Source organism: Dyella choica (assembly GCF_003977665.1).
In the GTDB taxonomy this organism is placed as follows: domain Bacteria; phylum Pseudomonadota; class Gammaproteobacteria; order Xanthomonadales; family Rhodanobacteraceae; genus Dyella_B; species Dyella_B choica.
On sequence record NZ_RYYV01000024.1, the window covers coordinates 1 to 53,633 of the forward strand.

A 53,633-nucleotide genomic window follows, 5' to 3' on the forward strand; every position below is an offset into this window, starting at 1 on the left:
CATCGGCATGGCGGCACCTCCGCTTGAGGGATGCCGCCATGCTCGCCCTACCTCTGCTCACCTACTGAGACTCGACGCTAATCAAGTGCTTGGCAGAGGAGCCCGTAGGCTGGGATGACAATCCCAGCATCGTGATGCTGCATGCATGCTGGGATTGTCATCCCAGCCTACAACTGCGCCGCACGCTTTCGTGCTGCATCAGCCCAGCGCGCAGCCACTCGCGGCGATGTCATGCACACGGCGTCATCGGTCACCGTGGTCACCGCGCGTTCCAGCAATTGGATATCCGCCTCGTGCTGGCGCGCCACATGCGGGTCCTCAAAGAAGATCGCACGCTGGCAGCGCCGCTCCAGCACCAGGTCGGCAATCTGCGCGTCGCCGCCCATCGGGCCGCTCTGGTAGCGCTCCACCCAGTTCTCGCCTTGCGGCCAGCCGCGGCTCCAGGCCAGCTCGTTCAGTTGCTGGCCGGTGGTGCCCGTGGCCACCCTGCGGGCGAAACGCGCGAGCACATCGAAGTGATCGGCTGCGTACGCCATCATTTGCGGCTTCATCGCGTCATGCGCAATCAAGGCGATGGTCTGCTGTTCCAATGCATGCAGCTCGTTGGCGCCAGGGTCGGGCGCCAATCCGGCCTGAAGGCGCTCCATTTCGACCCAGTCGCGCGCCGAGGCCACGGTCGAGATGAAGGGCTTCTGGTGGATCACGCACTGGCGCTTCAAGGCCACGGCCTCGGGAAAGATCGAGGAAGGGTCGACCGGATCGATCAAATAGATCGCACCGTCCAGCGTGCGCTGTGGCGCATGCATGCCTACTACCTCGGCCACCAGCTTCATCAAGCCACCTTCGCGGCCGTACGGGTAACGCAGCAAGCCGGAGTAACTGGCAAGGCAATCGCTCCGCTCGATGGCCGCATGGGTACGTCCCACCGCGTGCAGATGCAGATCCAACTCACGAATGCCCTGTCCGCACGCTCGCAGCCAGCGGAACAGCGCTGCGTCGTCGTGGTCATGATGAAGCGCGTTGGCGGCAAGGCCCATCCGCATGAGGCTTTTCCCCTACTCGGCATGAAAGTCAGGCATGCATTGTCCACGACAAGGCGTCCATCCAACCAGGTGCCCAGGCTTGCCGCATGCAAAGAAAAAGGCGCGCCGGTTGCCCGGCGCGCCACAATTTGCAATGGAAGGGTTCCCTGCTCGAAGCAGTCTAGAACTTCACCTTTACGCCGACGTTCCAGAAGCGGCCGACGATGCCGGCGAAGTCGTAGGTCGGGTTGTACAGGTTGGCCGCATAGTTCAACGGATCGATCGGCGGCTTGCGGTCCGTCACGTTGTCCACCGAGGCCGTGAACGTGATGTGGTCGTTGAGCTTGTAGCTGCCCACCAGGTTGGCGTAAGTGAACGAGGACAACGTACAGTTGTGGGCCAACGGACCGCCGTTCGGGCCCAGGGCGTCGAAGCATGCCGTGGTGCCAGTGACGTCCTGCGCCGATTCAAACTCCTTGCTGGTGAAATAGATCGTGGCAGTCAGGCTGAGCGGCCCCCACTGGACGGTATTCGCCCAGTTGCCACGGGTACGGGGCGTACCCGCACCGGAAGACAGGTTGTACGGACCCTGCGTGCCGACGTAGCTCTGGATCTGCCCGGCGGAATCCTGCTTCCACTGGAAGATCTGCGTGCCCTGCAGTTCGCTGATGTACGTGATGCCGTTGCCGAACGTAAAGTGCGCCTGCAAATCCAGATCGACACCCGTGGTCTTCAGCCAGTTGCCGTTGACGTAATCGGCGCCCACGAAAACCGGACGCAGCGGCGCATTGGGATGTAGCGGATCGGGTATGTCGAACTGCATCGTGTAGCCGGGCAACACGGTGCCGGTGGCGTAATAGTTCTGCAAGGCGACGCCCGGGTTCGCCGGGACGATCACGTTGCTCTTCCTGATGTTGTAGTAGTCGATCGAGGCGTTCAACCAGCTGACCGGCTGCACCACTACACCGAAGGTGAAGCTGCGCGACTTCTCCGGCTTCAGGTTGGGATTACCCGAGCTGCCTTCTTCAATCGAGTACGGTATGGTCACGTAATTCGAATTGCCGTGTGCGTTGATGAACGACGCCGGCGCCCCCTGCCCCACGACCGAGCTGTTGACGAAGCCTGCACTGAAGCTGCCGGGGCCTTCGCCGAATTGCGGGGCGCGGAAACCTTTCGAATAAGTGGCGCGAAACGCCACCCAGTCCAGCGGCTTCCACTTCAGGCCGACCTTCGGCGAGGTGTTGTTGCCGACATGCGGGTAATGGTCGAAGCGGCCGGAGACGTCGACTTCCAGGCTTTCCAGCAGCGGCGCATCGAACTCGGCGTAGATACCGCTTACGTTACGTTGGCCGATGATGAAGGTGTTGCCCAGACCTTCATAGATGCCGCCCGGATTGAGCTGCTGCTGCAGCTGTGCTTCATGACGGAACTGGATACCGGTTGCGAAGCCGGTGGGGCCGCCCGGCAAGTCGAACAGTTGGCGGTTCACGGAGAAGTCGAACACATCCATGTCCGCATGATTGTGTGCGACATCGGCTGGCGAAACCGAATTGCGCACGGCTGCGCTGTTGGCCGACGGATTGGCGAAGTTGTAAGTGCCGTTGGCGATGGCGTTGGTCAGCCCTTGGTAGCTGATCAAGCCCAGGATCGTGTACCCCATCCACTGGTGGTTGCCTGTCAACGACGCCTCATAGTTCCAGTCGCCGAAGGTGCCTTGCAAGTCGATCACGCCGCGCAGGTTGTGCGTATCGGTGGCGGTATAGGCTGGAATATCACCGAACAGGTAGTTGATGTTCGCGTACTGGCCCGGGAATGGGTTGGATGGATTTCCCGGCGGCAACTGAATGTTGTCGGTGTTGACCGGTACGGGGTTCTGGATCTGGCTTGGCGTACCAGGAGCGTGCAGTACGGACTGGTAGTAGCTTATGCCGACATAGGCCTTGGTGGTGTCGTTGAACTTGTAGGTGAAGCGGCCATACAGGCCATCCCGGTTCGTGAACTCCTGCGCGTGGCCATACTGATTGAACTGATCCTGTGCGCAGTACGTGCCCGTGCCCGGCCCCGCGCCCGGAATGGTCACGGACTGAGTACCACCAGTGCACGGACCCAGCGGCTGGAATGGACCGGTGATCGCACCGCCTGCGTTAGGTCCTGCCGGCGCTACGGTGCCGACCGATGAGCCATTGATGTTCAACGGGTTGCCGAAGCGTATATCCGGGCCGCCGATGGCGGTGTAGTTCGCGCTATTGAAGGGATAGTCGCGATCCTTCAAGCGGATCGCCTGATTCTGCTCCCATTCCGCGGTGAAATAGGCGTTGTAATGATCCTTGTCCAGATCACCGATACCGCCCATCAAGGTGGCACGTTTGTGGAAGCCGCCACCATGCTGCGAATTTCCGACCTCGGCGCTGCCTTCCACGCCCTGGAAGCTGGGCTTGAGGATGATGTTGATCACACCGGCGATCGCGTCGGAGCCGTAGATCGACGAGGCGCCGTCCTTCAGCACTTCGATGCGTTCGACGGCGACCAACGGTAGCGTCTGCAGATCGACGAACGAACGGATGCCGTCGTCCACCAGCGGATAGCTGGCCGAGCGCTTGCCGTCGATCAGCACCAGCGTGGAGTTCACCGTCAAGCCACGCAGTGCGACACCCGCGGAACCCGTCGCGAAGCCACCATAGAACGAGGGCGGAATGCTACCGCTGTTATCAGCGGAAACCGCTCGCACCACATCGGAAATATTGGTGAAGCCCGAACGTGCGATGTCCTGTGCGGTGATCACCGTTACCGGCGATGGCGTTTCAGTATCGACACGCGGCAAGGCAGAACCGGTGACGGTAATGGTCTGCAATTGTTTGGCAGGCCCCTGCTGTTGCTGCGCTGGTGCGGTGGCTTGCTGATCTTGCGGGACAGTGTTTTGTGCGAAAACCGCTCCGGTGGCAGGCGCCAACAACAAACCTGCAAGCGCGAGCGCAAGTTGATTACGTTTCATTTGGAACCCCTCCAAGGTCTAACCGTTAATGGTGTAACCGCTTGTGAGTTGCCCAATCGATCCGCTGGATAACAAGTTGTAGTGGAATCCTTCCAGACCCCAAGCGCGGTCTACCACACTGAGCCGTTATGGACAAGTATTTAACATCGGCAGGTAATTGCGACCCCGGCGATGCAGCAGCACCCAGCAAATAGGCAGTGAGGTAGCGAATCTTTGCGAGACCGCGTGCTTAAACGATTACATGTGCGAAGGAATCGTGCGTAATATGTTGCGATTTCACTTAATTTTGATGCGAAATAATGCGCTGCAACAGCCGTCTAACTTTTCACCCGCGCAAAAATAACGGCGCGTCGAGCGACGCGCCGTTATGGGGACTACACCGAATTTAAGAATGCATAACGAAATTCACGTCATGCATGACCGGTTCGGTGCTTAGAACTTCACCTTCACGCCGAGGTTGAAGAAGCGACCGATCACGCCATTCATGTCGTACGTAGGGTTGTAGTTATTTGCCGCATAGTTCATCGGATCCAGCGGAGCCTTGCGATCGAACACGTTCATGATCGAAGCGGTCAGCGCCACGTGCTGGTTGATGTCATAGCGGCCGGTCAGGTCGAAGTCCAGGAACGACGACAGGTAGCAGCTTGACGGGAACGGCATGCCCGTGGCCGTGTTGACCGACTGGCATCCCGGGCCAAGATCCGGCGATGTCATGCTCTCGCCGCTGGTGTAGTAGAACGTACCAGTGACGGTAGCCGGACCGTAGGTAAAGGTGTTCGCCCACGAGCCACGCAGACGAGGTGTACCTGCACCCGACGACAGGCTGAAAGGACCGTGCGTGCCGACGAACTGCATCACGGTGCCGTCCGGCTGGGTTTGCTTCCAGGTGAAGATGTCGGTGGCATTGACGTCACTGCTCCAATGCACGCCGCCGCCAATGTCCTGCTCGAAGTGGACGTTCAGGTCGACACCCTTGGTCTTCAGCGAGTTGGCGTTGATGTACGGCGCCTCGACGATCAGCGGACGCGGCAGCGCGTTCGGGAATTGCGGATCGGGAAGGTCCGCAATGACCGCCGTGCCAGCCGGCAACGGCTGGCCTGCCGCATAAGCGGCGAGCGCAGCGTTCGGGCTCGCCTGCACGATCACATTGGTCTTCTTGATCTGGAAGTAGTCCAGCGACAGGCTGAGGTTATGCAGCGGCTGGAAAACCGTTCCGAACGTGAAGCTGGTTGACTTCTCCGGCTTGATGGCCGGGTTGGCGGTCGACAACTGACCCAAGGTATAGGGATTTACGTAAGCGTTGTTGCCATGGGCCGCAGCCAGGGACGCCGGCGGCGTGTAGGTCACGAAGCCTTCGGCTTCGGACGAACCGTTTTCAGCGAAGCTCGGTGCGCGGAAACCCTTCGAGAACGTACCGCGAACGGCGATCATCTCGGACGGCTGCCACTTGAAGCCGACCTTCGGCGCAAAGTTGTTGCCGAAGTCCGAGTAGTGGTCGAAGCGGCCGGAGGCATCGAGTTCCAGCGACGTCAGTACCGGCGCATCAACTTCGACGTACGCACCGGCAACGTTACGGCGACCAATGGTCTGGGACAGACCCAGGCTCTGCGCTCCGGCCAACGGATTGAGCTGCGGCGAGTTCTGCGCTTCATGGCGCACCTCGGCACCGGTCGCCAGACCCAGCGCACCGCCGGGCAGGTCCCACAACTCGCGGCTCGCGCGGAAGTCGATCGAGTCCAGATCCGTGGTGGCCTGGCTGGCGATGGTCGGAGCCAGTGCACCACGCGTCGACGCCGAATTCGCGCTCGGGTTGACGAAGTTGTACGCACCCGTGTTGATGTCGCTGATCAACTGGTTGTAGTTGATGAAGCCCTTGTTATGAATGTCCAACCAGGTGTGGTTGATCATCACCGAGGTATCCAGATGCCAGCCGCCAACCGTGGTGGTCACGTCGGTGGTCAAACGGAAGTTGTGGTTGGTGTTGTCGAACGAGCCCTGGTTCGGCAGGTCGCCAAACGCATAGTTGATCAGCGCGTACTGGCCCGATGCCGCATAAGGGTTGTTCGGATTGAGCTGGCCGTTGGCAAGCGTCGGCGGCAGCGCGATGCCGTTGGTGTTGTGCTGGAATCCGGCTTGGATCTGCGGCGGCGCGCCGTTGGTGGAAACCACCTCGGTCTGGAAGTAGCTGGCGTCCAGGTAAGCGGTGGTGACATCGCTCAACTTCACCGTGAAGCGGCCGGAAATGCCGCCACGCTTGACCTCCGGTGCGATTTCGCCGTACTGCGAAATGAAGTTCTGCGCGCAGTAACTGCCCGGATTGTTCGGATCGTTGGTCACCAAGCTTGCGGCGGGGCCGCAGCCACCCGAAGCGAGAATCTGCGTGGGCGTGCCCGGTGCGGCGACCACTGCTCCGGAGGCTGTCATCTGGCCCGGACGCACGGTGCCGTAGATCGAACCCGAATTGTTGCCCGGCTGGCCACCGATGAGGTTGTTGCCTCCGATGGAACTCAGGTTGCTGGTGTTGTACGGGAAGCTACGATTGCGATTGTAGATCGGGTTGTCTTGCTGATACTCAACGTTGACGTAAGCATTGTGGCCATCCTTCTGGAGGTCGCCGCCACCAGCCAGGAACGTGGCGCGGCGCGTGAAGCCACCACCGTGCTGCGAAGTACCAACTTCCGCCGACGCTTCCACACCCTGGAAGTTGCTCTTGAGGATGATGTTGACCACGCCTGCGATAGCGTCAGCGCCGTACAGCGACGAGGCGCCATCCTTCAGCACTTCGATACGCTCGACCGCATTCATCGGGATCGAGTTCAAGTCGACGAACGAACGCTCGCCGTCGTCAGGCAGCGCATAGTTGGCAACGCGATGACCGTCGATCAGCACCAGCGTGGAGTTGACCGTCAAGCCGCGCAGCGCGACGCCCGACGAACCCGCGGCAAAGCCGGCGGTGAACGAGGTGGGGATGGTGCCGCTATTGTCAGCGGAGATGGAGCGAACCACATCGGAAATCGTGGTAAACCCGCTGCGAGCAATCTGCTGCGCAGTGATCACCGTCACCGGCGAGGGGGTTTCCGTATCGACGCGCGGCAGTGCAGAACCGGTCACGGTGATGGTCTGCAACTGCTTGGTGTTCTGGCCCTGATCCTGCGTGGCAGCAGCAGGGGCGCTCTGTGCGAAAGCAGTCCCGGCGATCGGGGCAAACAACAGGCCCGCCAACGAAAGCGCAAGCTTATTACGAGTCATTTTTCATACCCTCCGAGGTACAGCTGATTGTGATTCGCCCAACTAAGGGATGTTGCAGATAGGGGAAAGTTGGGCGTGTGGGGACACAGCGCCGAAGTCTTCCACAGACTCAAGTAGTCCGACAAGTCCTTAACATCACGTAATATTTTGCGGCGACATGGCGTTTAAGCTCGAGAAGCTAATCCCGCATTGCACAACGAATTGGTGAAAATTCAGCGCCACCCCGTCGTTATGAACCTGTTGATCTTTGATATGACGTTGCCGACCAACATGGTCCAAGCCTTAACAAACGCTAGAGATTGACCCGATGCGCAGCGTGGATGACATAAGCCAAAACGGCGCGTCGATCACTCGACGCGCCGTTTGGCTTTTCAACTCAAACTGCATCGCGAAAACCGATGCAGCGATACCGCTTTACTTACAAGAACGTGTACTTCGCACCCACCGTGAAGTAACGGCCGATCGCGCCGCTGTAATCCAGCGGGTTGTAGTTCAACGCGCCGTAGGTCTGCGGATCGATCGGAGCGATCTTGTCGAACACGTTCTGGATCGTACCGAACACTTCGAAGTTGCTGGCGAAGCGATAGCGGGCCGAGAGATCCACCGTCGTGAACGCCGGGATGCGGCAATGCGCCGGGGCTTCCGAATTATCGGCAAAATGGTTCTTGCACGGAGCATCCGCATCAACCACGTTCTTGAACGAGCCGCGATAGTTCACCGTGCCGCTGAACGAGAAGTTCTTGATATCCCAGTCTGCGTTGAGCTGCCCACGATAACGCGGCGTGCCGATGCAGTTGGTGGAATCGCAGTTGCCGTGTGTGCCGGCGTACTGCACCGTGGTGCCACCGTCCTGGCGTGCGTAGGAGATCAGACGCGTCGCATTGAGGTCGAAGTTCAGCTTGCCCGCATTGCCCAGGTCGAAGCGCTGGGTAAAGTCCATGTCGATGCCACGCACCGAAGTCGCCGACGAGTTGATGTAGGTGCCTTCTGCCGCCAGCAGGGTACCGCTGTTGGCAATGCCAGCCAGATTGTTGTCGGCGCGGAGCACACGGCCCGCGGCGATGGCTGAGGCAGCCGTGCTCTGGTTGATCTCGTCGGTACGGCGAATGCGCCAGTAGTCGACCGTGAGCGAGGTATTCGCGTTCGGCGCCAGCACGAAGCCGCCGGTGTAGCTGCGCGAACGCTCCGGCTTCAGATGGGCATTCGGACCGGTGATGTTGGCGATGGTGATGTTGCAGTCCGTCGCCGATGCACCCGCAGCAGGGAGGCCGTTCGGGCAACGCACCGGATCGGAGACATTGGTGTAGCCGGCGGCAGTACCACCACTTTCAGCCGGGTTCGGCGCACGGAAGCCACCGGCAAACGTGCCACGCAAAGCCAGCCACGAGGTCGGCGAGTACTTGATGCCGAACTTGGGTGTGACAGCGGTGCTGCCTCCCTTGTAGCTGTCCACGCGGCCGGCGGCAGAGAGCTCCAGATTGCTGAGCACTGGTGCATCCAGTTCGGCGTAACCGGCTGCGACCGACTGCGACCCCTTGTAGGCCGAGTAACCCAGGCCGATGATGTCGCCCTGCTGGGTGTACGTGACCGGAGTCAGCTCCACGGCCGAGCGACGGTATTCGGTGCCGAGCGCCAGACCGAGCGCACCGCCGGGCAGTTCGAACAGCGAACGCGTGACCTTGGCGTCGATCGAGTCGAGCACGCTGCTTGCATCGGCGTTCAGCGTCGGCGAAATGTAGCCGTAGATGCCAGGGTTGTTGAGGTACGAGTTCTCGCCAATGCGCCAGTACCCGTACGGGCTGTTGGGATTGGTGAGCGCATCGTGCACCGTGCTGTAGCGCAGATAGCCCCAACGCGTGCTGCTGAGATCGGTGCCCGAGTGCAGGTAGGCGGCATCGTAATCCCACTCGCCATAGGTGCCCTTCACGCCGACCAGGAAGCGATAGAAGTCGTTCTTGGTCTCGATCCGGCGCGGGCCCACGTCCCAGGCGGAATAGCGCAGGCGCGCGTTTTGGCCAAGGATGTTGTCCGGATCACCGGCCCCCATCACCGTCGCACCAGCACCGCTGCTGGCATTGATCGCGCCACCCGGATAACCCCAGGCGCCGGACACGCCAGACGGCGTGGTCTGGAACTTGGAGTCCTTGTCGTTGTAGCCGAATTCGCTATAGAGCTGGGTGTTGTCGGAGATGTTGTAGGTGCCGCGCACGAACAGGTTGATCGAGCGGACGTTCGGCGTGATCAAAGCAAATTTCGCCGTATCCCACACGCAACCGCCACCGCCGCCGGCCTGCGAGATGCCGGAGAACTGGCCGCAACCGGGCAGCGACTGGTAGATACCGGTGGCCGGGTCACGCAGGGCGCCGGTCGGCGAACTGCCGGCCACCGCACCGCCGCCGGTGATCGCGCCGCCAAGGAACTGGCTGCCGGTCGTGCTGTAGCCCCAAGGACGCAGATCGCCCGTGCCGATCCACTTGCGATCGGTGCGGTCGCTGACACGAATCGAATCTTCCTTCATGCCTTCGAGGTTGAACAGGATGTTGTAGCGATCCTTGTTGATATCGCCCATGCCGGCGGTCAGCGAGGCCTTGTAGAGATTGCCGTCGCCATTGCCGGAAACGCCGGCCGAAACCTTCGCCGTCGCGCCCTGGAAGTTGCTCTTCAGGATGATGTTCACCACACCGGCGATCGCGTCGGAACCGTAGATGGCCGAAGCGCCGTCCTTCAGCACTTCGATGCGCTCCACCGCTTCCATCGGAATGGTGCTGAGGTCGGTGAACACTTTCTGGCCGTCGTCGGCCAGGCCGAACGATGCCATGCGGCGGCCATTGAGCAGCACCAGCGTGGAGCCGGCGCCCAGGCCGCGCAGCGAAACGCCGGTGGCGCCGCTGGCAAAACCGTTACCGAAAGTGGACGGAATGGAACCGGCGCCATCGGAGGTGAGGCGCTGCAGGTAATCGGCCACCGTCGGCAGGCCGCTGGCCTGCAGATCCTTCGCGGTGATCACCTGCACCGGCGAAGCGGTCTCCAGGTCGGTGCGAGGAATGCTCGAACCAGTCACCACTACTTTCTCCAGCGTCTTGCTGGAGGACGATGAATCCTGCGCGTTGGCCGCCAGTGCGAAACCTGCGGTACCCGCAAACAAGGTCAACACGATGGCGTCGCGCAGCCGCGTCGTTTTGAAACGCATAAAGGAACTCCCTCTTTTTCAGCAGATGTGGGGGGATGGGTAGGGCTCTGCTGACTCCCCTCGCGCATCAACTTACGCCGTAAGAAGGTGCGCTTAGACGCATGGTAAACAAATTTCGCAATAAATTAACAGTCCCGCTCGAACCAGGAAGATCGCCGGAATGGTCCGTTCAGGCAGCAAAACTTCACCAAGTCACTGAATATCAAGGCAGTCGAGAACAGACACTGGTTTGTGCGAACGCAATATATTGCGTCAACATACGCATCGCTCAGACAAATCTTTGGGTCGGTTTGAGGGATGGGAGCCATGCGCCGCAGTAGGCTGGGATGACAATCCCAGCATCGCGCGGGTTGCAAATGCTGGGTTTTGCAACCCAGCCTACGATGGTCATCCCAGCCGATGCGGACCCGATCAGGGCAATACAAAACAAAACGGCGCGTCGATGACTCGACGCGCCGTTCGGCTTTACCACTCAAACCGCATCGCGAAAGCCGATGCGGCGGCATCGCGAGCTTAGAAGAACGTGTACTTCGCACCCACCGTGAAGTAACGGCCGATCGCACCGCTCGAATCCAGCGGGTTGAAGTTCATCGCGCCGTAGGTCACCGGATCCAGCGGAGCGATTTCGTCAGTCACGTTCAAGATCGAGCCGAACACTTCGAAGTTGTCCGCGAAGTGGTAGCGGGCCGACAGGTCCAGTGTGGTGAACGACGGGATGCGGCAATGCTCCGGCGCATCCGTGCCGTCGGCGAACGCGCTGTTGCACGCAGCCCCCGCCTCCGGTACGTTTTTGAACGCGCTGCGATAGTTCACGATGGCGCCGAGCGAGAAGTTGCGGATATCCCAGTCGACGCTGATCTGTGCGCGATGGCGCGGCGTACCGATGCAGTTGGTGGTATCGCAGTTGCCGTGGGTACCAGCGTACTGCACGGTGCCGTTGACGTCCTGGCGTGCATACGAGATCAAACGCGTGGCATTCAGGTCGAAGTTCAGCCGGCCGTACGTGCCCAGATCAACACGCTGCGTGAAGTCCATATCGACGCCGCGTACCGAAGTCGCCGCGGAGTTGATGTAGGTGCCTAGCGCAGCGAGCAACGTACCGCTGTTGGCAATGCCGGGTAGGTTGTTATCCGAGCGAACCACGCTGCCTGCCGCGATCGCTGAAGCGGCCGTGATCTGGTTGATTTCGTCAGTACGGCGAATGCGCCAGTAGTCGACGGTCAGCGAGGTATCCGCGGTCGGCGCCAGCACGATACCGCCGGTGTAGCTGCGCGAACGCTCCGGCTTCAGATGCGTATTCGGCGTAGTGATGATGCCGATGGTTTCCAGGCAGTCGATCTGCGAAGCGCCCGGCAATGGCTTGCCGTTCGGACAACGCACGGGATCGGAGGCATTGGTGAACGCGGCCAGATGTCCGTTGGTTTCGGCCGGATTCGGCGCACGGAAACCGCCCGCGAACGTACCGCGCAACGACAGCCACGGCATAGGCGACCACTTGAGGCCAAACTTCGGCGTCACCGCGGTGCTGCCTTCCTTGTAGCTGTCCACGCGACCAGCAGCCGAAACTTCCAGCGTGCTGAGCACCGGCGCATCCAATTCGGCGTAGCCGGCAGCTACCGACTGCGCGCCCTTGTAGGCCGAATAGCCCAGACCGATGATGTCGCCCGTGTCGGTATACGTGGTCGGCGTCAGTGACACCGCCGTACGGCGGTATTCGGTGCCGAGCGCCAAGCCCACCGGACCGCCCGGCAGATCGAACAGCGAACGCGTGACCTTGGCATCGATCGAGTCGAGCTGGCTGCTTGCGTTGGCGTGCAGCGTCGGCGAGATGTAGCTGTAGATGCCCGGGTTGTTGAGGCCCGAGTTCGCACCGAGGCGCCAGTAGCCGAATGGGCTATTGGGATTGGTGAGTGCATCGCGCACCGCGCTGTAACGCAGGTAACCCCAGCGCGTGCTGGTGAGATCGGTCCCCGAATGCATGTACGCGGCATCGTAATCCCACTCGCCCCAGGTGCCCTTCACACCGACGAGGAAGCGGTAGAAGTCATTGTCGGTGCGAATGACGCGCGGCCCCACGTCCCAAGCGGAATAGCGCAGACGCGCATTCGCGCCATAGGGGTTGTCCGGATCGCCAGGGCCTAGCACCACGGCACCCGGACCACTGCTGGCATTGATCGCGCCACCCGGATAACCCCATGAGCCGGATACGCCCGACGGAGTGGTCTGGAACTTCGAAACCTTGTTGGAGTAGCCGAATTCGCTATACACCTGAGTGCTGTCTGACACCTTGTACGTGCCGCGCACGAACAAGCTGACCGAGCGGTCGCTCGGCGTGATCCAACGGAACTTTGCCGTATCCCACAAGCAGCCACCACCGCCACCGGCTTGAGAGATATTGGAGAACTGCGAACAACCGGGCAGCGAGGCATACAGACCCGTAGCCGGATTGCGCACCGCACCGGTCGGCGAGCTGCCGGCTGCGGCGCCGCCGCTGGTGATCGCGCCGCCGAGGAACTGGCTGCCGGCCGCGCTGTAGCCCCACGGACGCAGGTCACCCGTGCCGATCCACTTGCGATCGCTGCGATCGGTGGCGAGGATGGCGTCGTCCTTCATGCCTTCCAGGTCGAACAGGATGTTGTAGCGATCCTTGTTGAGGTCGCCGGTGCCGGCGGTCAGCGAAGCCTTATAGCGATTGCCGTCGCCGTTACCGGAAACGCCCGCCGAGACTTTCGCCACCGCACCGGTGAAGTTGGTCTTCAGAATGATGTTCACCACGCCGGCGATGGCATCGGAACCATAGATGGCCGAAGCGCCGTCCTTCAGCACTTCGATGCGCTCCACCGCTTCCATCGGAATGGTGCTGAGGTCGGTGAACACCTTCTGGCCGTCGTCGGCGAGGCCGAACGACGCCATACGGCGGCCGTTGAGCAGTACCAGCGTGGAGCCGGCGCCCAGGCCGCGCAGCGAAACGCCGGTAGCGCCGCTGGCAAAGCCGTTACCGAAAGTGGACGGAATCGAACCGGCGCCATCGGAGGTGAGGCGCTGCAGGAAATCGGCCACCGTCGGCAGGCCGCTGGCCTGCAGATCCTTGGCGGTGATCACCTGCACCGGTGAAGCGGTTTCCAGGTCGGTACGCGGAATGCTGGAACCGGTCACCACCACTTTCTCCAGCGTCTTGCTGGATGACGATGAATCCTGCGCGTGGGCCGCCAGGGCGAAGCCGGCGGAACCCGCAAACAAGGTAAATACGATAGCGTCGCGCAGCCGTGTCGTTCTCAAACGCATATGGCAACTCCCTCTTTATCTGCAGCAGATGTGGGGACGGGTAGGGCTCTGCTGACTCCCCCTCGCGCATCAAGCTACGTCGCAAAAAGATGCGCTCCAGGGGATGTTAAGCAGATTTCGCAATAAATTAACAGTACCGTTTGGACCAGAAAGTTCGCCCACTTGGCCTGTTCAAACGAAGAAGTTTCGCCAAGCCACTGATTATCAGGATCATCGAGAAACGGGCATCGCTTATGTGCAAACGCAACATTTTGCGCCAACTCAGGCCCGCTCGAACAAGTCCAAGGGGCAGTTCGAGGGGTTTGGCGGATACGCCGCTGTGTAGGCTGGGATAGAAATCGTAGGCTGGGTTGCAAAAACCAGCATTGCCATGCACGCAACCTGCGCGATGCTGGGATTGTCATCCCAGCCTACGTTGAATAGATCGGGGCATAAAAAAAGCGGCGCCATGAACAACACCGCCTTTTGATCCTCATCAGCTATACGACTTAGACCTCAGCTACCGCTTTTACCGCCGTGCTAACCAGCATGCTCGCGATGCTCCTGCCGACCTCACTGCCGTCATACACCGCGCGCACGAACAAATTCGCATCACGTACATTGTCGCCGCCTGCAAAGAACTCTGGATGGCTGGCCTGATGCGACAGCCGGCCACGTGCGCCAATCACTACTTTGCCGGATCGCGCTCGTTTCACTCTGGACGTCCCGAGTACCGCAATTTCGTAGCGACTTCCGCAACGATTCGCCATGCATGCCCATCGTCGACGAGATTGGCAAAACGCTGAATATCGCCCGTTGATGCATATGCCAAGCCGCACACACAAACCAACATTCCCCTACATCATCAGCAGAGCAGATTTGTTAGCGTGGGCTCGTCACCCACGCAATCAACCGCAACCGGCAATTACCCCGCGTGAGTGGCCCTTGCAGCAATGCCAGGAGTAGCGCGGATCGTGAGAGTTAGAGGCTCCCACGACCCGCTAAACCACAATCAAAGGACACTTGATCATGGTCTCCAGAAATAATACGGCACGCACGCACCCATCTGAACCCTTCTGGCTCGGTGAACCCTCACGGCACCCCAAAGACCCACAAAGAGGCGAGCGATACACCTACCTGATGAAGCTCGCCGGCACTAGCCTGGCCATTCATGTCATCCGAAACCTACTGAAAAACAGCGAAGGCTTCCATCGCGCAAAAGCTGCCGATAGTGCGCCCGAGCCCGGACAATGGCCGCTCTCACCCACTCAGGTCGATGGCCTGTATGCCGCTTTGTATTTTCTTCGCCGCCACGGCGATGACATGCTGATGGCTGAGCAAGACGGGTAGTTCGTCTGCGCACGCATAGCCCTAACGCGACACGTCAATCGGAGGATGATGTGTCGCATAGGGATAAAAGGGATATTCGCGATTGACGTGCCTCCGCCGTTGTTCCCTTCGCGGATGCCTGTCAGGGCGAATTTACATCATTGGTGACGCACCCCTACCACAGGTAAGGGGGCTTCGAATCCGCATTCTTCATCCCCAACTCTTGGGTGCCCAGAAATCCGTGAAGCCAATTTATCCCAGACGCAAGTTACGTTTTCGCCTTATTCTAAGTTTTTTGCTATTTGGCTTTGGTCTGACGACGCTTTTTGCCATAGCGTCGTTTGATATTCGTTCACGGGTCGAAGACCAACTGGTCTCAGCTTCGTTGCAACAGGATGTGAATCAGGCTGTGACGCACGCCATCGATCATCCAGATGAGCCAGCGCACTCGCAGCTGATGGAGGCGTGGATTAAGAGTAATAGCACCCTCTATAAGATGCCGATGGCATGGCAAAACTTAGAACCCGGAATTCACGACATTACAGAATTTGGCGATGACGGTAAACAACGACACTACAAATTGGCAGTTCAACGCAAAAAGGATGTCATAGGCTTCCTTCGCTACGATGTGTCGCGTGAGGACTTAGGCGATAAGCAATTGATTTTTGCGTTGACTGTGACCGTCGTGCTTTTTACTTTGCTTTCGTTTGCACTTGGAGTACGGCTATCGCGCAAGGTTCTGAAGCCATTGAGTCAATTGGCCGTACGTCTTAGCGATTCCCGTAAAGCTGGTAAAAGCGAGCCACTAGCTACGCATTATTCAGATGATGAAGTTGGTGAGTTGGCAATGGCGCTGGATGAGTATGCTGCACAGCTCAGCGCCATGGCAGAGCGCGAGCGCGAATTCAATTCGGACGTGAGCCACGAATTACGTACACCGTTGGCAGTGATAGCCAGCACTACGGAGCTACTCCTCGACTCACCCGATATGACGGAAAAGCTTCGGGAGCGAGTTAAGCGTATAGAAAGGGCGTCGCGTCAAGCCACTGAGTTGATTGAGGCACTTCTTCTTCTGGCGCGTGCTGAACGCCGAGGCCCGACTAGAGGCGAAATTTCCGATGTCGCCAAAGTGGCGGCAGACGTCATCGAAAGTCAACGTCCCCAGATGCGTGGAAAATCAATCGAAGTTGAGTTGCGGATTATTGGTAGCAAAGTGCTCACCGTCAATGCGCCGGCGGCGGTCGTTTCGGTCGCATTGACCAATTTGATTGGCAACGCGATTAAGTACACCCTTGCAGGTAAGGTTCAAATCGATGTGGGTGATAAGAGTGTTGAGGTAATCGACACGGGGCCTGGAATTAAACCTGAAGATGCTCAGCGACTATTTCAACGTGGTGTGCGTGGTGAAGGTGTTGGTGGTAGTGGTGCTGGCCTGGGTCTCGCCATTGTGCGCCGGTTATGCGATCTCTATGGCTGGACTGTGTCCATGCATCCACGGACTGACACCAATGGAGCGATTGCTAGACTCATATTTGAGCGGGTCCCGTCACCTAGCGACGCCTAAACGCTGCACAAAGATCGTGATTGACGGTAAGCGTCCGGCCTAGCCACCTTGCTCGCGTGGCAATGCTGGGATTGGCATCCCAGCCTACTAGCCCACTGCCATCTCTTTTGCTGTTGTGCTGACCAGCATGCTGGCGATGCTCCTGCCGGCTTCACGGCCGTCATACACCGCGCGCACAACCAGGTCCGCACCACGTACGTTGTCGCCGCCGGCAAAGATCTTCGGGTGGCTGGTCTGATGCGGCAGCCGGCCATGCGCGCCGGTCAGCACTTTGCCGGAGCGCGCCAGTTCCACCCCATGCGACGCCAGCCAGTTCGGCGGACTCGGCAGGAAACCGAACGACTGGATCACCACGTCCGCGGCGATCTCCGTTTCGGTACCGGGAATGTTCTGCGGACGCGGACGTCCGTCGCCGCTATCGACCAGTTGTGTTTCCACTACGCGCACGCTGCGCACTTGGCCGTTGCCATTGCCGAGGATGGCCACCGGCTGGCGCTGGAACAGGAAGCTGACGCCTTCTTCTCGGCTGTAATTCACCTCGCGTGCGGAACCGGGCATGCTGGCTTCGTCGCGACGATATACGCAGGTCACGGACGCCGCGCCAAGACGAATCGCAGTGCGGTTGCAGTCCATGCCAGTATCGCCACCTCCCAGCACCACCACATGCTTGTCCTGGAAGTCGAACACGGAAGCCGGTTCATCGCGCAGCAAACGCTCGGTATTGGCGATCAGGAACGGTAAGGCGTCGTGTACGCCCAGCAATTCGCGTCCGGGCAGTTCGCCATCCACAAAGGTGTAGGCACCGGTGCCGACGAAGACTGCATCGTATTCCTCCAGCAGGGCGCCGAATTCCACGTCGCGGCCGATTTCCCTGCCAAGCAGGAAACGCACGCCCATGCCTTCGAGTACCTCGCGTCGCGTGCGCACCACGCCCTTGTCCAGCTTGAACGGCGGAATGCCGAAAGTGAGCAGGCCACCGATCTCACGCTGCCGATCGTAGACATCCACCGCAATGCCTTCGCGACGCAGGCGATCAGCACAAGCCAGGCCGGCAGGACCTGCGCCAATCACCGCTACGCGATGGCCGGTCTCGCGCACCTTGGAAAGATCCGGGCGCCAGCCCTGGCGCAAGGCCTCGTCGGTTACCCAGCGCTCGATGCTGCCGATCGTCACCGCGCCGAATTCGGTCTGCTCCAGCGTGCAGGCACCTTCGCACAGGCGGTCCTGCGGACACACACGTCCGCAGATTTCCGGCAGCGGGTTGGTTTCATGCATCAGCGTTGCCGCTTCCAGGATGCGGCCCTGCTGCACCAGCTTCAGCCAGTTGGGAATGTAGTTGTGCACCGGGCAAGCATGTTCGCAATACGGGTTGCCGCAATCGATGCAACGCTCCGCCTGGCTTGCCGCCTGCGGCGACGCGAAGTCGCCACCGATTTCACCGTAACCCAGCACGCGCACAGCCACGGGGACGGTGCGCGGCGGCTGTCGGGGTACTTCGAGGAATTGGAACAGCTTTGCGCTCATGCCGCCCTCCGCAGTTCTTCGGCCAGCACGGCGAGGCTCGCGGCTTTCGGTTTCACCAGCCAGAATTTGTATTGCAGGCCGCGGAAATCACGCAGAATCTGCCGGCCCCATTCGCTGCCGGTCAATTCGACGTGGCGGGTCACCAGTTTCCGCAGGTGCTGCATGTAATTTTCCATCCCCTCGGGTGAAATACGCAGGATGTCGACCAGCTCGTGGTTGTAGCAGTCGACGAAGTCACGCTCGATGTCGAGCACGTAGGCGAAGCCGCCGGTCATGCCGGCACCGAAGTTGAGGCCGACCTTGCCGAGCACGGCGACCACGCCGCCGGTCATGTATTCGCAGCAGTGGTCGCCTGCGCCTTCCACCACCGCCATCGCACCGGAATTGCGCACCGCGAAACGCTCGCCGGCGCGGCCGGCTGCATATAGCTCGCCATCGGTGGCGCCATACAGGCAGGTATTGCCGATGATCGCCGCGTCCTGGCTGGCATAGGGCGCATCCGCTGGCGGACGAACCACGATGCGGCCACCGGCCATGCCCTTGCCGACGCCATCGTTGGCTTCGCCGACCAGCTCGATGTGCACCCCGCCGGCATTCCACGCGCCCAGGCTCTGGCCGGCCGCACCTTCCAGTTTCAGTTCGATCGGGTGACCGTCCATGCCGTGATCGCCATGACGGCGCGCCACCTCGCCCGACAAGCGCGCGCCGATCGCGCGATCGGTGTTTGCGATGCGATAGGAGAAGGTCCCGCCGCTCTGGTTGGCCACCGCTGCGGCGGTGTCGGCAGTGATGCGCGCAGCAAGCTCGGCTTCGTCGCGCATCGGGTTGCGGGGCAGCGTGCAGGCGAATTCGCTGCTTGCGCTCAAGCCGGCGCCATCGATCAGCGGCGAGAGATCGAGCTTGTGTTGCACCGGCGTGACACCTTCCAACTGCTCAAGCAGATCGGTGCGGCCGACGATCTCGCCCAGCGAACGCACGCCAAGTCGCGCCAGATGCGCGCGCACGTCCTGGGCAATGAAGCTGAAATAGTTCATCACCATCTCGGGCAGGCCGATGAAGTGATCCTTGCGCAGCACCGGGTGCTGCGTGGCCACGCCCGTGGCGCAATTGTTCAAGTGGCAGATGCGCAAGTACTTGCAGCCCAGCGCCACCATCGGGCCGGTGCCGAAACCGAAGCTTTCCGCACCCAGCAGCGCTGCCTTCACCACGTCCAGGCCGGTCTTCAAGCCGCCGTCGGTCTGCAGGCGTACGCGGCCACGCAGATCATTGCGACGCAAGGTCTGTTGCGTTTCGGCCAGCCCAAGCTCCCACGGCGTGCCGGCATACTTGATGGAGGTGAGCGGGCTCGCGCCGGTGCCGCCATCGTGGCCGCTGACGGTGATCAAGTCGGCACCGGCTTTCACCACGCCCGCGGCGACCGTGCCCACGCCGGCATGCGAGACCAGCTTCACTGAAATCAGCGCGTCCGGATTCACCTCCTTCAGGTCGTGGATCAGCTCGGCCAGATCCTCGATGGAGTAGATGTCGTGATGCGGCGGCGGCGAAATCAGGCCGATGCCGGGCTTGGCATAGCGTAGGCGGGCGATGGTGGCGTCCACCTTGTGGCCGGGCAGCTGACCACCTTCGCCGGGCTTGGCGCCTTGCGCGATCTTGATCTGCAGCACTTCGGCATTGACCAAGTAGGCGGGAGTGACGCCGAAGCGGCCGGAGGCTACCTGTTTGATCTTCGAGGCGCGCTCCGTACCGTAACGCGCAGGATCTTCGCCACCTTCGCCGGAGTTGCTGCGCGCTCCCAGCCGGTTCATGGCGATCGCCAGCGCTTCATGCGCCTCCGGCGACAGCGCACCCAAGGACATGCCGGCGGAGTCGAAGCGCTTGAGGATCGCATCGACCGGTTCGACCTGCTCCAACGGAATCGGCGACTGCGCTGCCTTCAAGCCCAGCAGGTCGCGCAATGCGGCCGGCGGACGGTGATCGACATAGTCCGCATACTCGCGGTAGTCGCGCGCATTGCCGGTGCGTACCGCCTTTTGCAGGCTGGCGATCACGTCGGGGTTGTACATGTGGTACTCACCGCCGTGCACGTATTTATACAGCCCTCCGGCACGTAGCGATTGCGCCTGGTTCCAGGCTTCCGCTGCCAGCAGGCGCTGTTCGTGCTCCAGGTCGGCGAAGCCCGCGCCACCGATGCGCGAGGGCGTTCCCGGGAAGCACAGCTCCACCACCTCCGGCGCGAGACCCACGATCTCGAACAGCTGCGCACCGCGATAGCCGGCAACCGTCGAGATGCCCATCTTCGACAGGATCTTCAGCAGGCCCTTGCGGATGCCACGGCGATAGCTGCGGCCGATCTCCAGCCGATCGCCTTCGATATGGCCTTCGCGGCCCAGCTCGAACAGGCTCTGGTACGCCAGCCACGGATAGATCGCGGTGGCGCCGTAGCCGATCAGGCAGGCGAATTGGTGCGGGTCGCGCGGCGTGGCGGTTTCCACAATGATGTTGCAATGGCAGCGCAGGCCTTCGTCGACGAGGTGCGCGTGCACCGCGCCGGTCGCCAACAATGAATGGATCGGCAGCAGGTCGCGCTGCGGATAGCGATCACTGAGGAAGACCAGCGCGCATCCGTCGCGTACCGCCTGCGCCACTTCGCGACACAGGCGGCGCAAGGCCGCTTCCAACCCTTCTTCGGGCGCATGCATCAGATCGAAGCGCGGGGCTTTGGCGTATTGCGGCATCGCAAGCAGCTGGCGCAGCTTGCGCTGCGAAAGCACCGGCGAGTTGATCAGGATCTGCTTGGCGTTCTCGGGCTTTAGTTCGAACACGTTGCCTTCGGGACCGATCTGGGTCACCAGCGACATCACCAGCTTTTCGCGCAGCGGATCGATCGGCGGATTGGTCACCTGCGCAAAGGCCTGGCGGAAACGGTCGAACAACGGACGCAGTTGTCGGGACATCGCCGCGATGGGCGTATCGTCGCCCATCGAACCGGTCGCCTCCGCTTCCAGCTCTGCAATCACTTTCAATACGGTCTCGCGCTCTTCGCGCGAAAGGCCGTACAGCTTCTGGTAACAGCGCAATTCGTCCGCCGGCAGCGGCTCGGCGGCCAGCGACGGATCGATCAGATCCGATTCCAGATAGCTGACACCCGCGCGCAGCCAATCCCGGTACGGCGCCCGCTTGCGGTTGATTTCGTCGATGTCCGCGTCGCGCAGCAGGCGATGAGCCCGGAAATCCACCGCGATCATTTCGCCCGGCGCCAGGCGCCCCTTGGCGATCACGCGTGAGCTGGGCACGTCCCACAGGCCGGCTTCGGAGGCGACGATCAGATGGTTGTCGTCCGATAAAGCCCAGCGCGCCGGACGCAGGCCATTGCGGTCGAGCGTGCACACCGCGTAGCGGCCATCGCACATCACCAACCCAGCGGGGCCGTCCCAAGGTTCGCTATGCAGCGCGTAGTACTCGTAGAAGGCGGCCAGGTCTTCGTCGATGCCTTCGCGCGCGGCGAAGGCCGGCGGCACCAGCACGCGCATGGCGGCGAGCATGTCCAGTCCGCCGGACAGCAGCAGTTCCAGCGCATTGTCGAGGCTTTCCGAATCCGAACCGCTCTGGCGCACGAACGGACCGATGTCGGAGAGATCCACCTGCGGCGAACGCCACACCTGTGCGCGCGTCTGCATCCAGCGGCGATTGGCGCGGATGGTGTTGATCTCGCCGTTGTGCGCCAGCAGGCGGAACGGCTGCGCCAGGCGCCACTGCGGCGTGGTATTGGTGGAGAAGCGTTGATGGAAGACAACGGCGTCGGCGGCCAGTGCAGGATGGCGCAGATCGTCGAACACGTCGCGCAGGCGTCCCGGCGCGGCCATCGCCTTGTAGCCGATCACCTGCGAGGAAAGCGACACCACATAGAACTGTCCGTCGTCGGCCAATGCATGCTCGGCACGGCGGCGCGCGCGGAACAGCGCGCGTTCGAAGCTGGCATCGTCCATGTCGTCCGCGGCATTGACGAAGATCTGCCGCACCACCGGCCGGGCCGCGGCAGCAATCGGGCCGCAAGCTTCCGCGTTCACGGCCACATCGCGCCAGCCGGCCACCTGCAGGCGCTCTTGCGATAGATGACGTTGCAGCGTCTTGGCGGCCTCGCTGTCGGCCGATTCAAGGAATACCAGGCCGGCGGCAAAGCGCTCGCCGAGAGGGATGCCCGCCTGCACGGCCAGCGTCCGCAGCCACGAATGCGGATGGTGGATCAGCACGCCGCAACCGTCGCCGGTGACCCCGTCGGCATTCACGCCGCCGCGATGGGAAAGTTTGGCCAATGCCGCGAATGCCGTATCGACCACCCATTTGCTGGCACGGCCATCGATCTGGGCAACCAGACCAAAACCGCAGCTGTCGTGTTCAAAACTAGGGTCGTACAACCGCGGTGCCACCGACATGTCTGAAGTTCCTCCCGGCTCGCTAGGGCGCAAAAAGCCTGCCGCTTGCGATCAGCGGCAAGCGCTTGCGAAAAAGGCTTGCAGCCCGACTTTAAGCACAACTTGTGCGTCGCGTCAAAGCCGGCTAGACGTCCAAATGAAAAACCATCCTCAGGCGTAACAGCGCGCGCTAACAGACCAGTTCCGGGCGGGCGTCCGCCAAGGCGCATGGGCGCGCCGTTTGTGGTGTCTCGCGGGAACAGCCCAGCTCGTAGATAATCCGCGCATGCCCATACTCATCCGCGCCTCCCGTCCGCTGCTTTTTTCTTTCCTCGCCACCGCCCTCGCCCTTTCTAGCAGCTTTCCCGGCACGGCCACCGCCGCGCAGGACAGCAAGGCCGAAGCCGAACAGGCCCAGGCCAAGCAGCAGCTGACCGACCTGCGCGCCAGGATGCAGGCCCTGGCCAAGGAGCAGGCCGACACCGCCGCCAAGCGCGACAGCGTGAATGCCTCGCTGGCCAAGCAATCCGACGCCGTCGCCGGCGCCGCCAAGGCGGTGCGCGATACCGATGCGCAGATCGCCGCCAAGCAGCAGCAGCTCGATCAGTTGCAAACGCAACGATCGGCACTCAACCAGAGCCTGGGCAATCAGCGCGCCGCGATCGCCGATTTGCTGCGCGCCACCTACGCCGTCGGCCACGGTTCCGACTTGCGCCTGCTACTGGGCGACGAGGACATCGCCCGCATCGCCCGCTCTCTGGCCTACTCGCAGTACTTCCAGCAGGACCGCGTGCAAAAAGTGCAGCAGTTGATGACCGAGCTGGCCAAACTGCAGGAGCTGGAAAACCAGATCACCGCCGAGCAGCAGGCCCTGCAAGCCTCCCGCACGCAGCGCCAGCAGCAAGCCGATGCCCTTCAGCAAGAACGCAAGCAGCAGCAACAGCTGGCCAGCCAGATCGACGCCCAGTACAAGAGCGAGGCGCAGAAACTGGCGGGGATGAAGCAGAACGAGCAGTCGTTGAATGACCTGCTGACGAAACTGCAAAAGGCGATCGACGAAGCCACCCGCGAAGCGGAGCGCAAGGCCCGCGCCAACCCCACCGTACCGAGCGGGGGCGGCAAGGCCATGGCCAATATCCGCGGCAGCCTGCCCTGGCCGGCCCCCGGCTCGGTACACACCTTCGGCAACGGTGTGTTGATCGCGGCACAGCGCGGCGCCGAAGTTCACGCGGTGGCGCGCGGAAGGGTGGTGTATGCGCACTTCCTGCGCGGCTACGGTCAACTGATCATCCTGAGCCATGGCAACGGCTGGCTCAGCATGTACGGCAACAATGAAACCCTGCTGCACGGGGTGGGCGAGGATGTCGACGCCGGCGAAGCATTGGGCACCGCCATGCTCAGTACCGGCGACAGCACCGGGGTGTATTTCGAACTGCGCCAGAACGGCAAGCCGGTGGATCCACGGACCTGGTTGAGCCAGCACCGCTGATGTTCATGGCTGTGAGATCTACTCCCTCCTGCTTGGCAGGGGAGGGTTGGGGTGGGGTTGCACGAGCTTGCGGCATGAATTCAATTCGTCGCGAGGTTGCTTCACCCCACCCCAACCCTCCCCTACTGCACGTAGGGGAGGGAGCTGGCCGAGGCGATGGTAGAGTTATTTGGCGCATTCAACTCCCGCAGTCTCAGGTTTTTTTCACAAGCCCGCAGCGAGAGCGAGTAAAAATATTGGTCGCCGGGTTCAGCGTATCCTTGGCTTGAATTTCCGACGGCTCCACGCGGTCTTGAACGAAGCCGTCACATCCTTTCTTATGGAGTTTTGCCCCATGCGTTTCCCCCACCCATGTCTGCTCGCCCTGCTGCTGGCGACGCCCTTGCTGCACGCGCAGGCGGCGCCCGAAGTGGCGTCGGCTGCAAGCTCGGCCGCTCCGGCGAAGGCGGCAAGCAGTGCGGCGCCGGCGGATCAGGTCAACATGGATGACGTCCGCAACTTCGCCCATGTGTACCAGATCATTCGCCAGGCCTATGTCGAAAAGGTCGACAACAAGACCCTGATGGGCGATGCGATCAAGGGCATGCTGGCCGGCCTCGATCCGCACAGCGCCTACCTCGACAAGTCGGGCCTGCAGGAACTCAACGAAGACACCACTGGGCAGTACGGCGGCCTCGGCATCGAGGTGATGCAGGACAATGGCCTGCTGAAGATCGTCTCGCCGATCGACGACACGCCGGCCTCGCGTGCCGGCATCAAGGCGGGCGACGTAATCACCGCCGTGAACGGCAAGGTGATCACGCCGGATAACATCGACAGCATGTTCGACGCCCTGCGTGGCAGCCCCGGCACCAAGATCACGCTGGGCATCCTGCATGAAAAGGCTGAGCAGCCGGTGAGCATGACGCTCACCCGCGAGCGTATCTCGATGACCAGCGTGAAGGTGCGGGAACTCGAACCCGGCTACGTGTACATCCGCATCAGCCAATTCCAGGACGACACCGCCAGCGACCTGGAGAAGAAGCTCGGCGCTCTGGTCCAGAAGAACGGTGCGCAGAAGGGTGCGATTCTCGACTTGCGTTCCAATCCCGGCGGCCTGCTGACGGCGGCGGTATCGGTAAGCGACGACTTCCTAGATACGGGCACCATCGTCACCACACGTGGCCGCCTGCCCGATTCCAATCTCACTTTCAGTGCGCATCCGGGCGATCTGTTGAACGGCGCGCCGATGGTGCTGCTGACCGACAACGGCACGGCGTCAGCCGCGGAAATCGTCTCCGGTGCGCTCAAGGACAATCATCGCGCCCTGATCGTCGGCCGTCGCACTTTCGGCAAAGGCGTGGTGCAGACGGTGCTGCCGCTCGATTCCGATCACGCGGTGAAACTGACCACCGCGCGCTACTACACCCCGAACGGCACTTCGATCCAGGCCGAAGGCATCAAGCCGGACATCGCCCTGGCCGACCTTGCGGTGACCAAGGTGGATGACTCGCAGGTGCCGATCAGCTCCGAGGCCGACCTGCCGCACCATCTGGCGAACGAAGTCGCGGCGAATGGGGGTGACGGCATCAACAACGACGGCAGCGCGGAGAATGCCAAGCTCGCCACCAGCGACTATGCCCTCTCGCAAGCCTTGAACATCCTGAAAGGCCTGGCACTGCGCAAGGATGGCAGCCAACCAGCAGCGCACTGAATGACGCCCCCCTCCGCTGCGTGGCAGGGGAGGGCTGGGGGGGGCACGAGCTTGCCACCGTGCTTGAGTTCACCGCGAGGTTGCTTCACCCCACCCCAACCCTCCCCTACTACACGTAGGGGAGGGAGCAAAGCATCAGAAACTGAAGGGCTTCTCCAGCGTCAGGAACACCCCGCGCCGCGGCCCGTACTGCGGCGCACCCACGCCAATGCCGGTACCGCTGCGCAGCCGGTAGGAGCGGTCCAGTGCATTGATCAGTGCCAGCTGCGCGTGCACCTTACCGATACGGTCGAAATTCAAGTCGTGCGACACGTTGAAGTTGAGCTGGAAGTAATACGGCAGCGAACGCCCGTTCGGGACCAGGCCAGCCTGACGCAAACCGCTGCCGAACAGGTAATCGGCGCCCACCTTGGTGCTATCGGTGATGGCGTAGGTGGCGCCGCCGGATGAAGCCAGCTTCTGATCGTGATCGAGATGAATGTAATGGCTGGAAATATAGTCCAGCTCATCCACGCCGAAGTTGTACTGGCCGGTCATCACGTCCTTGCCCATTGCGCGGCTGTACGCGGCATTGAAATACGCGGACAGCGGGCCATGGTTGTACGAAACCGTCAATTCCGTGCCGCGCACGCGGCCGTACCTGTAGTTGAAATTGGAATACACCAGCGCAGCGCCGAACTGGCCAAGATCCTGCAGGCGCTGCACCTTGCGGTAGTAGCCATCCAATCCCAGCGTCCAGTCCGAACCGATGTTTTGCTGCACACCCACGTCAAAATAGTCGGAACGTTCGGTCAGCGGCGTATTGTTGCCGTAGTTTTTCACCGCGTTGGTGGTGTTGGCGAACGCGTCGATGTTCTTGCTGGAGATCAGCTCGGTCTGCGGCGGAGTGAAGTAGCGCGAGTAGCCCGCGTGCACGGCAGTGCTGTCGGTAGCCTGCCATACCAGCCCGACGCGCGGACTCAGCTGGCTTTCCTCACGGAAGGCCGTGTAGCGATCGCCTCGCAAGCCGTAGTTGAGCGTTAAAGCATCGCTGATATCCCACTCGTCCTGCACATAGATCGCGGCGGTCTTGGCCAGAATGCGGTCGCCGGTAAAGATATTGAACGGCACCGTGCTGGCCTGGCTGCCATCCGGATTGGTCGGGAACACCAGCGAATTGGTGTTGGTCATGGCGCGATCGAATTCGTAATAGACGCCGTAGCGCAAGGTGTGCGAACCGCCCCACGGCGTAGCGAAGTCCGCCTGCAGCGTCGATGCGCGGTCGGTCTGGTTGATCCGACCCGCCACGCCATTGAACATCAGGTCGCCGATGTCATCGGGGCGGTACTGCAAGCCGCTGTAACGCTGGCCGATCGACACCTGGTAGGCGGTATCGCCGAGCTTGCCCTGCAGTGCCAGCAAGCCGAAGCGTGTCTGCTCGTTCTGGCGCTCGTTCAACTGGGTGGAGTCAAAGGCCGTCTGGTTCAGATAGCCGAAATTTGCAGTCTGGCTCGGGTTGTCCGGAATCTGGAAGCGGTTGTTGGTGACACCGAACAGAAAGCTCAGGCGCGTGTCGTTGTTGATCAGATAGCTGACATCACCGAAGCCCTTCAGCTGGTTGGTGTGGTCGTGAATCGGATCGCGGCTGCGCGTCGGGTTTTCGATGCCGACGTTGTTTTCCAGGTAATTGCCGGTGAAGAAGTAACTCCAATTGCCGCTGCTGCCCCACAACGAGACATACGGATTGACCGTGCCGAATGAACCCCCGGTAATACCAACCACGCCGCCGTTGCCCAGTTCCACGCCGCTCTTGGTAGTGACATCCACCACCGCCGCCGTGCGCTCGCCGTACTGCGCCGGCAGGGCTCCGTCGAGCAGCTTCACGCTCTGGATCATGCGCGAATCCAGTGCCTGGCCAAAGCCCGCGATCGATTCCGGCAGCATGACGCCGTTGATGCGGTACTGCAGGTTGGCGTGATCGCCGCGCACATGCAATTGGCCGTAGGAATCCTGCACCACGCCGGGCGCCTGCAGCAGCACCTGGTTCAGCGGAGTGGACGCGCCCAGCGGCAGAGCCTGGATGTTCTGCGCATTGATCACGTACTCGCTGCTGCCTGTATCCGGCGACAGGCTGTTGCGCGCCACGTCCAGCGCCGCGGTCACGTTCACTGCGCCGAGCTGCTTTGCCTTGGTCGCGCGGCGGTTGCGCGAGCCTTGATCGGAATCCGCATCGCCCTGGTCGCCCGTGCTGGCGGTCGGAGCAACAGCGGCGGACACCTGATTGACTGGGGCGGCGTAACCGGCAAAGGCATACAACGCGAAACTGAGGCCAAGGGCGAGTGGGGAAACTTTCATGCTAGGAATCCGGAACGCAGGGCAATGGAGGCGATGTGCAATGTTATAACATTCCCACCACGATGCATGGCTCTCCCAGAAGTCATGCCCGCCGCCGAGCGGTTCATGCCACCCTCATCGGCGGGGCATGAGGGCGGACTATGATCGCCAGGTCTGTCTGTTCCCTACGGAGCGCGCCATGACCGAGCGCAACGATACCCAGCCCAGCGCCAACAACCTTCCGGCCGTCATCGCACACGACGAGGCCAGCAGCCGGGTGACTCGCGCCATTCTGGACTTCATCAGCCAGATCCCCGCCAGTAAAGTGCATAGCCAACGCGAGCCGGAAACCGAAGCTCGGCGACTGGCTCACCGCGCTGCCCAGCGCGCCGCGCTTACCGCCGGCACACTCGCCTTGCCGCCGGGTCCATTGGGCTGGCTCACCATCCTGCCGGAGCTGGTTTCGATCTGGAAAATCCAGGCCCAACTGGTGAGTGACATCGCCTCCGCCTACGGCAAGCATGCGGAACTGGGCCGCGAGCAAATGCTGTGGTGCCTGTTCCGCCATACCTCCGCCCAAGCCTTCCGCGATCTGGTGGTGCGATTGGGTGATCGCCTGATCTTCCGGCGAGTGTCCTACGGCGTGATCGAACGCGTCGCCAAACAGATCGGCATCAAGGTGACGCAGCGTGCGCTGGGGGAAGGTTTGTCGCGCTGGATGCCGGTGATTGGCGCCATCGGCGTGGGGGGGTATGCGTATTACGACACCCGGCAGGTAGCGGCCACGACGATTGCCATGCTGAAGAGTGAGATCGGTACGGCGCAAAGCGATGACGCTAGCGTCGTCGCCACCCAGGAGGTGGAGGCAACGCGGCTACATTGACGCTATTGTTGCGATCCTTGCTCAATGTCATTCCGGCGCAGGCCGGAATCCAGTTTCAATATGCGTCCGAAGGACACAACCCGACTATGTTGAGTGCTTCGCACAGCATGTTTCAACTGGATTCCGGCCTGCGCCGGAATGACGACACGACAAGATTGCGCATCAGCCAGATGCAGGAGCCATCGCATGGATTCATCCGACCGCCCGGTTGCCTTGATCACCGGCGCCGCCAAACGCGTGGGCGCGGCGATCGCCCGCACCCTGCATGCCGCCGGCTACGACCTCGCCCTGCACTGCCGCCATTCCACCGCCGAGGCGGAAGCGCTTGCTGCTGAACTTTCCGCACAGCGCGCAAACAGCACACTCGTGGTGCAGGCCAATCTTGCCGAGCTGCAAGACCTGCCGAAGCTGATCGAGGCCACGCTGTCGCACTATGACCGCCTTGACGCGCTGATCAACAATGCTTCCGCGTTCTATCCCACGCCGCTGGCAACGGCCACGCTCGCGCAGTGGAACGATCTATTCGCCTCCAACGCACAAGCTCCCTTCTTTCTCGCTCAGGCGGCACTGCCTGCGTTGCGTGCCGCGCGCGGTGCGATCGTGAACCTGGTCGACATCTATGCCGAACGCGCCCTGGCGCAACACCCCATCTATGTCATGGCGAAAGCCGCGCTAGGTGCCATGACGCGTTGTCTGGCGTTGGATCTTGGCCCAGACGTGCGCGTCAACGGCATTGCGCCAGGTGCAGTCATGTGGCCCAGCGACGGCAAACCCTATGCCGACCAGGAAGCGATGCTGGCACGCACGCCGCTCAAGCGTGCCGGCGCACCGGAAGATGTCGCCACCGCGGTGCTGTGGCTGCTCCGCGATGCGCCTTTCGTAACCGGCCAGATCATTCCTGTCGATGGTGGCCGAAGCATCTCAGTGTAAGCGACGACTTACGCGCTGAGGCACAGCAATGGAAGCGAAGTCTGCCCGCCGGCGGACATCTTTGATGCGCCCGTGTGCCTAGGATGCGGCTGTCCATGACGTTCGGATTTGTACGAGCCATGGCGTCGGCATCAGCGTCGGGCGGGCCTGGTATTCGCTACTGCAACATCCGGCCTGAAGGGCATCTGCAAAGATACGACATGGGTGAAAAATCCTGCCCGGCAACGGCGTCTCCTCCCTAATTCTCGGAGATCTGTCTATGCACAACTACACTGCTATGCGCATCATGGTGTTACTTGGACTGGCCTTGCCTGCTGCGGGAGTCAGCGCACAGGACACGGGCGGACTGCGCGCCAAGACTTTCGATACCTATAACAAGATCGAGAAGGCGCTCGAGAATGGCCAGCGCCTTTCCGTTGTCCTCCATTTCGGTGGTTGCGACCGAACAAGATCCGCTGCCGGCGGCCATGTCATGTTGGGGCGTTCTGACAACCATGGCGGGCTTCCGATCCAGGATTTCATGATCCTCCCCGACCATATCGCTTTTTCGTTGGTACATACCACGGTAGATGCCGACAACAACATCGTTTACGAATTCAACCGCTACAAAGTCTCCCCTACGGGGACAGGGTCAACTTCAAGCGCAAAAGTCGAGATGTCGACCTATAGCTGGAAAGCAGGAGAAATGCAGGCCCAGCCCGTCACCAGCTACACCTGCGACACCGGTGGTGGCGGAGCGGATTTCACTGGCTAGGCCATCGGAATCCCCGCTGCATGGCGGGGATTCTTCTTTGGGTAACGGCTGTAGGCTAGGATGACAATCCCAGTATCTGGGGCCGAAAAAAATGCTGGGATTGTCATCCCTGCCTACGGCTATGCCTTACGCTCAGTGAGGCGAGCTACAAAGGCTCGACCACCAGCGGCTCCTGCTCGACCGGAAAATCGGCCCACAGCTCCGCCATCGTATGGCCGCTCACCGGATGCCGCAGATGCGGGGCGATGTCGGCGATCGGCTTGAGCACGAAGGCATGCCGCAGTTCCTTGCGTGGAATGTCCAGGTGCCCCGGCCCCTGTGTCACCAGGTCGTCGTACAGCACGATGTCCAGATCCAGCGTGCGATTGGCATAACGCGGCACATCGCGGCGGCGGCCATGCCGATCTTCCAGGGCATGCAGCCATTCGTTGAGCGGAACGGGAGCGAGATCCGTATCCAGGCCAACGGCCAGATTGATGAAGTCGGGACCGTCGAAACCCACCGCGGTGCTGCGATACGCCGGCGATATGCACAATTCACCAAAACGCGCGCGCAACTCGTCCAGTGCGGCACGAAGGTAGCGATGCGGCTCCTGGTTGGAGCCCAAACTGAGATAGACGCGCGCCATTCAGAGTCGCTTGCCGCGCTCGATGCACACACCAACTGCCTTGGCGCCGCGCACAGCACCGGGCTTGGACAATTTCAGCCGTACCCAGGCCACGCCGAATTCCTCGCGAATGATCGCAGCGCAGCGCTCGGCCAGCGTTTCCACCAGGCCGAAACTGGATTCTCCGACATACGCGATCAGACGCTTGGACACGTCCTTGTAGTTAAGTGTATCGGCGATCTGGTCGGAGGCGGCGGGGATGGTGTTGTCGAACGCCATTTCGATGTCGAACGACAAGGTCTGGCGCACGCGCCGCTCCCAGTCGTAGATGCCGATGACCGTATCGATGCGCAAATCTTCAATGAAAACGATGTCCATACGTGTACGGTGCCAAGCGAAAGTGGATGCGGGGATGCCATCAAGCGGCAGGCGGAAGGGTCTCAAGGTCCCAGCGCGGGAATACTTGCACCGATCCGTCCTGATGCTGCCCATGCGCCAGTCGGATCGCGCCGGCCAGCGCAATCATCGCGCCATTGTCGGTACAGAACTGCAGGCGCGGGAAATAGGTCTTGAAGCCATCCTTGGCGCCGGCAGCGGCCAGCTCTTCGCGCAGGTGACGGTTGGCACCCACGCCTCCGGCGATCACGAGGCGCTTCGCGCCGGTGGCGGCAAGGGCGCGGCGGCACTTGATCAGCAGCGTATCGACGATCGCCTCCTCGAAGCCGCGCGCGATATCGGCACGGGTCTGCTCGCTCCGGTCCGATTGCTGCCAGGCCAGCAATACCTGGGTCTTCAGGCCGGAGAAACTGAAGTCGAGCCCCGGACGATCGGTCATCGGACGTGAAAAACGGAACGCGCCCGGCCGCCCTTGCACGGCCAGCGCAGCCAGTGCCGGACCACCCGGATACGGCAAGCCCATCAGCTTGGCGGTCTTGTCGAAGGCCTCGCCGGCAGCATCGTCCAGGGTGTCGCCCAGGATGCGGTAATGGCCGACCGCCTCCACTTCCACCAGGAGGGAGTGGCCGCCGGAAACCAGCAGGGCCACGAAGGGCGGCTGCGGCGGGTCATCTTCCAGCAAAGGGGCGAGCAAATGCCCTTCCATGTGGTGTACGCCAATGGCCGGCACGCCCAGCGCCCAGGCCATCGCTCGGCCCGTCGCCGCCCCCACCAGCAGCGCTCCCACCAGGCCGGGGCCGGCCGTGTAGGCCACGCCACCCAGATCGGCCGGGGTCAGACCGGCCTCTTTCAGGGCTTCACGCACCAGCGGCAGCAGCTTGCGAACGTGATCGCGGCTGGCCAGCTCCGGCACCACGCCTCCGTAATCGGCATGCAGCTTCACCTGGGTGTACAGCGCATGCGCCAGCAGGCCGTGCCCCGGCTGCTCGGGTTCCCAGCGCAACAGGGCTACGCCGGTTTCGTCGCAGGAGGTCTCGATGCCCAGGATGGGGCGGAGAGCGCAGAGCGCAGAGCGGGGAACGTCGGGCATCTTCAGATGCATCATAATCTAAGGATCAGGTAGCCCATTTTGCCGGGCCATTCGCCCTGGCGACACCCCTGATGTTGCCGTTCCTGGATTCCTCGTTCCTCGCACTTTGAAATTTTCACCCACATCGGCGTATACTTTGCGGCTCGCCGCATCTTAAGTGGCCCGTTTACCATCCGGAGTTTCCATGCCCAGCGTAAAAGTTCGCGAGAACGAGCCGTTCGAACTCGCCCTGCGTCGCTTCAAGCGCACCTGCGAAAAGGCCGGCATCCTCGCCGAGACCCGCAAGCGCGAGTTCTATGAAAAGCCGACCCAGGAACGCAAGCGCAAGCGCGCCGCTGCCGTGAAGCGTCACCTGCGCCGCCTGTCGCGCGACGTGTCGCGCAAGACCCGCCTGTACTGAGCAAGCTGCCCGTTCCGGCGGGCGCAAGAGTCCAGGCGCGCTTCGCGCCGCACTCGTCCAGCGCTAGCAGTTGGCGCGTCCATTCGCAGCCGCTGCCAGCAAGGCAAACGCATTGGCCGACGTTGTTCCGCAACGTCGGCTTTGTGCTTTCCGAAGGAGACGTTTTATGTCCTTGAAGCAACGGCTTACTGAAGACATGAAAACCGCCATGCGCGGCGGCGACAGGGATCGCCTGGGCGTGATCCGCCTGGTCCTTGCCGCCATCAAGCAGCGCGAGGTGGATGAGCGCATCGAGCTGGACGACACCCAGACCATCGCCGTGCTGGAGAAAATGCTCAAGCAGCGCAAGGATTCGGTCACCCAATACGCCGCCGCCGGCCGTGAGGATCTGGCCAACGTGGAGCGTGCCGAAATGGCAGTGATCGAAGGCTATCTGCCCGCCAAGCTCAGCGATGCCGAGCTCGATGCGCTGATCGAGGCCGCCATCGCCGAAACCGGCGCAAGCAGTGCGCGCGACATGGGCAAGGTGGTCGCGGCAGTCAAGACGAAGGCCGCCGGCCGTGCCGATATGGGACCGGTTTCGGCACGGATAAAAACACGCCTGGGTGGCTGATCCCTGCACGCGACGCCTCGTTTGCAGTGCGTAGGCTGGGTTGCAAAACCCAGCATCGCCATCCATCCAAACTGCGTGATGCCGGGATTGCCATCCCAGCGCTTCATTTAGCGGCCCTGCCCGGGGTCCGGCTAGACTAGCCGGATGCGCGGCCGTATCCCTGACAGCTTCATCGATGAACTACTCGCCCGCGTCGACATCGTCGACGTGATCGAACGGCGCGTGCCTTTAAAAAAAGCCGGCCGCGAGTGGACCGCCTGCTGCCCCTTCCACAATGAGCGCACGCCCTCGTTCTATGTAAGCCCGGCCAAGCAGTTCTTCCACTGTTTTGGCTGCGGCGCGCACGGCAGCGCGATCAAGTTCCTGATGGATTACGAGCGGCTGGAGTTTCCTGATGCGGTAGAGGAACTGGCGCAGTCCGTCGGCATGAAGGTGCCCTACGAAGGTGCGCGCGACAGCGCGCCACGCGAGGACAAGACCGATCTCTACGCCGTGCTCGATGCCGCTACGCGCTGGTACGAGGGCGAGCTGAATAAAAGCGACGAAGCCAAGGCTTATTGCCGCAAGCGAGGCCTGGATACGGACACCATTGCCCGCTTCCGCATCGGCTGGGCTCCGGCCGGCTACGATGGCGTGATCCGCAGCCTCGGCAGCAACGAAAAGCGCATGCAACTGCTGACCGAAGCCGGCATGGTCGCCAGCAACGAGCGCGGCAACAAATACGATCGCTTCCGCGAGCGGCTGATGTTCCCGATCCTGGATCGGCGCGGACGTGTGATCGCCTTCGGCGGCCGCGTGCTCAAATCGGAGCAAGGTCCGAAGTACCTCAACTCGCCGGAAACCCCGCTGTTCCACAAGGGCCGCGAGCTGTTCGCGCTGTGGCAGGTCAAACAGGCCAACAGCAGCCTCGCACGCATCGTGGTAGTGGAAGGCTACATGGACGTGATCGCCTTGCATCAGGCAGGCCTGCCGATTGCCGTGGCGACGCTGGGTACTGCCACTACGCCTGACCACACCGAAATTTTGTTCCGCGCCGCGCCGGACGTAGTGTTCTGCTTCGACGGCGATCGTGCCGGACGCGCGGCAGCGTGGAAAGCGCTGGAATCCGCCCTGCCCCGCCTGCGCGACGGACGCCAGGCGTATTTCCTGTTCCTGCCCGAAGGCGAGGACCCGGACACGCTGGTGCGCAAGGAAGGCAAGGAAGGTTTTGAGCGGCGCCTGCGCGAGGCCACCCCGCTGTCCGAATATCTCTTCGGCGAACTCTCGCACGAGGTGGACTTGGGCAGTCTCGACGGGCGTGCGCGCTTGGCTGAGCGTGCCCGCCCCCTGATCGCGCGCTTGCCGGACGGCGCCTTCCGCGACCTGATGGCGCAGGAGCTGGAAAAACGCACCGGTGCGCGCGCTGTGCTGGAAGCCGATCCGGTGGCTAGGCGGCCGCTACAACGTCCGGTTGCCGTGCAACGTTCGCTGGTGCGCAGCGCCATTTCGCTGTTGCTGGCCCAGCCAGGCCTCGCCGACGAAGTGGAACGGCCGTACAGCTTTTTGCGCCTGGACAAACCCGGCGTGGACCTGCTCGCCGAATTGATCGACACTGCGCGCGCAAGGCCGGGCATCAACGCCGCGATGCTGGTGGAGCACTTCACCGGGCGCCCCGAATACAACGCACTGCAAAAATTGACCGCCGCCACCGTGGTCGGCGAACCGGAAACCCAACGCCTGGAATTCTTCGACGCGTTGGTTCGCATGGAAAGGCAAGCCGTCGACCAGCGCCGCGATGCGCTGGTCGCCAAAAATCGCGATGGCACGCTGAGCAATGCCGAAAAAGCCGAGCTGCGCGAGCTGCTCGCCGCACGCGCACCGACGCCCGGCGCTGCGTCATGATCCCGCCAGCCGACATAGGAACCGTCGATGGATTTGCTTGAACGCCTGATTACTTTTTTTGCCGAGAACGGCTACGAGGCCGTGTTCATGGCGCTGCTGCTGTGCGGTGCCGGGCTACCGCTGCCGGAAGACATCACCCTGGTGGCCGGAGGCGTGATTGCCGGCCTGGGCTATGCCAACGTCCACATCATGCTTGCAGTGACCATGGTCGGCGTGCTGGTCGGCGACGCGGGCATGTTCCTGCTCGGCCATCATTACGGCACCCACATTCTGCAGTGGAAACCGATCGCCTGGCTGATGCCGCCGCGCCGCTATGTAAAGGTGCAGGACCAATTCGCACGCTATGGCAACCGCATGATGTTCTTCGCGCGTTTTCTGCCCGGCATGCGCACGGCGATCTACACCACCGCGGGCGCCACCCATCGCGTAGGTTTCTGGCGCTTCCTGCTGCTCGACGGCGCCGCCGCACTGATCAGCGTACCGATCTGGGTTTACCTGGGCTATTTCGGCGCCAACCGGCGCGAATGGCTGGGGATGTGGATCCAGCGCGGGCAGAACAGCCTGTGGCTGGTTGCCGGCGTCATGCTGCTGGTGGCGCTGCTGTTGTGGTGGCGACAGCGGCGCAGGCGTAGCGACGCCGCGTAGGGCCGTAGGCTGGGATGACAATCCCAGCTTTCTCTATGGCCTACCAATGCTGGGATTTTGGCCCGGCGTAGCTTTCTTGCAGAAATATCTCACGCGCTTTTAGGACTTCTTCTATATTTTTCTAAATAGCCACATGCTTCTCTTGTTCATGAGCGCAAATCGCACTCATGCACGGGGAAAACGCGATGTGTTCGAATAAACCATTGGCCGCCCTACTAGCCTTATCGGCCGCAGCCTTTTCAACCCCAGCTTTAGCAATCAACTTGGAATGCAATTGGTGCAACGGCGGAGTCTTTGCGGAAGTCGCCAAAAGCCTGGATCTAGGTACGCACACTATTTTCAATCTGAATACAGGGCAGTACCACACGTATCAAATCAGGCCTCAAAGAGGGGCACCGCTAGAAATCGACCTGTCGCCGGATTTACTCGATGCCGTCGAAGTCCCTACTCCCCCTGAAATAGCAAGCAGCATTGGAGCGGCAGCATGGTTCCATGAGACGACTGGCGGCACAATGCGCGTCATGTCCACAGTGTCCTATCCGAGTCTTAACGTACCAGGTGTAGACGGCCGTACGACGGCATACGACGTTGTTGCTGACGCGAATTTACGTGCACGAATAGGCGATGCCATTTCACAAAATCTTGGTGCATGGGATGCGACAAAGATGATTGCAGATAACGGATGGCAAATAATCAAATCGCAGCTCGGATTGAAATCGTCACCAACGATTGAAGTCACCGTGCAATTCGCTGATAGCAGCACGGTGGTCTATGAATTCAATTTCATGAAATCGAGCAAAACAGCCAACTATTTGCGCGGAAGGAGCAGAACCGCCAAAGGACAACTTGTTCCAGAGCAAGGAGATACCGGTGGAACATGGTACGGCCTGCCTCGGGGCGGGGACGATATGGGGCCCTTTGGGTTATTTATTCAAAGAACCGGAGGCGTTATCGACTGGCAAGCCATTCCCTCCAGCCCCGTAGAAACTGCCGTTTGTACATCCAAGGCGGGAGAGACCGGTTTTATCTGCCACAGAGAGATCGTATTCCCATGAAATAGAATTGGCCGGACGGCTGCGCGCGGCCGTCCGGTCATAACCTGAGACTCCATGACGCTTGCGCTGGGATTCCATCCCAGCCTACTGATCTATTGCTGATCCGGTTGCGCTGAAAACTGCTTGTTCAGATCGTCGCTGAGCAGCTGCATGCTCTGCTGGCTGACCTGGATCAGGCCGTGCACCGGCGAATCGAGATCGGCGATCAGGCTCATTGAAATGGCCACCGTGAATGCCGGAATGAAGGTGACCAGGGCGGCGCGACGCCGCTGGCCATAACCGATGATCAGCGAGGTCAGGATGGCCAATACCGTCATCAACGCCCAGATATCCGGCGGCACCCGGTTGCGTCGCGCCGCCACGCGCTTGGCGTCGAGATCGATCATGTCATTCAAGGCCGACACGTAAAGGCCCATGATGGGCGTCGGCGTTTGTTGCGCAGCGGCCGTGGCCTGCTTCCACAACTCGCCCTGGATCTGCCTGGCGCGCTTCATTTCAGCGCTCTGTTCGTCAATTTTCGACATCCGGCTGAAGGCGGCCAGGCGCGCGTCGGCATAATCGCGAAGCAACTCCTGCGCCTCGCCGCGCACCGATTCGACCTGCATGCCGGCACGCAGGTAGGCGGTGCCGATGGCGTTGGCTTCGTCGATGACCAATTGCTTGCGCTGATCAAAGCGATTGAGCGCCATGCTCATGGCAAAACCGATCAACAGGCTCAGCAGCAGGGCGATCTGGTTACGCGCCTGATGGACTTCCTTTTCCCAGTCGTTGTCGTCGCGGTTCCTGGCCCATGCCCTGAGGCGATGGCCAAGCTCGTGGGCCAGCAATAGGGCGAGCATGACTATCGCGAACAGTTCAACCGGGTGATCCAGCAAATACGGCACCATGCCCCCTCCCGCAGATGTGGTTATCGTCCTGCCCCTGGCTAGAGGGGCAGGCACGCACATCTTACCGGGCGGCCGCCACGTCGTGCCGATTCCACCATCCGCCGCCCAGCGCCTGGAACAAGGCCACCGTGTCCGCATACCGCGCCGCACGCGCCTGGATCAAGGCAAGTTCCGCCTGCCGGTACGTCACCTGCGCGTTGAGCAGCGCCACCATGCTGATATCGCCCAGGGCATATTGCTTCTGTGCAATGGCGAAGCTGTGCGCTGCGGCCTGCTCGGCTCGCGCAGTCGCCGCCATCGCATCGGCATCGGACTGCAAGGCATGCAAGGTATCGGCCACGTTCTGCAGCGCTGACAGCACTGTGCTGCGGTACTGTTCCGCCGCCTGCTTATAAGTGGCTTCCGCGGCCCGCTGCTTGTGCTTCAGCGTGCCGCCATCGAACAGCGGCATGCTGATCGCGGTACCGATGTTCCAGAAGCCGGTGCCGGAACCGAACAGCGTGTGCTTCTCGTCCGTGGCACTGCCCCAGGCGGCACTGACATTGATGTTCGGCAGACGTGCTGCGATGGCTACGCCCACCTGTGCGCACGCCGCGTGATATTGCGCATCGGCCATGCGCACATCGGGGCGCTGCTCGACCAGCCGCGCAGGCAGGCTCAACGGAAGGTCCTGCGGCAGTTGCAGGCTGCCCAGACTGAAACGGGCGGAGACGTCCTGATCGGGCGTGCGCCCGGTCAACACGGCCAGCACGTCGCGCTGCTGCGCCAGCTGTTTGCGCAGGGGCGGCAAGCCGGCGCGCGTTTGTTCCAGCGCAGCCTCCTGGGCGGCAATGCCTGCTTGTGAGGCATCGCCGAGGGCCAGTTGCCTTCTATTCGCCTCCAGGATCTTCGACTGGCTGTCGATCATGTCTTCGGTGGCGGCGATCTGCGCACGTAGTGCAGCCTCTTGTACCGCCGCGTTGACAAGGTTGGAGGTGAGCGTGAGGTAGGTAGCCTCCAACTGGAAACGCTGCGCATCGGCCTGTGCCACCAGTGACTCCACCGCGCGGCGATTCGCCCCCCAGACGTCGGGCGAGTAAGACACGCTCACCTGGGCGGTGGTGAGATCGTAGAACGATGCTCCTGATGCCGCGGGGCTGGCCAACGTGCCGGCGATCTTCTGGCGCGTGGGATCGACGCTGGCAGCGAATGTTGGCCAATAGAAGCCGCGTTGCGCGTGGACGTTTTCCCACGCCGACTTCAAGGCAGCCTGCGCCGCTGCAGCGTCCGGATTGTTCTTCAGCGCATCATCGATCAGGCCGTTCAAGGGTTCGGAGTGGAACAGCGTCCACCACTGGCCGGGAATGTCCAGATCGGCATGGAAATGCTGCGCACTTCCGTCCGCACCCGGTGCGGACGCCGTCGCCGAAAGCGTGCCCTCTTCCATGTAGCCCTGCGCGGCCGGCGGGGTGGGCCGATGGTAATCCGGTCCGACCGCGCAGGCGGTGAGCCCGAGGCTCACCGACAACGCAAGCAGTTGGCGATGCAGTTTGAAATGACGATTCTTAGCCATGATCAGATCTCCACCTCGCCCGGCGGATGTCCCCAGCGCTTGTTGATGAAGTTCTCCATGCCGTAGTAGAGGCTGGGCAGGATATACAGCGTAAGCAGCGTGGCGATCGGCAGGCCACCCACTACCACCGTGGCCAGTCCGCGCTGCACGTCCGTACCAATACCCGTGGCCAGCGCTGCAGGCAGCATGCCGATGCTGGCCACCGTGGCCGTCATCAACACGGGGCGAAAACGTTCCGTCGCGCCCACGATCACTGCCTCGAACAGCGACAAGCCCTCGCGGCGCACTCGGTTGATGTTCGACACCATGATGATGCCGTTCTGCACGGCCACGCCGAACAAGGCGATAAAACCCACTGCGGTAGCAATATTCAGCGTTTCGCCACGCACGTGCAGGGCAAGCAAGCCGCCCACCGTCGCCAGTGGCACCACACCGAGCACCAACACGGCCTGGTGGAACTTGCCGAACTCGGCGAACAGCAGCACCGCCATGATCGCCAGCACCATGCCCATCACCACCGTCAGGCGCGCCTGGGCGCGCTGGGCGTTTTGAAAATTGCCCGCCCATTCCAGCTCGTATTTCTGCTGGTCGAAATGCACTTTCGCATTGATCTGCGCTTGCGCGTCAGCGAGGTATTCCGACAACGCGCGATCCCGGTTGTCGATGCGGATGGTGAGTTCGCGCTGGCCATGCTCGTGCGCGATGGTGCTTTCGCCGGAAACCAGCTTGATGTCCGCCACCTGCTTGAGCGGCACCTGGGCACCGCTGGCGGAGGTCAACGGTAGCTCGCCCACGGCCTCAAGGCTGTTGGCCACGTCATTGGAAACGCGTGCAGTCACGTTATAGATGCGGTCGGCCACGTAGACCGTGGTGATCGGCGCGCCGCCAAGGGTGGTCTGGATCAGATTGGTGATGTCGCTGACATTGATGCCATAGCGCGCCGCCGCATCGCGATTGGCCTTGATCTGAAGCTGTGGAATCGGCGGCTCCTGGAAAATCGACGCGTCGGCTGTGCCGCGCACGCTCTTCAGCACGTCGACGATCTGGTTGCCGACACGGCGCATGTCATTGAGATCGTCGCCATAGATGCGCAGCACCAGTGGGCTATGCGCACCACCGATCATGTCGTTCTCGCCGTCGATGATCGGCTGACTGATGCCGACGCTCATGCCCGGCAACTGCTGCATGCGCGCATTGAACTTGCGCAGGAATTCCGCTTTGGTTTCGCCGTTCGCCCACGTGCTGTACGGCTTCAATCCCACCCCCGACTCCACGTGCGAAGGCGTCCAGGGATCGGTACCCGTATCATTGCGGCCGAGCTGCGTCACCACATACGACACTTCGGGAAATTCGCGTACCGCCTTGCGCAACTCGACCGTCATCTGGCTTGCCTTGTCCAATGAAAGGCCCGGAGGCATTTGCACCTGCAGCCACAAGGCGCCTTCATCCAGATCGGGCAGGAATTCGCGACCGATGCTGGCGCCAAGGATCAGCACGCCGCAAAACGCGATGCCGGCGATTCCATAGGCCATCGGCAGCCGGTGCAACAACCGGCCGAGACTGTGCGTAAAACCGGCCTGCAAGGCCTCCAACGGCTTGTTGTGGAAGATCTTGCGCGGCTTGCGCAAGGCCAGATAGGCCAGCGCCGTCGTCAGCGTCACCGTGCACAGCAACGCAGCAAGCAAGGCATAGCCCACAGTGAAGGCCATCGGCCGGAACAGCTTGCCTTCCGCATGCTCGAAGGCGAACAGCGGCAGGTACGCGGTGATGATGATCAACGTGGCGAAGAAGATCGAACGTCCGACATGGCCGGTCACCTCCATCACGTCGTCTTCGGTCAATACTTCGGTTGGCTTGTGCTCGCGCTTGCGCAGGATGGCCTCGGTGACCACGATGGCGCCGTCCACGATCACGCCGAAGTCGATCGCGCCCAGCGAAAACAGGTTCGCCGACATGTGCGTGAACTGCATCAGGATGAACACCGTCACCAGCGACATCGGAATCGCCACCGCCGCCACCATGGCCGAACGCGGGCTGCCCAGGAACAGGATCAGCACGATGCACACCAGGCCGATGCCTTCCATCACGGTATGGAAGACTTTTTCCTTGGTGGCGTTGACCAGGTCGTCGCGGTCGATGTACGGCACGATCTGCACATCCTGCGCCGCCAGCTGCTTGTTCAGCTCCGCCACCTTGGCATGAATGCCGTCCAGCACACGCGACGGATTCTCGTACTTGAGCAGGTCGACGATGCCTTCGATGGTGTCCGGATTGTTGTCCTTGCCGAGTATGCCCTCGCGCACCTGATGGCCATAGCGGAGCGTGCCCAACTGGCGTACCAGCACCGGCACGCCATTGTTCTGCGTGACCACGATGTCGCCCAGGTCTTTCAGCGAATGCACCATGCCCACACCGCGCACGATGTACGACTGCTCACCACGCGTGACGCGTCCGCCGCCGGCGTTGGAGGTGTTGGCGGAAATCGCCGCCGTCACCTGGTTGACGCTGACGCCGTAATGCAGCAATTGCTGGGGATCGAGTTCGAGCTGGAATTCCTTGGTGAAGCCGCCGAAGTTGTCGACGTTGATCACGCCGGACACTTTTTGCAGCCCCGGTATCACGATCCAGCGCTGGATCTCGGAAAGCTGCATCAGGTTCTTGCTCTTGGACTCCAGCGTGTAGCGATAGATTTCGCCGGCCGGGCCGCTCACCGGATCGAGCGACGGGGTGACACCCGTCGGTAGGGTGACCTGGCCCAGGGCATTCTGCACACGCTGGCGCACCCAATAATCGTCCGCGCCGTCCTTGAACGACATGGTGATCAGCGACAAACCGAAAGTGCTGCTGGAGCGCATGCTCACCAGCTGCTGCGTGGTGGCCAGCTGGCGCTCCAGCGGAATGGTGATCTGCTGTTCGATTTCCTCGGCAGCCAGGCCCGGCACCTGCGTGGTCACCTGCGCGGTGACGTCGCTCAGTTCCGGATACGCCTCGATCGACAATTGCGTCCACGAGTAGTACCCGAAGATGAGCACGAGCACCGTCACCACGATGAACAGCTTGCGCTTCTCGAAGCAGAAGCGAAAGATCGCGTTAATCATTGAGCAGCACTCCGCCCTTCACGACTACGCGATCACCCGTCTTCAAGCCCTTCAGTACGCGCGTGTCACCGGTTTCGTCATAGCTCAGAACTACCGTGCGGCGCTCGAACGTCCATGGCGACACTTCCACGAACACGCTGGTGGTGTCGTTGTTCATCAGCAAGGCCGATTCCGGCACGAAGACCTGCGCCGGCTGCGGCACGTCGATACTGACGTTCGCGTACATGTTGGGCTTCAGCTTGCCATCGGCGTTGACGAACACCGCGCGCACCAGATCGCGGCGCGTATCTGCCTGCAACACGGGATGAACGAAGGCGACGGCGCCATGGAATACCTGGCCCGGATATGCCGACAGCACGGCATCGACCTTTTCACCCTTGGCGATCAGCCCCACATCGCTTTCGGGCACGTTGGAGGTGATCCACACCGAATCCAGGTTGGCGATGACCATCATCGCCGCAGTGGCGTCGTTGACATTGACACCGGGCGATACCGATAGCGCCGTGATATAGCCATTGGTCGGCGCAACGACCTGCATCGGTCGCTGGGCGGCGACACCCTGGCTCCCGCCGACTGCGGTGAGGCGCGTCTGCGCGCGGATGAACTCCGCCTGCGCCTGATTGAAACCGCTTTGCGCCGATTCCAGATCCTTGGTGGCATTACCGCCGGCGGTCTGCACCGCACGCGCCCGATTCAGCGCTTTCTTCGCAAGATCCAGCGCGTCGCGCGACTTCTCGACATCGGCGGCGGCCTGCGCGTAGTCACCCGAGTCAACCACAGCGAGCAGCTGACCTTTGCTGACGTGTTCACCCAGGCCGACCTTCAGTTCCATCACCTTGCCGGTGAGCGGCGGCAACACGTTCGCGGTATGCGCAGGATCGGCTTCCACATTGGCAGGGAAGACCATCGCATGCGGCGCCTGGCGCGTCTCGACCTGCTGAATCACCAGTTCCTTGCGCAGCGGCGAGCCATCGGGAATCTTGATCTGATCGTGTTCGATGGTGAAGGGCGGCGGCGGTTCGGCCGCTTCGTTTCCGCCATGCGAGCAGGCCACCACATTCAGCGCCACGGCCACGGCAGCCGCCAGCCGCCATCCTTGTTTATTCAGCAGGTAAAGCATTGGTGTTCCCCATCGTTGCTGCGCCATGGCACTTCCCCGTGTTCACGAGGCCATAGCGTTGTTGCAATACGGTGAAGGGAGCAAGGCAATGGGTTGCGTATGCCTTACATACCCGGACCGCGGTTGAGATGCCGCTAACCGCTGCCGGGTCGATGGCAGCGATCAGCGAAGCAGGCTAATGATCGGAGGTTCGGCTTGCGTATGACTGTCCAAGTTCAGGCTTTTCCTTGCGCAACGGAGTGATGGTTGCCTTGCACCAGCCGGCCCTGCAACAGACCGGCGTTTTCCAAGGGCAGATAGGCGATCGCCGCCAGGTGCGAATGAATGCGCCGAAGATCGCGCAGGATGCGCAGGTACACGTCGCCACCGCCGCCGTCGCGCTGCTGGCGCAGATCGCGGATGTGCCGATCGGAGGCGTCGTTTTCCAGGCGCCAGAGCAATTCCTTGCGCTCCATCAATTGCTGGGCCGCGCGCAGGTCGCCGCGCATGAACACCGTGATGGCCAGCCTGAGGCTGTCCATCACCTGCCCATGCATGGCCGCCAGGTCCTGGATGTCTTCGGCCGAGAAATCCTGCCCGCGCTGGGCCTTCTTGGCGGCGAATTCCATCAGGTTGTTGGCGGTGATGTCGCCGATGTGTTCGATGTTGATCACGAACGCATGGATTTCCTGGCTGCGCTCGCCGTCCTCCTCGTTCAAGGCCTCGCCGACCAGGTCGGCCAGGTATTGGCGAATGGCGACGCCGAGCCGGTCCAGATACGGGTCCATCTTGCTGATGGCGGCGGCGCGCACGGTGTCGTCCTTGCCCAGGATCTCCACCACGTCCTTGAGCATGCCTTCCACCATGTCGGCCATGCGCATGGATTCACGCGTGGCGTTCACCAGCGCCACGCTGGCGCTTTCCAGGGCGGCTTCCTCCAGATACAGCGGCAAGCCCGGATCGGCCGGATTCGGCGGTTCCGGCAGCAGACGCACCAGCCACTGCGCCAGCTTGTTCACCGGCAGCAGGAAGATCAGTGCCAGGGCCAGGTTGAACGCCGTGTGGAAGTTCACCGCGATGCGTGCCGGCGAGTCACCCAGCGCCGACAGCCAGTGCGCCAGCGGATGCAACAGTGGCAGGCAGACAACACAACCGAACGCACGCACCAGCAGGTTGCCCAAGGGCAAGCGGCGGGCGACCGGTGTGTGCGCCTCCAGCAGCGCCGGCAAGGTGCTGCCGAGATTGGCGCCGAGCACCAGCGCCATCGCGCCTGGCCCATCGACCACGCCGCCCGTAGCGAGCGACACGATCAGCAGCACTACCGCCACGCTGGAATGGCACATCCAGGTCAGCAACGCGGCCACCAGCACGGCGAATACCGGCTCATCCGAAAGCGCCTGCATGCCGACCTTGAGCAGTTGCGCGTTCTCCATCGGCGCCATGGTCAACACCAGCAAATGCAGCGCCAGCAGCATCAGGCCGAGGCCGATGCCGACGCGGCCGAGGTTTTCATAGCGCACGTCGTCGCTGCGGCGATGCAAGGCCGTGCCCAGCAGGATCATCACCGGCGCGATCAGTGCGATATTGAACGACATCACCTGCACGATCAGCGTGGTGCCGACGTTGGCGCCGAGCATCACCGCCAAGCCCGGGGCCAGGCCGAGCATGCCGCTGGCGGCGAACGAAGTGGCCATCATGCCGGTGGCGGTACTGCTCTGCAGCAGCGCGGTAATGCAGATACCGAAGGCAAAGGCGCTAGGCCGCGTGCCAAGAAAGCGGCCCAGCGAGCGGCGCAGTGCGCTGCCGTAGCCGCGCAGCACGCCACTGGTGACCATGTGCGTGCCCCATAACAGCAGGGCGACATAGCCGGCGATGTCGAAGAGTGCGAAGGTGCCTTTCATGGCCGGCCTCCAGGGTTAAGTTTTTTGTAGGCTGGGATGGCAATCCCAGCGCTGTTGGGGCTTTCAAAGGCTGGGATTGGCATCCCAGCCTACGAATCTATTACAGCCAACGCTTGTAGCGACGAATGTAGATCGTCTTCACGAACTGCGTCAGCACGGCATAGGTCAAGACGGTCGCCGCAACCCAGCCGAAATACGCCGAAGGCAGCGCTACGAAGCCGAACTTCGAAGCGATCGGCGAGAACGGCAACACCAGGCCGATGCAGATGACCGCCGTGGTCAATGCCAGCACCGGTGCCGCAGCAATGCTCTGCACGAACGGAATCTTGCGCGTGCGGATCATGTGCACGATCAGCGTCTGCGTCAAAAGGCTCTCGACGAACCAGCCGGTCTGGAACAGCGGCGAATGCTCGGTCGAGTTCGCACCGAACACGTGCCACATGAGCCAGTAGGTAGTGATGTCGAAGATCGAGCTGACCGGGCCGATCCAGATCATGAAGCGGCCGATGTCGCTGGCATCCCACTTGCGCGGCTTGCGCAGGTATTCCTCGTCCATGCGGTCGAACGGAATCGACAGCTGCGAGCCGTGATAGAGCAAGTCCAGCACCAGCAATTGCAGCGGCAGCATAGGCAGGAACGGCAGGAACGCGCTCGCCACCAGCACCGAGAACATGTTGCCGAAGTTGGAGCTGGCGGTCATCTTGATGTACTTGATAATATTGCCGAAGGTTATGCGGCCTTCGATCACGCCCTCCTCCAGCACCATCAGGTTCTTTTCGAGCAGGATGATGTCCGCCGACTCCTTGGCGATGTCAGTGGCGGTATCCACCGAGATGCCCACGTCCGCTTCACGCAACGCCGGTGCGTCATTGATACCGTCGCCGAGGAAGCCGACCGTGTGGCCCTGGCGCTGCAGCGACTTCACCACGCGCGCCTTCTGCAGCGGCGACATCTTCGCGAACACGGTGGTGCGCTTGACCAGCTCGTCCAGCTCGGCATCGTCCAGCGGCTCGATATGCTTGCCTTGCGCGGAGTTCGCCACGTCCAGGCCCACTTCGCGGCAGATCTTGCGCGTCACCGCCTCGTTGTCGCCGGTGATCACCTTCACTTCCACGCCGTGATGGTGAAGCGCGGCAATGGCGGTGCCGGCGGTATCCTTCGGCGGGTCGAGGAAGGCCAGGCAGCCTACCGCGATCAGTTCGGCTTCATCGGCGACGCCGTAGGCGCGGTGGGCCGGCGGCTGGCGCTTGATCGCTACGATCAGCGCGCGCAAACCGTCCTCATTCAAATCGCGTGTCATCGCCTTGATTTCGGCGCGCAGCTCGTCCGTCATCGGGCGAATGCCGTCCTCGGCCTTCGCATAGGCGCAGATCGACAGCATTTCCTCCACGGCGCCCTTGCACACCAGCAACTCTTCGCCATTGCCGTTGGTCACGATGACCGACATGCGCCGGCGCTGGAAGTCGAACGGAATCTCGTCGACGATCTGGTACCTGGCCGCGGTGGGCTCCAGGTCGCGATGAGCCAGTACCGCTTTGTCCATCAGGTTCTTCAGGCCGGTCTGGAAGCGGCTGTTGAGGTAGCCGTATTCCAGCGCCTCTTCGGATTCTTCGCCGAACAGGTCCAGGTGCCGTTCCAGCACGATCTTGTCGAGGGTGAGCGTGCCGGTCTTGTCGGTGCACAGCACGTCCATCGCGCCGAAGTTCTGGATCGCGTTGAGGCGCTTCACCACCACCTTGCGCTTGGACATCGCGATGGCGCCCTTGGCGAGGTTGCCGGTCACGATCAACGGCAGCATTTCCGGCGTAAGGCCGACCGCTACCGACAGCGCGAACAGGAAGGCCTGCAGCCAGTCGTGCTTGTCCAGGCCGTTGATGACGAAGACGATCGGCACCATCACCGCCATGAAGCGGATCAGCAGCCAGCTGACGCTTTTCACGCCGCGATCGAAGCTGGTCTGCACGCGCGTGCCGACGATGGTGCGCGCCAGCGAACCCAGGTAGCTGCGCGGACCGGTCGCCACCGCCACGGCCGTGGCCGAGCCGCTGACCACGTTGGTGCCCATGTAGCAGACCGTCGACAGGTCCAGCGGGCTATCCGCGCCTTCGGTCTTCGCCTGTTCGGAATCCGGCCCGTGCTGCGGGGCGGACTTCTCCACCGGCAAGGATTCGCCGGAGAGGATCGCCTGGCTGATGAACAGGTCCTTCGCGGTCAGCAGGCGCAGGTCCGCCGGCACCATGTCGCCGGCGGCCAGATGCACGATGTCCCCGGCCACCAGTTCCGCCACCGGCACTTCGATGCGCTCGCTGTGCCCGTCGGACGCGCGACGCGTCACCGTGGCGGTATTGCGCACCATCGCCTTGAGCTTTTCCGCCGCCTGCGAGGAACGGTATTCCTGCACGAAGCTCAACGACACGCTGATCAGCACCATCACCGAAATGATGGTCGGGCCGGTCAGGGTGGTCGGATCGGTCGCCAGCTGGACGCCGGCCAGCACCAGCAGCACCACGATGAACGGGTTCTTGAACGCATGCAGCAGCTGGATCGACCAGTGCGGGGGCTTTTCGTGCGAAACCTCGTTCACGCCGTCACGATCCAGGCGCTCGGCGATCTGCTCCTCGTTGAGCCCGGCCAGGCTGGAGTCCAGCGCGGCCAGCAGCTCATCGTTCTGGCGGTACCCCTCCTGCGCAACGGCCACGCGCAGGGGTGCGGCGGCGCCCTTGCCGGCCACCTTGCCTGCGATGGTCTGGGGGGAATGCTGATTCATGACTCGCTTCCGTGATTTTCGTGGATACCGGGGTGGATCAGCGAGTCAACGGGGAACGCCCGCGGTAACGCCGAACCGCGCTAGGGCCGCCCAAGCGGCCGCGGCCAGGGAACTGGCGGAGGCCAACCTTTGCGTAGAGCGGCACAAGTCATCTTTGATGACTCATCCGTGACTGGATACCAGTTGTAGATGACCGCGAGATTTCGGCGCGTCATGGTCCTGCCGGGAAGACGGGCGGCCGTGCGCCTGGTCCACGTGACGGCGCAGATCGATCACGTTGTCATCGGCGCGATTCGGCAGGGGTTCCGGAACGGTGATCGTCCAGGTACGGCGGGAGGCGTCACGGTGGCCGCCCACGGCGGAACTGCCCGAGCGGCGAATACGAAAGAAATCGCGAAGGAGCTTCATGGGCCCATCTCCTGTAATACGGTGCCCACGGCACCGTTAGGAGCGGGCCGGACTTCCCTAGTCGAGGAAAGCGCCGGCCAACCGCTGGCGGTTGCCGCGAACGATCAGCTTGTTTTGCAATGCCGGCACCCGATGCTCGCGGATGTCGACGTTGCGACTAGGGTAAACGTCCATATGCCTTGGTGAGTTCGGACAGAGGCCCATCCGGTCATGCTGCGCCGGGGGGCGCGGGAATTGTCATGCTGCGGTGCGAAACTGTCAACCCTTGGACATAAAGTTTTTCCAAGAGAAGAGCCCCCGATCAGCCCCCTCTAACTCAGCTGAGCAATATGCGGCTCACTGCCCTATTTGCAGAGCCTATCCTCCGCCTAATCAGAGAGAAGGTCAGCGCGGGGTCACAGCAGACCGCTTACGGCCACTGGTCAGTAACTCCCCCGCAACAGCAAAATCAATGCTGCCAAACCACGTCGCCATCCACGGCATACAAGCGGCAGTCCTGATGCGCTGCGCTGCATTTCGCCCGAATATAGGCAATCGGATCTGGTCCAAGGGCAGCAGCGTCCCACCAGCCATCAGCGGCGATGGCAAAAACACGCGGCCGAGGCATGGCAAGAAATTTCTCATAACCCGCTCGCCCCTTCGCATCGAGATAGGGCACGGCATTTACGTCGTCGAGTGTCGCGAAATGTGTCGCGGGAGGCGCTGGTGTCGGACGTACCCAGACCACATCATTGTCTACAGCATAAAGGCGGCATTCGGCGCTTTTCTGCTGGCATTGTTTCATTGCCCGGGCAATGGGATCAAAGCCACCGTCGGCAGTGCCCGCTCCCGTTCTGCCTATCGCGATCGCACGCGGCAATGGCCGCTGCAAAAACTTCCCATAATAAGTGCTCCCAGAGTTGTCGCCGTGGGCATTCAAGTACGGGATCGCCCGCACATCATCCAGAGCCGCGTAATGACTCGGCGGCGGCGGCGCTTGGGGCAAGTAATCCGGATCCACCAAGGTGCTAGGCAAGCCAACCTTGGCAAGAAACGCATCGAGCTTGGGCATCCACAGATGCAGGCCTTCGCCTGAACCCAACAAATTATGCGAGTCCTTTCCAAAGGTTCCGTACGCAACGAGCTCCGCCGGGCCACCTTTTGCCGCGTAAGAATCGTACATGGCATGCCATGTGGCTGTTGGAAAGACAGCGTCGTTATCACCGAAAAACCAGATCGACGGGGTCTTGGTTTCACCACCAAGCTTCCCGGCCGCTCGAACCAACGCATCACTCCATTCGCCGCAAGATGACGCCTTCATGCCGCCTGCAAAACTCACCAGACCTTTGACCCCAGGCTCATCCAGCGAGCCCAATGCCAACGTGTTCCAGCCACCGAAACTCTGGCCCGCTACTACAATCCGCGAACCATCGATATACGGCTGCTGTTTCAGGTAGCTAATGGCCGCGCGTATATCCTTCGCTGCTTCCAGGCCCGTCGCCACATCATCACAACCATGTGCATGCAGGCGCCCGCCGGACCCGGCGTATCCTCGCATCATCGGCAAGGCGACCGCGTAACCCCGCGAAAGGAAATAGTAGACCGAAAAGCTGAGGTGATACCGCGGCTGCAGCGCAGGCGGAAGGGACGAGGTGGCGCCATGATTCATGACCGCCAGCGGAAAAGGCCCGGGACCGTCCGGAGTATAAACCGACATCAGCAGGGTAACCGGATCACCGGGATCACTTGCCACATGGAGTATGCGCTCGTGTCGCACCATGGCTGCGGGCGCGCTGTCAACATCGGAGGCCTCGTCCGCACTTGCCGAACAGACCACTAAGAATAAGCCAAGCCACACAAATGGCCGCCACGTCTTCTTATATCCCATACGACCCCTTGATCTCGATGTGTGTGGTGGTCTGCTACGCACGAGCAAAAAAAAGCTCGCCGGTCTCCACGCTTTTGAATGAAGACAGCCGCGATCCAGACATCTTCGAATTGCGCGTCGTCTACGTCTTTTTTGTGCAGCCGCCAAATTGATTACGCTTGCCACTTGCAACCAAGTAATGGAAACCGAAGCTTGCACTAAAGAAAATGCCACCAAAGCAACACATTTCGATTGCATACACTTCATGCCCCATTTAGATATAAATGGATACACACTGATCACGTTCGAACCCACACCCAATCCGTAGGTCCATATGCGATTTGGAGCCTCAGGCTCCAACCCAAGCATCAAAGTACAGCAACCTTCTTCATATTCAGCTTGTCATTCTCCCAAAAATTCATATCCGCATATTTCATGAAGATATCTGGCGGCAGCAACGTGGACCGGAAGCGCTGCTCAACCTTCCGTTTGACCGTATGCAGACCTGGCATCCCCAATCTTCGATCGAATTCATCTTCCGAAAACTCAACATTGTTGAAATCGTGCTTGAAATGAGCCTCACCGAGAAAATCATATAAGCGCGCCATGACGTTCACGGGATCCCTGACTAGCGATTCGTACCGCAAGAAGATGAGTTTGTCGGCGTGCTCGCCGAACCAGGCCTCTCGCAGCGAGCCCCAGGGAAGCCCAATAAGCCCTCGTTCCGAATCCATCAAATCCTTGACCCGTCCGTAGACGTTTCGGGCGCTCTTGCTCTGGAACATCTCCGATACATGCGTGGGATTGCGTCGAATAAGCTGCTCGACGCTATCAATAACCCACGAGACCTCTCGCACGCAGCAAATCACCCTGGCACGGGGAAATAGTTCATGCAACAGCGATAGCTTTGCCGTCCATGTCCGATTCGTATCGAAAACAAACTTGCCGCTCTCGATAGCGTCATGGTGATACGCGCCGAATAGACTATTCAAGACGCGATGCCGATGCCCTTCGTCAAAGAATGGGGCGTATTCGCTTGCTCCGCTCATTTTGGGAAGCACCGCATTGAAAAGCGATGCTACCGGGCTGCTCATGCCCGCGGAAAATCTCTGGTTTTGCTTAAGAATGGCGGACAGCAGCGTAGAGCCGGACCGCGGCAAACCAGATATGAAATGCACGGGATACTGCGGGACCTGCATGGAACTTATCTCTCAGTGTGGACGATCTCAGAGCTTCAACTGCTTCGTGCCGAGCGTGCGGACGCGCGAGCGTAAAGGAGACCCGCATGGCTTGCCGCCATGCAGGCCATTTCACATTCACTTAGGCAGCATGCGCATGACTGAAGCGGCTTGCCAGCATAGGCTCCTTCAGCAGATACGTTTCCGGCATCGGGCTGAGATCAACCCCCTGCTCGCCTGCATCGAACGTACTCATCGCCTGCACCAGCCGGTGCACCTGAGATAGCGAAACTGCGCCGCTGCTGGCGGATACATTGGCATACAGCCCTTGCACGTTGGCGATATCGGTTGTACTCAGGCCCTGGTTATCTGCATTCAATACCGCATTCATGACGGATCCGGCCGCATCGGTGTCCGCCAGTCCCAGTGCGTGCCCAATCTCATGCAAGGCCACCTGCTCGAACGTGGCATCCGTGTTGGCATACGCCAGCTGGCCACTGGCATTGGCCGCCAACGGCGCCTCGTTCGGATCTTCCAGCTTCGCCTGCGTCCCCGTGAGCACGCCCTTCTTTTTGCCGTACTTGGTCAGACCGATCTCGTTGGTGCTGGCGGGGTTCAAATGGCTAAATCCCACCTCGATGTCCGCAGCATTGCCGGCAGCTACTTCGTCAAAATTCAAGCCGGAGGCCTTGGCCCAGGACTGGAACGCCTGCTCTATCGCTGCCCGCTCTGCGACATCACTGATCGCATCGCTGAACCCGTTGCCCGCACTAGCAAAACTCCAAGTAATGGTCTTGTCGGCCCACTTGGCGCCTTCGTACACGCTATCGGAGTGCTCTGCCGCCGCGATCTTCGCCGCGCCGGGATCTCTGTTTTGCCACCTCGTCAAACCGTAACCGTAATAGCCCGCACCCGGGTCGATGTAACCGCCACTGCCCGTCGGGTCGTCCCAGTTGGAGCCGGTATCCCCTGAGCCGCTGACGTAGTCGCCTGTATTCGTTCCATCAATGGTCACCGAACTATCGGAAACATCCACGGTGTCATCCGTGCCGGTCACGGTGATACTGTCGCCATTCCCGCCCACGATCTTGTCATCCGAGCCGTTGATGGTCACGCTGTCATCACCTGATACATCAACGGTAGCGTGGCTCACATCGATGATATCGCCCTGTCCGCTCAGCGAAATCTGGTCATCCGAACCCTTGACGGTGTCATCATTGCCGTTAAGAGCAAAGCTGACTTGATTAGCCGCATTCAACGTGTCATAGGAACCATTGATGACATCACCTTTGTCACCACTGCTCAGCGACACGGTATCATGACTGACGCCATTGGCAGTTCCGATAGTGTCGCTACTGCCGGTCACCGTCACCGTGCTGCTTGCACCATCGTATGAAATGGTGTCGTTACTGCCAGCAATATTCGTGACGCTTGACGTACCGTTTTCAATGGTGTCTCCCGATCCATTCACCGTGAAAAGGTCGCTGTTCGCGCCGTAGATCGTCCCGGACGACATGTCGAGGGTATCCCCCGTGCCGATCACGTTCACCGTGCTGTTCGCACCATCGTACGAAACCGTGTTGTTGCTTCCGGTGACGTTCG

At 61.4% G+C, this 53,633-nt stretch carries 34 protein-coding genes; 12 read left to right on the plus strand and 22 right to left on the minus strand.

Translation table 11 applies throughout. The features are described from left to right. Window positions 1–167: 167 nt before the first annotated feature. The 6 genes from EKH80_RS20670 to EKH80_RS20695 form a co-directional block, all read right to left on the minus strand. Complete coding sequence (locus tag EKH80_RS20670; protein WP_126686696.1) at window positions 168–1,043, minus strand: methylglyoxal synthase; 876 nt, start codon at window positions 1,041–1,043, stop codon at window positions 168–170. A 160-nt stretch (window positions 1,044–1,203) separates the two neighbouring features. Then, entirely contained in the window at window positions 1,204–4,014 is a 2,811-nt protein-coding gene (locus EKH80_RS20675) for a TonB-dependent receptor (RefSeq protein WP_126686697.1), read from the minus strand. Between the two features lie 432 nt (window positions 4,015–4,446). Further along, a complete protein-coding gene (locus EKH80_RS20680) occupies window positions 4,447–7,263 on the minus strand; it encodes a TonB-dependent receptor (protein ID WP_126686698.1) in 2,817 nt (938 codons plus the stop codon). 418 nt (window positions 7,264–7,681) lie between these two features. Next, entirely contained in the window at window positions 7,682–10,453 is a 2,772-nt protein-coding gene (locus EKH80_RS20685; protein ID WP_126686699.1) for a TonB-dependent receptor, read from the minus strand. A 513-nt stretch (window positions 10,454–10,966) separates the two neighbouring features. Then, window positions 10,967–13,738, minus strand: a complete 2,772-nt coding sequence (locus EKH80_RS20690; RefSeq protein ID WP_126686700.1) for a TonB-dependent receptor — start codon at window positions 13,736–13,738, stop codon at window positions 10,967–10,969. 488 nt (window positions 13,739–14,226) lie between these two features. Then, window positions 14,227–14,433, minus strand: coding sequence for a hypothetical protein (locus tag EKH80_RS20695; protein WP_126686701.1), 207 nt, complete (start codon window positions 14,431–14,433; stop codon window positions 14,227–14,229). Between the two features lie 313 nt (window positions 14,434–14,746). On the opposite strand from EKH80_RS20695, the gene EKH80_RS20700 reads away from it, so the two are divergent. Next, window positions 14,747–15,067, plus strand: a complete 321-nt coding sequence (locus EKH80_RS20700) for a hypothetical protein (protein WP_126686702.1) — start codon at window positions 14,747–14,749, stop codon at window positions 15,065–15,067. A gap of 229 nt (window positions 15,068–15,296) precedes the next feature. Then, window positions 15,297–16,610 (plus strand): sensor histidine kinase, encoded by a 1,314-nt coding sequence (locus EKH80_RS20705; protein WP_126686727.1) that lies wholly within the window; start codon window positions 15,297–15,299, stop codon window positions 16,608–16,610. Between the two features lie 87 nt (window positions 16,611–16,697). Here EKH80_RS20705 and EKH80_RS20710 read toward each other — a convergent pair whose 3' ends face one another. After that, entirely contained in the window at window positions 16,698–18,134 is a 1,437-nt protein-coding gene (locus EKH80_RS20710; protein WP_126686703.1) for an FAD-dependent oxidoreductase, read from the minus strand. Further along, on the minus strand, window positions 18,131–22,567 hold the full coding sequence (gene gltB, locus EKH80_RS20715; RefSeq protein ID WP_126686704.1) for a glutamate synthase large subunit: 4,437 nt from the start codon (window positions 22,565–22,567) through the stop codon (window positions 18,131–18,133). Before gltB ends, EKH80_RS20710 begins: the two co-directional genes overlap by 4 nt. Before the next feature lie 265 nt (window positions 22,568–22,832). Here gltB and EKH80_RS20720 point away from each other — a divergent pair, with 265 nt between their 5' ends. Together EKH80_RS20720 and EKH80_RS20725 are read left to right on the plus strand one after the other, a co-directional pair. After that, on the plus strand, window positions 22,833–24,035 hold the full coding sequence (locus EKH80_RS20720) for a murein hydrolase activator EnvC family protein (protein ID WP_126686705.1): 1,203 nt from the start codon (window positions 22,833–22,835) through the stop codon (window positions 24,033–24,035). 334 nt (window positions 24,036–24,369) lie between these two features. Continuing rightward, on the plus strand, window positions 24,370–25,728 hold the full coding sequence (locus EKH80_RS20725) for a S41 family peptidase (protein ID WP_126686706.1): 1,359 nt from the start codon (window positions 24,370–24,372) through the stop codon (window positions 25,726–25,728). Between the two features lie 135 nt (window positions 25,729–25,863). On the opposite strand, the gene EKH80_RS20730 is transcribed toward EKH80_RS20725, so the two are convergent. Beyond that, window positions 25,864–28,062, minus strand: a complete 2,199-nt coding sequence (locus tag EKH80_RS20730; RefSeq protein WP_126686707.1) for a TonB-dependent receptor — start codon at window positions 28,060–28,062, stop codon at window positions 25,864–25,866. 178 nt (window positions 28,063–28,240) lie between these two features. Here EKH80_RS20730 and EKH80_RS20735 point away from each other — a divergent pair, with 178 nt between their 5' ends. From EKH80_RS20735 to EKH80_RS20745, 3 genes are all read left to right on the plus strand, one after another. Continuing rightward, window positions 28,241–28,924 (plus strand): hypothetical protein, encoded by a 684-nt coding sequence (locus EKH80_RS20735; protein WP_126686708.1) that lies wholly within the window; start codon window positions 28,241–28,243, stop codon window positions 28,922–28,924. A 186-nt stretch (window positions 28,925–29,110) separates the two neighbouring features. Continuing rightward, window positions 29,111–29,854, plus strand: a complete 744-nt coding sequence (locus EKH80_RS20740; RefSeq protein WP_126686709.1) for a pteridine reductase — start codon at window positions 29,111–29,113, stop codon at window positions 29,852–29,854. Window positions 29,855–30,113: 259 nt separating this feature from the next. Next, entirely contained in the window at window positions 30,114–30,608 is a 495-nt protein-coding gene (locus EKH80_RS20745) for a VirK family protein (RefSeq protein WP_126686710.1), read from the plus strand. 145 nt (window positions 30,609–30,753) lie between these two features. Here EKH80_RS20745 and folK read toward each other — a convergent pair whose 3' ends face one another. The 3 genes from folK to tsaD are packed head-to-tail and all read right to left on the minus strand — an operon-like array spanning window position 30,754 to window position 32,701. Next, window positions 30,754–31,236 (minus strand): 2-amino-4-hydroxy-6-hydroxymethyldihydropteridine diphosphokinase, encoded by a 483-nt coding sequence (gene folK, locus EKH80_RS20750; RefSeq protein ID WP_126686711.1) that lies wholly within the window; start codon window positions 31,234–31,236, stop codon window positions 30,754–30,756. Further along, window positions 31,237–31,593: a dihydroneopterin aldolase gene (gene folB / locus EKH80_RS20755; RefSeq protein WP_126686712.1), complete on the minus strand. Its 357-nt coding sequence runs from the start codon at window positions 31,591–31,593 to the stop codon at window positions 31,237–31,239. 40 nt (window positions 31,594–31,633) lie between these two features. After that, window positions 31,634–32,701, minus strand: a complete 1,068-nt coding sequence (gene tsaD / locus EKH80_RS20760; RefSeq protein WP_126686713.1) for a tRNA (adenosine(37)-N6)-threonylcarbamoyltransferase complex transferase subunit TsaD — start codon at window positions 32,699–32,701, stop codon at window positions 31,634–31,636. Window positions 32,702–32,885: 184 nt separating this feature from the next. On the opposite strand from tsaD, the gene rpsU reads away from it, so the two are divergent. The 5 genes from rpsU to EKH80_RS20785 all read left to right on the plus strand — a co-directional run bounded on the left by rpsU (window position 32,886) and on the right by EKH80_RS20785 (window position 37,295). After that, on the plus strand, window positions 32,886–33,101 hold the full coding sequence (rpsU, locus tag EKH80_RS20765) for a 30S ribosomal protein S21 (protein WP_109724432.1): 216 nt from the start codon (window positions 32,886–32,888) through the stop codon (window positions 33,099–33,101). A 166-nt stretch (window positions 33,102–33,267) separates the two neighbouring features. Beyond that, window positions 33,268–33,714, plus strand: coding sequence for a GatB/YqeY domain-containing protein (locus EKH80_RS20770; protein WP_126686714.1), 447 nt, complete (start codon window positions 33,268–33,270; stop codon window positions 33,712–33,714). Between the two features lie 144 nt (window positions 33,715–33,858). Continuing rightward, complete coding sequence (gene dnaG, locus EKH80_RS20775; RefSeq protein ID WP_126686715.1) at window positions 33,859–35,595, plus strand: DNA primase; 1,737 nt, start codon at window positions 33,859–33,861, stop codon at window positions 35,593–35,595. A gap of 27 nt (window positions 35,596–35,622) precedes the next feature. Beyond that, entirely contained in the window at window positions 35,623–36,240 is a 618-nt protein-coding gene (locus EKH80_RS20780) for a DedA family protein (protein WP_126686716.1), read from the plus strand. Between the two features lie 185 nt (window positions 36,241–36,425). Further along, complete coding sequence (locus EKH80_RS20785) at window positions 36,426–37,295, plus strand: hypothetical protein (RefSeq protein ID WP_126686717.1); 870 nt, start codon at window positions 36,426–36,428, stop codon at window positions 37,293–37,295. A 92-nt stretch (window positions 37,296–37,387) separates the two neighbouring features. On the opposite strand, the gene EKH80_RS20790 is transcribed toward EKH80_RS20785, so the two are convergent. The 10 genes from EKH80_RS20790 to EKH80_RS20835 form a co-directional block, all read right to left on the minus strand. After that, window positions 37,388–38,182, minus strand: coding sequence for a bestrophin-like domain (locus EKH80_RS20790; RefSeq protein ID WP_158628911.1), 795 nt, complete (start codon window positions 38,180–38,182; stop codon window positions 37,388–37,390). Window positions 38,183–38,243: 61 nt separating this feature from the next. Further along, window positions 38,244–39,734, minus strand: a complete 1,491-nt coding sequence (locus EKH80_RS20795; RefSeq protein WP_126686719.1) for an efflux transporter outer membrane subunit — start codon at window positions 39,732–39,734, stop codon at window positions 38,244–38,246. Between the two features lie 2 nt (window positions 39,735–39,736). Continuing rightward, window positions 39,737–42,832 carry an efflux RND transporter permease subunit gene (locus EKH80_RS20800; protein WP_126686720.1) on the minus strand — a complete coding sequence of 1,032 codons (3,096 nt, stop codon included), beginning with the start codon at window positions 42,830–42,832 and terminating at the stop codon, window positions 39,737–39,739. Then, a complete protein-coding gene (locus tag EKH80_RS20805) occupies window positions 42,825–43,952 on the minus strand; it encodes an efflux RND transporter periplasmic adaptor subunit (protein WP_126686728.1) in 1,128 nt (375 codons plus the stop codon). The genes EKH80_RS20800 and EKH80_RS20805 overlap by 8 nt, the downstream gene beginning before the upstream one ends. 215 nt (window positions 43,953–44,167) lie before the next feature. Continuing rightward, window positions 44,168–45,832 (minus strand): Na/Pi cotransporter family protein, encoded by a 1,665-nt coding sequence (locus EKH80_RS20810; protein WP_126686721.1) that lies wholly within the window; start codon window positions 45,830–45,832, stop codon window positions 44,168–44,170. A gap of 100 nt (window positions 45,833–45,932) precedes the next feature. Next, window positions 45,933–48,599: a magnesium-translocating P-type ATPase gene (gene mgtA, locus EKH80_RS20815; protein ID WP_126686722.1), complete on the minus strand. Its 2,667-nt coding sequence runs from the start codon at window positions 48,597–48,599 to the stop codon at window positions 45,933–45,935. Between the two features lie 162 nt (window positions 48,600–48,761). Next, window positions 48,762–49,007, minus strand: coding sequence for a hypothetical protein (locus EKH80_RS20820; protein ID WP_126686723.1), 246 nt, complete (start codon window positions 49,005–49,007; stop codon window positions 48,762–48,764). A 448-nt stretch (window positions 49,008–49,455) separates the two neighbouring features. Beyond that, entirely contained in the window at window positions 49,456–50,874 is a 1,419-nt protein-coding gene (locus EKH80_RS20825; RefSeq protein WP_158628912.1) for an alpha/beta hydrolase family protein, read from the minus strand. A gap of 347 nt (window positions 50,875–51,221) precedes the next feature. Beyond that, the gene (locus EKH80_RS20830) at window positions 51,222–52,052 is read right to left on the minus strand and encodes a sulfotransferase family protein (RefSeq protein WP_126686725.1); all 831 of its coding nucleotides are present in this window, start codon (window positions 52,050–52,052) and stop codon (window positions 51,222–51,224) included. Window positions 52,053–52,173: 121 nt separating this feature from the next. Then, window positions 52,174–53,580, minus strand: a complete 1,407-nt coding sequence (locus EKH80_RS20835) for a matrixin family metalloprotease (RefSeq protein WP_126686726.1) — start codon at window positions 53,578–53,580, stop codon at window positions 52,174–52,176. Between the last annotated feature and the right edge of the window lie 53 nt (window positions 53,581–53,633).

Coding starts and splice junctions, on each gene's coding strand:
- EKH80_RS20670 (WP_126686696.1), bottom strand. CDS start 1,043: ATGCGGATGGGCCTTGCCGCCAACGCGCTTCATCATGACCACGACGAC.
- EKH80_RS20675 (WP_126686697.1), bottom strand. CDS start 4,014: ATGAAACGTAATCAACTTGCGCTCGCGCTTGCAGGTTTGTTGTTGGCG.
- EKH80_RS20680 (WP_126686698.1), bottom strand. CDS start 7,263: ATGACTCGTAATAAGCTTGCGCTTTCGTTGGCGGGCCTGTTGTTTGCC.
- EKH80_RS20685 (WP_126686699.1), bottom strand. CDS start 10,453: ATGCGTTTCAAAACGACGCGGCTGCGCGACGCCATCGTGTTGACCTTG.
- EKH80_RS20690 (WP_126686700.1), bottom strand. CDS start 13,738: ATGCGTTTGAGAACGACACGGCTGCGCGACGCTATCGTATTTACCTTG.
- EKH80_RS20700 (WP_126686702.1), top strand. CDS start 14,747: ATGGTCTCCAGAAATAATACGGCACGCACGCACCCATCTGAACCCTTC.
- EKH80_RS20710 (WP_126686703.1), bottom strand. CDS start 18,134: ATGAGCGCAAAGCTGTTCCAATTCCTCGAAGTACCCCGACAGCCGCCG.
- gltB (WP_126686704.1), bottom strand. CDS start 22,567: ATGTCGGTGGCACCGCGGTTGTACGACCCTAGTTTTGAACACGACAGC.
- EKH80_RS20720 (WP_126686705.1), top strand. CDS start 22,833: ATGCCCATACTCATCCGCGCCTCCCGTCCGCTGCTTTTTTCTTTCCTC.
- EKH80_RS20725 (WP_126686706.1), top strand. CDS start 24,370: ATGCGTTTCCCCCACCCATGTCTGCTCGCCCTGCTGCTGGCGACGCCC.
- EKH80_RS20730 (WP_126686707.1), bottom strand. CDS start 28,062: ATGAAAGTTTCCCCACTCGCCCTTGGCCTCAGTTTCGCGTTGTATGCC.
- EKH80_RS20735 (WP_126686708.1), top strand. CDS start 28,241: ATGACCGAGCGCAACGATACCCAGCCCAGCGCCAACAACCTTCCGGCC.
- EKH80_RS20740 (WP_126686709.1), top strand. CDS start 29,111: ATGGATTCATCCGACCGCCCGGTTGCCTTGATCACCGGCGCCGCCAAA.
- EKH80_RS20745 (WP_126686710.1), top strand. CDS start 30,114: ATGCACAACTACACTGCTATGCGCATCATGGTGTTACTTGGACTGGCC.
- folK (WP_126686711.1), bottom strand. CDS start 31,236: ATGGCGCGCGTCTATCTCAGTTTGGGCTCCAACCAGGAGCCGCATCGC.
- folB (WP_126686712.1), bottom strand. CDS start 31,593: ATGGACATCGTTTTCATTGAAGATTTGCGCATCGATACGGTCATCGGC.
- tsaD (WP_126686713.1), bottom strand. CDS start 32,701: ATGCCCGACGTTCCCCGCTCTGCGCTCTGCGCTCTCCGCCCCATCCTG.
- rpsU (WP_109724432.1), top strand. CDS start 32,886: ATGCCCAGCGTAAAAGTTCGCGAGAACGAGCCGTTCGAACTCGCCCTG.
- EKH80_RS20770 (WP_126686714.1), top strand. CDS start 33,268: ATGTCCTTGAAGCAACGGCTTACTGAAGACATGAAAACCGCCATGCGC.
- dnaG (WP_126686715.1), top strand. CDS start 33,859: ATGCGCGGCCGTATCCCTGACAGCTTCATCGATGAACTACTCGCCCGC.
- EKH80_RS20780 (WP_126686716.1), top strand. CDS start 35,623: ATGGATTTGCTTGAACGCCTGATTACTTTTTTTGCCGAGAACGGCTAC.
- EKH80_RS20785 (WP_126686717.1), top strand. CDS start 36,426: ATGTGTTCGAATAAACCATTGGCCGCCCTACTAGCCTTATCGGCCGCA.
- EKH80_RS20790 (WP_158628911.1), bottom strand. CDS start 38,182: ATGGTGCCGTATTTGCTGGATCACCCGGTTGAACTGTTCGCGATAGTC.
- EKH80_RS20795 (WP_126686719.1), bottom strand. CDS start 39,734: ATGGCTAAGAATCGTCATTTCAAACTGCATCGCCAACTGCTTGCGTTG.
- EKH80_RS20800 (WP_126686720.1), bottom strand. CDS start 42,832: ATGATTAACGCGATCTTTCGCTTCTGCTTCGAGAAGCGCAAGCTGTTC.
- EKH80_RS20805 (WP_126686728.1), bottom strand. CDS start 43,952: ATGCTTTACCTGCTGAATAAACAAGGATGGCGGCTGGCGGCTGCCGTG.
- EKH80_RS20810 (WP_126686721.1), bottom strand. CDS start 45,832: ATGAAAGGCACCTTCGCACTCTTCGACATCGCCGGCTATGTCGCCCTG.
- mgtA (WP_126686722.1), bottom strand. CDS start 48,599: ATGAATCAGCATTCCCCCCAGACCATCGCAGGCAAGGTGGCCGGCAAG.
- EKH80_RS20820 (WP_126686723.1), bottom strand. CDS start 49,007: ATGAAGCTCCTTCGCGATTTCTTTCGTATTCGCCGCTCGGGCAGTTCC.
- EKH80_RS20825 (WP_158628912.1), bottom strand. CDS start 50,874: ATGGGATATAAGAAGACGTGGCGGCCATTTGTGTGGCTTGGCTTATTC.
- EKH80_RS20830 (WP_126686725.1), bottom strand. CDS start 52,052: ATGCAGGTCCCGCAGTATCCCGTGCATTTCATATCTGGTTTGCCGCGG.